Here is a 57,671-nt window from a genome sequence, read left to right as displayed (position 1 = left end):
TCGACGCGTAACGCCACGTCGACCGGCAACGCGACGTTCACGATCACATTGCCCGCCGACTACGACGGCAGCCCGGTGGCGATCTGTCTTGACGGCCAGAACGGCGCCGGGGGAACTGTCACACTGACCGGCTCGGCCGGGGTGACGGGTACCGTGAGCACCTCGAATATCATGCCGACGGGCTTGCTTTCGCGGACCAAGGTGGTCCACCGGATCACGAATCTGACGTCGGCGAATGCGGGGCAGACGATCACCGGCACCGTAACGAGCCTCGGCGCCGGCGGAACCGTCGCCTTTGACGCGTGGTGGATCGAAGCCAAGGCCGCGCCCCCAGTGATCGTTTGCGACATTCCGCGGCTCGCCACCGCCGGGTACGGCTTCTACGGCGGCTGGTCGGGGAGCGAGGCCGCCAAAGACGCCGACGTCGTCGCGACGAATGACGCGATCAAGGCGTTGGCCGCCGAATTCGACGGGATGGTGCAGGTCGCCGACCTCGATGCCGCGCTGAACAAAGATCCGACGCTCTTTGTCGACGGCCTGCACCCGAACGAACGGGGTGCCGCGAAATGCGCCGACGCGGTCCTGGCGGCGATCAGCCGGCTCCAGTCGACGTCGGGTCTCGGCGCGACGGCGAGCTTCAACGTTCCATCGCCGCGGATCGGCGGGCTGGCGCGGCCAAGGATCCAGGGTGGCTGGTACACCGCTGAGGCCCGCGCTGAGGGTCCGGCTTATACGCCGACGATCGGGGACCTGTGGTTCATGCCGCTCATGATCACCGGCGCTCGCGATGTGATCGTCCGCCTCGCGATCAGTGTGTCGGCGGCCGGCTCGGTGTCGCCCACGCTCCGATGGGGCCTCTATGACGACGTCGGGTGGACCGGGCAGCCGCAGACCTTGATCCAGGAGGCCACCTCTGGTGGCGTGTTCACCGTCCCCTTGGCGACCGGGCTGCAGCAAAGTCCCGCATCCGGCGCCGGGGCGATCTATCTGCCACTCGATCCCGGGCTCTACTGGCTGGCCATCAAGACCATCACCGCGGGCACGGGTCAGACGTGGCGAAGCCTGTCCGGGCCCGTCCCATGCCTGCCAAATGTGCGTTTGAGTGATGCAAGCCTGTTGGTAGGGGCAGGGTTCCGGTTCAATCAGGGCACCGGGGCACTCCCGGGCACAGCCCCGACGGTATCCGATTATCAGGTCGCCGACGAGGCGCCGATGATGTGCGCCCAGGTATTCGTGACGTGATCTGCGTCGCTCCACACCATGGCCGGTCATTACGCCGGCCGGGTGACCAGCGCCGCCCCTGAGCGTCGGCAGCCGTCAGCCGATTGGACAGGCGTCGTCGAAACTCGCACTGCTCACCTTCACTCTGGTCGCCACCCGGAAGGCGTGACGCCGCGCCTCAGGAGGGAGGCGCGGCCCCCGGGCGGTGCAGCACCACGTAACCCTCGCGATCGAAGACGACCTGGTAGCCGAGCAGCTTCAGCTCGTTCACCCGGTCCCGCTGCCGGTCGGCCGACCCGAACGGGAACGAGGGCCGCGCGGTGTCCGCGACGATCCAGGGCGCCAAAGGCGGCCTGTCCTCCCAGAGCAGCGTGGTCGTACGGGCGGACAGATGGGGCCCGACGTGATTCACGGCTTCCACCACGGCCCCTGACGGCACGACCTCGACCGCCTCGTCGGCCGCCACCACGTCCGGGTGCCTCTCGTAGAACTCCGGCCGGATGAGCTGGTCGAACGGGAAGCGAGGTATCAACGTGATCGCGACCACGAAGACGCCCACGGACCACATCAGCGCGCCGTGGCGCTCGGGGAAGGTGGGATGTCGCCGGTGCAGCCACCAGGCGATCCGTGCCGCTCCCTCGACACCGGCGCACATCAGCACGATCACGGTGAACGTGTTGTAGTGGAAGTTAGTCCACCACCACATTGGGTGGTCCGACAGCATGCGTTCCAGGATGTGCGGCAGTGCCATCAGCGTCAGCGGCGAGAACAGGCAGGCCAGCAGGCAGGGCCACAGCAGGAACATCAGCGTGTCCAGCTTGACCTGCGGGCTGACGAGGGCGCCGAGGACGGTGAGAGGGTCGGTGACCATCTTGGCCGCCACATGCGGTAGATCCGGCCCGAGCCAGCCGTAGGCCCAGAAGCTCCCCGAGTCGCCGCCCATGGCCGGGATCATCACGTTGCGGGCGTACTCGGTGTACCCCAGGCCGCAGACGATGTAGGCGATCCCGTCGAACCGCCGGCCCCGCAGCAGGGCGTAGCCGCCGAAACCGGCGACCATGAGCCCCATGTCCTCCTTGACCAGCAGTAACGCCGCGACGGCGGTCACGACGTGGCCGTGCTTGCCCGCGCTGAACCGTTCGATCATGACGGCGGTGATGAGGGGGACGAAGGCCACCTCATGGAAGTCGAAGTCCACGGTGCGGGACACAGGCCAGGAGACGGCGTAGGCGATGACCACCAGGTACGCGGAGTGGGTGCCGAGTGTGCGCCGGGTGAACAGCCACAGCGGCGGTATCGCCAGCGCGAGCAGGGCCGCCTGCGCCACGATCAGCGTTTCGGGTCCGTCGTGGATCCAGTACAGCGGGGCCAGCAGCGCGAGGATCGGGGAGAAGTGCTCACCGAGCTGGTTGAAGTCCATGCCCTTGTCGATCATGACGCCGCGCAAAGGGCTCATGGGGGTGCTGAACGACGCGAATCCGCGCACGACCTGGTCGAAGAGCGTCAAGTCCATGCTCGTCGCCCGGTACAGGTCGTACCTGACCAGGCCGAGCAGCGCGTACGCCCACGCCGCGGCCAGGACGAGCGCCGCCAGCGCGGTCACGTGCCGGGCACGCGCTGAGGGGCGCCGGCCAGCGCCGGCCAGCGCGCGGCCCCGGAGCAGCAGGTGCCCGGCGGCGGCCCGCCCCGCCATGAGGTACGGCGTGCGCGGCGCGGCCGTCGGCGGCTCCGGCGTCGTCCGACCGGCCGAGGACGGTCCCGGCGTGGCCCGGTCGGGCGTGGTCGGCTCAGCCACGGGCGGTCCCGGCCACGAACAGGACGATCCACACGGCGGCGAGCCCCAGCAGCCACGGGTCGCGGAGCACGACGGACTCCGGCTCGCCCGCCTCACCCCGGTCCACGTGCCAGCCGTACCGCAGGAAGGCCAGGCCGAGGGGGACGACGGTGAGCTGGCGGCCGGGTAACTCGAACGCCCACAGGCAGTAGGTCGTCATGGCGACCGTCCCGGACGCCTGCCAGACGAACCGCAGATAGTCGGCCGAGTAGTGTTCGAGCCCGGGCCGGGTGGCGGTGGCCTTCGGGCCGAGCAGCACCAGCTCAGAGAACCGCTTGCCCGCCACCATGAACAGCGCGGCCGCTCCCACCACGATCAGGAACCACTGCGACAGCGGCAGGCCGGCCATCACCCCGCCGAACACCGCCCGCAGCAGGAACCCGCTCGCGACGGTGGCCAGCTCGACGATCACGACGTGCTTGAGCTTCAGGCAGTACAGGGTGTTGACCAGCAGATATATGCCGACCACCCCGGCCGCCTCCGGGCGCCAGGCGGCGGCGAGGCCGAGGGCGGCGAGCGCCAGGAGCGCGGCGCAGACGAGTGCGAGCCGTTCGGGAACGGTTCCCGCGGCGATCGGCCGCAGCCTCCTGACCGGATGCAGGCGGTCCTTGCGCACGTCGACGACATCGTTGAGGAAGTACACCGCCGACGCCGCCACACAGAAGATCAGGAAGGCGGCGCCGGTGCCGCGCAGCGTCCCGGCGTCGTAGGTTCCCGCGGCGACGGGGGCCGCCGCGACCAGCAGGTTCTTGGACCACTGCCTTGGACGGGCCGTGCGGAGCAGACCGGCCGCGAGGGAGGTTCCCGCGGCGTTCGGTCCGATCTGGGTCACGCCCACGGATGTCGCTCTCCCTGAGGTCGTCGGCTCCCACGTGGGCCGTCCAGCGACGCTATTCAGTCCCCGCGACCAGGGAGGAACGTCAAGATTAACATTGCATTGAGGTGTTATTTCGACCGGTCCACCGGCGTTCCAGGGCAGAGCCCTCCTGGTCAGGCGGGTGAGAGGCCGGGGTCCAGCGGACGCGCCGCCACCGGCCGGGGGACGGTCGCCCGCCACAGCCGGACGCAGGACAGGACGGCCGCCGCCACCAGCAGGCCGTTGCGCACGAGCAGCACCGTCACCCCGAGCGCAGTGCTCTGCTGCACGTCCTCGAACAACTCGGGGAACTCCACCATTGTGACGGCCGTCGCCGCGAGCACGAGCACCGCCACCGGACGCTGCGTGGACGCGCGCACGGTCAGGCAGGCGGCGGCCAGGCCCACCAGCCACACCAGGTACTGCGGGCTGATCACCCGGCTGGTGGCCACGAAGACGAGCACGGCGGCGCACGCGGCGTCGTACGGCGTGGCGTCGCTCCACGTCCGGGCACGGTAGCGCCAGTAGAGGAGCCAGCACAGACCCAGCAGCGTGGCCCCGAGCGAGACCCGGCTCACCATGTCGACGTACGGGCCGAGCAGCTCCATCGAGCCGTAGTTGTAGCTCACCATGCCCGGCCAGCCGAACCAGCGGGCCACATGGAAACCGAGCGCCCACACCGACTCGACCTCCACGCCGCGGTCCTGCTGCGCGGTGACGAAGTCCATGCCGCCGTCGAGCGCCAGCAGAGTCAGCAGCGTCGAGACCGCCGCGCCCGCGACCGTCCCGGCGAGCGCCATGCGCGTGGCGGCGCCGCGCGGGACACCGATCAACGCCAGCGCGGGCCACAGCTTCAAACCGGCCGCGACGCCGAGCGACAGCCCCCCGCGCCAGGAGGACGCGTTCAGCTGCAACAGGCCGGACACCGCCAGCGCCGCCACCAGCAGGTCGAACCGCGCGTAGACGACCGGCCCGAGCAGCGGCACGCCGAGCAGCCACACCCACGCCCCCGCCCGGCTGCGCCCCTCGCCCCCGGCGGGCGCGCGCACCAGCGACGCCATCGTCAGCGCGTCGAACGCCACCGTGATCACCAGGAAACCGCCGAGATAGCTGAACGGCAGCATCGACGGGGCGAGGATGATCAGCGCGGCGGCCGGAGGGTACTGCCAGGTGACGTCCTTGATCGGGAAGCTGCCCGTCAGCATGGTCTCGTGCCAGCCGTGGTACACGCCGACGACGTCCCAGCTCACGCTGCGGAACAGGGGCACGACGTCGAGAACCATGAGCAGGAGCAACACTCTGGTGGCCAGCCAGATGTACGTCATGGCCAGTGCCGCGCCTGTCGTCGTCCGCCGCAGCGGGGCCTCGTCTCGCACGCGCCGGAACCTACTCACCTCGGATGAACATCACGTGCCTGGACGGCGAATCGCGCGCGCCGGGAGGTCCGAAAGCGGCCGCGCGGTCGCGATGCTACCCCTCCGACCAGGCCAGGATGGCGAATGACCGTGACATCGACGCCGGTGGCGTCCCCGGCCTATTCTGCCGGTCGCAGCCGAGGTGGCCGGTGACCCGCGCGACGAGCTCGGGCGTCTCGCGGGCCCCGTCGAGCATCTGGTGAGCATCCTTCAGCCTCATCTAGGGCACCCGCTCGGCCTGGAGTTGCGCCACGGAGAGCAGCAACTGCGCCTTGCCGTCGGGGAAGTAGGAGTCCAATCCTGCTCGTCCGTCCAGGTCGGGGGAGGGCCGCGCGACGAGTCCGGCGATTCCGGAAATCCGGCTACATGTGCCGCAGTAGCATCGGCCGTGTGCGAGTCAGGTGGGCAGTCGTCCTTGTCGCTTCCGTCACCGCGGTCACCGCGCCCATGACAGGCCTGCCCGGCCTGCCGGACGCCGCCGCCTCCGCGTCGTCCGTCCCCACGTCGGCATCCGCGTCCGTCCCGACGTCCGTCCTGGGGGCAACCGTCCCCGCGTCGGGGTCCCTGGCGGGTCCCGTCCCGGGGAACCCGAACGGTCGCGCCGTCGTGCCGCTGGAGGCGCGGGCCGTCGACACCTCACGCCCGAACCGGGTCGTCGGCAACGGCACACCCGCGAGCTGTACGTCACAGGCCGTGGTGAACGCCGTGGCGGCGGGCGGGATCATCACCTTCTCCTGCGGTCCCCGCCCGGTGACGATCACGATGACGGCCACCGCCAAGGTCCGCAACGCCCGGCCCAGGATCGTCCTGGACGGCGGCGGCAAGGTGACGCTCAGCGGCGCCGGCAAGCGCCGCATCCTCTACATGAACACCTGCGACCAAGCGCAGGGATGGACCACCTCGCACTGCGACGACCAGGAGACGCCCCAGCTCACCGTCCAGAACCTGACCTTCGCCGACGGCAACGCGACGGGGCAACGGGCCGACGGCGGAGGCGGCGGCGCGATCTTCGTCCGGGGCGGGCGCGTCAAGGTCGTCAACACGCGGTTCGTTCGCAACCGCTGCGACCCCACCGGCCCGGACGTCGGCGGCGCGGCCATCCGCGTGCTCGACCAGTCCCGCGACCGGCCCGTCTACGTCGTGAACAGCACATTCGGCGGGGCCGCGGGCCAGGGCGGCGCGTGTGCGAACGGCGGCGCGGTGAGCGGCATCGGCGTGTCCTGGGAGATCCTCAACAGCGTCATGACGTACAACACGGCGACCGGACGCGGGGCCAACCCGGCGCGTGGCGGCACCCCGGGCGGCGGCAGCGGCGGCGCGATCTACACCGACGGCAACCGCTTCAGCGTGCGCGTCGCCGGATCGGTCATCCAGAACAATTCCGCCAAGGAGGGCGGCGGGGCGGTCTTCTTCGTCAGCAACGACCGCACCGGCACCCTCCTCATCGAGGACTCGGCGCTGCGCCGCAACCGCAGCGCCGGATTCGAGACCAAGGGCTACCCGGGCATCTTCTTCCTCGGCGCGGGCAGACCGAAGATCGTCCGATCCACACTGAGGTAGACGCGCCGGGACGTGCACGCGACGCGGTCATTTCGGGGTCGTCCCGGGGACCGAAGATCACGCGCACCTCGGACTCGCCCTACCACGCGGCCGCAGGTAACGAGCCGGGTGGATGCTCGACCTTCGCCTCAAGGGCCTCCGCCTGTTCGGCAAGCGGGGTCGTGAGCGGTTGTCGTTTCGGCGAGGGCTCTGACTACACCGAGGCCAGGGCGTCGATCTCCACCAGCATCGACTCGTGGGGCAGCCCGACGAACACCGTCGTGCGGCACGGCAGGACGCCGCTCGGGCAGTTCTCCTCGACGAACGCGCCGTACACCTCGTTCATCAGCGGGAAGTCCTCACGCTTGGTGAGGTACACCCGGAACATCAGTACGTCCTCGACGCTCGCGCCGCCCGCCTCCAGGATGGCCTTGACGTTCTCCAGCGTCCTGCGCGTCTGCGCCTTCACGTCGCCGGGGTGCACCCACTCGCCGGTCGCCGGGTCCTGCGGGCCCTGGCCGGAGACCTGCAGCAACGGGCCCTTGCGGACGCCCTGGGAGAACACCCACGCGGGCGCCGGCGCGCCGTCGGTGCGGATCACGGTCTTGTCACTCATGACAGTCTCCCCAAGATCGGCTTTTCACGCGTCGTGCATGCCGGGTAGAAAATATCGCAGATCACCGAGCGGGCCACGAACCCCGCCCGTCCCCCGAGGGAGGCCGCAGTGCTCATCGACGACGCCGCCGTCGCCACGCTGCGGGACGAGCCGTTCGACTGGCACTTCAAGGCCCTGCCGCCGGGGTTCTCCGGCGCGCCGGTCACCGTGGGCGAGTACCTCGCCGGGAGTCCCCGGCTCACCGGCTTCGGCACGCCGCTGCTCACCCTCGAACGCCGGGCCATCGAGCACAACCTCGCCACGATGGCGTCCTGGACGGCCGCGGCCGGCGTGTCGCTCGCCCCGCACGGCAAGAGCACGATGGCCCCCGCGTTGTGGAAACGCCAGCTCGACGCGGGGGCGTGGGGGCTCACGCTCGCCAACCTGCCGCAGCTCCGCGTCGCCCGCGCCTTCGGCGTGAGCCGCCTCATGCTCGCGGGCGCGCTCACCGACCCCGCCGGGCTCGCCTGGATCGGCGCCCAGCTCGACGCCGACCCCGGGTTCTCGTTCGTGTGCTGGGCCGACTCGCCGCGCACGGTCGAGATCATGGACGCCGCCCTGCGCGGCGCCGCGCGGCCCGTGGACGTCTGCGTCGAGCTCGGCGCGCCCGGCGGCCGTACCGGTGCCAGGGACGAGGCCGAGGCGCGGGCCGTCGCCGAGGCGATCCGCGCCTCCGACCGGCTGCGGCTGGCCGGGATCGCCGGGTACGAGGGCGCGCTCGGCCACGACGCGTCCCCGTCCAGCCTCGGCGCGGTGGACGCCTTCCTCAAGCGCATGGCGTCTCTGCACGCGGACCTGCCGTACGAGGTGGACGAACCGGTCGTCACCGCGGGCGGCAGCGCGTACTTCGACCAAGTCGTGGACGTCCTCGGCGGGCTGGACGGGCGGCTGGTGCTGCGCTCGGGGGCCTACATCGTCCACGACGACGGCTTCTACCGCGCCATCTCCCCGTTCTCGCGCGGCGCCGGTTTGCCGGGCGGTGCCGGGCCGTCGAACGGGGCCGGGTCCTTGGGCGGTGGCGGTTTGTCGAGCGGTGCCGGGTCCTCGCGCGGCGCCGGGCCGGGTCCGCTGCGGCCCGCGATGCACGGCTGGGCCCGCGTGGTCTCGCGTCCCGAACCCGGGCTGGCCCTGCTGGACGCGGGCAAGCGTGACCTGCCGTTCGACGAGGGCCTCCCCGAGCCGCAGACCGTACGCGGCCGGCCCGCCGAGGCGCTGCGCGGGGCGCGGGTCACGGCGCTCAACGACCAGCTCACCTTCCTGTCGGTGGAGGCCGGGTCCGCGCTGGACTGCGGCGACGTCGTCCGCCTCGGGCTCTCCCACCCGTGCACGGCCTTCGACAAGTGGACGCTGATCCCGGTGGTCGACGACGTCGAGGCCGATGATCCGGAGGTCGTGGACCTCGTGAGAACCTTCTTCTAGACCTATGGGTGGAACGGATGAGCGCCGGGTCGGGCACGGCTCAGAGGAAGGATGAGCGGCATGATTCGGGAGCACGGATGAGCGCTATGGCGGGCCGACGGCCCGGAACGACAGGGCTGGTCGTCCGCGGGACCACGGTCGTGGACGGCACCGGCGACCCCGCGTACGTCGCGGACGTCACGGTCACCGGCGGCCGTATCACCGACATCGGCGCGCCCGGTTCCGCCGTCGCCGACGGGCGGCGGGTCCTGGACGCCACCGGCCTCGCCCTCGCGCCCGGGTTCGTCGACATGCACGCCCACTCCGACCTGGCCCTGCTGACCGAGCCCGACCACCTCGCCAAGGTTGGACAGGGGGTCACCTGCGAGGTGCTGGGGCAGGACGGCCTGTCGTACGCGCCCGTGGACGACACCACGCTCGCGCAGCTCAGGCAGCAGATCGCCGGGTGGAACGGCGACCCCGAGGGGTTCGACTGGGACTGGCGGACGGTCGGCGAGTACCTTGCCCGGCTCGACCGGGGCATCGCCGTCAACGCCTGCTACCTGGTGCCCCAGGGCACCGTACGGGCGCTCGCCATGGGCTGGGACGCGCGCCCGGCCACCGACGCGGAGCTTCAGCGGCAGAAGGAACTGGTCGCCGCCGCGATGGCCGAGGGCGCGGTCGGCATGTCCAGCGGGCTCACGTACACCCCCGGCATGTACGCGAGCACGGAGGAGTTGGTCGAGTTGTGCCGGGTCGTCGCCTCGGCCGGCGGTTACTACTCGCCGCACCACCGCTCGTACGGCGCGGGCGCGCTGGAGGCGTACGCCGAGATGGTCGAGGTGTCGCGCGCGTCCGGCTGCCCGCTGCACCTGGCCCACGCCACCATGAACTTCGCCGTCAACGCCGGCCGGGCCCAAGACCTGCTGGACCTGCTCGACACCGCCATCGCCGGTGGCTGCGACCTCACCCTCGACACCTACCCCTACCTGCCCGGCTCGACCACCCTCGCCGCGCTCCTGCCGAGCTGGGCGTCCGAAGGCGGCCCCGGCCCCACGCTCGCCCGCCTGCGCGACCCTGCCACCGCCGAACGCATACGGCACGACATGGAGGCGGTCGGCTCGGACGGCTGCCACGGCGTCCCGGTGGACTGGACGACCATCCAGATCTCCGGCACCCGCTCCCCGTCCCTCACCGACCGCGTGGGCAAGACGATCGCCGACCTGGCCCGCGAAGCCGGAGTGAACGATCTACCCGGCCAATCCGGGAACGTGGGGGAGACGATCTCCGGTCGGGGTTCCGGAGGTGCGGGTCGGACGAGCGCTGGTTCGGCCGACGAATCAGGCCACACGGCATTCGAGGTGTTCCGCACACAGCTCCTGGACGACGAGCTCGGCACCACGATCTTGCTGCACGTGGGCAACGAGGAGAACGTCCGGGCCATCATGCGGCACCCCGCGCACACGGGCGGCAGCGACGGCCTGCTCACCGGCGCCCGCCCACACCCCCGCGCCTGGGGCACCTTCCCCCGCTACCTCGGCCACTATGTCCGCGACGAGGGCGTCCTCACCCTGGAGGAGTGCGTCGCCCACCTCTCCGGCCGCCCCGCCAAGCGCCTGAACCTGGTCGACCGAGGCTTCATCCGTGTAGGCCACCACGCCGACCTCGTCCTCTTCGACCCGAAGACGATCACCGACACCGCGACCTACGAAACCCCCCGCCGCCGGCCGTCCGGCATCCCGTATGTCTACGTGAACGGCGTAGCAGTGATCAACAACGGCACCCCCACCGGCGCCCTACCGGGCAAAACCCTGCGCCACACCCCCAACGGCACCCACGCCCTCTGATAGACCCATCAAAACCCCATCGGGGCGACCCGTATGGCGCGCTCCTTGGAAAGAGAGAACAATGGAACTGAGCCCGGACGAGGCGCCATTGAAGGAGCCTTTCTGGAACATTGATTTAGTATCGGAGGGAGAGGTTGTGATGAGGGTTCTCCGGCAAAGATTTCCGGAGACGATTGCGATACTGGAGGAGGCGCTCGAGGAGGCCGACCCTTTTGATATCGTGTACCCGGATAATCCTCACGAGTACAGTGATGTTGTTGCCGAGATGATCGTGCTGATGGCACCCGTCAACGGAGCGCTCCACCTGCTGTCCACGGACGAGATCGAGGCACTCGTCCGGGAAGGCCTAGCCAGAAGGTTCGGCGAGCACCCCGACGAGACCCGTGTAAAGCGGGCGGTACGGCTGATAGCAAACCGGTACTCCCGTGAGGCGGAAACTGATCCGCCAACCCAGAAGCTCCGGTAACTCCACGAAGTTCCCTCGACGTCGTGTCCATGGACTATCAGACGGGGGCATTCTGGCGGAAGGCCATGTCGGCTTGTTGCCCGAGCGATTGAAGATTACTGAGGGGCCTGGCTTTTTCTCTCTGTCCAGGGCTCGTACGTGGTGTCGCCCGGGAGTACCCAGACGTCCGCGTCAGGCCGCGCGATCGTTCGTAGCAGCGTCGCCTTGCCGGTCGTCTTCGAGATGCGGTAGATCGCCACGCCGGTAGCGGTCTTCGATCGGACGATCACGCGTCCGGCCTGGTCGAAGTCGAGGTCGTCGATGTACTGCCCGCGGGGCAGGCGCAGGGTCACCGCTCCGCTCGCGTGGCCGGTGCGCAGGTTGAGCAGGCGCAGCTTGCGGCTCTTGGGCCCCGTGCCGGTAAGGGTCGCCGCCGTGACGTGGTCATTCGCCAGCGCTACGACGGGCAGTCGCGTCTTCGAGCGCGTCCGGGCACGCAGCGCTCGATCGAACACCGTCGTCAGCCGTTCCCCTGCCAGCAGCAGTCCCTTGCCGTCCGGGCTGAATCCCAGGAAGCTCCACGCGTCCGTCCCTCCGGGATGCGGCAATGTCCTGCCTGTCCGTAGGTCCGCGAAGACCCCTACCCCTGGCGCCGAGGTCGCCGTGACCACATAGCTGCCGTCGTCCGATACGAACGGCCACTCCTCGTCGATGGAGTACGCCGTGAGCCGCCGTGACACCACCCTTTCCTTGCCGTTCAGAGTCCGCTCGACGAACAGCCGATCCGACTTCCGGAAATAGAGGAAATGCCGCCCGTCCCCGCTGACCAGGAACGGCGCCCGCTCACCGGTATTGACCGCGTCGGCAGGCGCCTTGGCCAGCGCCTCCGGTACCTCCACCACATCGCCGTTGGTCAGCACCAGTTCCCAGACGTGTGTTCCCTGCGCGTACGCGATCCGGACCGGCGTGTCGGCCGCCGCAGGTTGTCCGGTCAGTGTCACGGCGGTCGCGAGAAGTACCGCGAGAGTCGTACGAAGTCCCATGCGTCATTGGATGCCGGAAACGCTCGCAATGTTGCGGTCCCTCTGAGGTACAAGATTGCACCAGCGCGCTCTAACTCTGACCAACCGACGATCATGATGGCTGACGATGTGGTCCCGTGCGGGGGCTCCGCACGGGACCACATCGTCTCGGCCGCCGCCAGGACGGAGATCGGATCAGCTACCTTCGAGGGGGATCCAGCCAGACCATGCGCCGCCCGGCGTCGACTGCCACGAGTGGATGATCGCGCCGGTCTTGTTTATGCCCGCATGGGCGAAGACCTCCAACCGGCCGTCGAGATTGCGGATGACGCTCGGCTGGTTGTACGGGTTGGTCTGCCCGCCCACCCCACCGAAGCCGGACCAGCCGCTGTTGGGGGCCACCTGCCAGGCATGGAGGACGTGGGAGCCGCCGTTGGTGAAGAGCTCCAACCGGCCATCCTGGTTCCTCTCGACCACGGGGAACGACCCGCCGCTGCCCATGCTGGCCCAGCCGCTCCAGCCGCCCGAGAACCCCTGCCACTTGTGGTAGGTACGCCCGTCGGTGCCGGTCGCGAACAGCTCCAGCCGTCCGTCCTGGTTGACGCCCACGGCGGGACCGGTGTTCGCCCCGTGCTGCAAGGACCCGCCCTCGTTGAGCCAGCCGCTCCAGCCGCCGCCGGGCGAGAGCTGCCAGAGGTGCCAGAGGTGACCGTCGCCGCCGGTGATGAACACTTCCAATCGCCCGTCCGCGTTCTTGCCCACGGCCGGCAGGGCCTCTCCCTCGAACTGCCCGCCCAGGCTCGCCCAGCCGCTCCAGGCGCCGCCGGCCGTGAGCTGCCAGGCGTGCCACAACTCGTTGTTGGAGCCGAGGGCGAAGACCTCCAGCCGGCCGTCCTTGTTGGTGCCGACCACGACCCGCGCCCAGGAGAAGCTGAGCCCGCTCGGGGCGCCCATGCTGTACCAGGGGCTCCAGCCGCCGATCCTGCCACTGGCCTGGTAGGAGTGGTACATGTTCCCGTCGGTGCCGACCGCGAAGACCTCCAGCCATCCCCCCTTGTTCAGTGCCACCGCCGGGCGATGCTGCTCGAAACCCCTGGGCGCGTCGCGGATGATGTCCCAAAAACCCCAGCCGTTGGAACCCTGCGCGATGTGCCACATCGTCCCGTAGCTGACGACGAACGCCTCCAGCCGTCCGTCGGCGTTCATGCCGAGAGCGGCGCCTGTCTGGACGTTGGGACCGACATAGGCGTTCGCCGGGCCGGACACGGTCGCCGCGCTCCCGAGGGCAAGGCACAGCCCCAGGAGAACCGCCGCCGTCCTACGCACTAGCACACGCATCACTCAACCTCCCCGTCACGCGGGCCGGGGCATCTCCCCGCCTCGCCGACGCCGAGCATCAGACACGCCCGTATATGCGAGGTATAGGCCCTGGTAGCGTCGGTTTTCGCCCCTGCGGACCGGTGCGGCGCGGGCAGGAGCCCGCATGAGGGAATGATTGACAATGAGGCGGCGGTCCGTGATTCTTTGTGCAGAAGTCCGACCGGGGGCGGAGTTTGGGTGGAATTTCACGTTCTCGGGCCGCTCAGCATCTCCCGCGATGGTCGCCTGGTACCTGTCGGCGGAGCACCCAAACTCCGGCGCACTCTCGCTGCGCTGTTGGCCCAGGCCGGTCGGCCGGTGTCGATCGAGTGGCTGATCGCCGCGGTCTGGGATGATCCGCCGCCCGCGTCCGCGCGGCGCAACATCCACCTCTACGTCCACCGGCTGCGGCGCACGCTCGGCGCCGACGTCCTGGCCGGACGGCCGGGCGGGTACGTGATCAACGCCGACGCGCTCGACGCGACCCGCTTTCGCGACCTCGTCGCGCAGGGGTGCGCGGCCCTGGCCTCTGGAGATCTCGAACCGGCCCGTGACCGTCTGCGCGCGGCGCTCGACCTGTGGCGCGGGCCGGCGTTCGCGGAGTTCGGCGACTGCACGGTCATCGCCGAGGAGGCACGGCGGCTGGAGGAGGCGCGGCTGACCGCTCACGAGCGGCTGGCAGAGGCCGAACTCGGCCTGGGCCGGTACGCCGAGGCGGCCGCCGAGCTGGCCGATCTCACCCGGGAACATCCCTACCGGGAGAGCCTGCGCGGCCATCTCATGCTCGCGCTGTACCGGTCCGGCCGTCAGGTCGAGGCGCTGGCGGTCTTCCGCCGGACCCGCGACCTGTTGAACGCGCAGCTCGGCATCGAGCCCGGTCCCGTGCTCCAGCGTCTGCACGAGGCGATGCTCCGCGGTGACGAGGACCTCCTCCCGGAGCTGGGCCGGACGCCCGCCGGGCCGGGTGAGACGGAGGGATGGGCCGAGGACGACTGCCCGTACCGCGGCCTGATGGCGTTCCAGCCGGAGGATCGGGCATGGTTCTTCGGCCGCTCCCAGCTGGTCACGCGGCTCCGCGAGCTGGTGGACCGGCTTCCGGTGGTCGCCGTGTTCGGGGCGTCGGGAAGCGGGAAGTCCTCCCTCCTGCGCGCCGGCCTGCTGGGGACGATCTCGGACGCGGACGGCACGGCCGGGTCGTGGCGGAGCCTGATCACCACGCCGGGCGAGCACCCGCTGGACACGTTGGCCGAGCTGGTGGCCAAGGCGTCCGGCGGCGATCCCGGGGCGCTCCGTGACGTCTTGACGGATCCCGGTGCCCTGCACGCCGCCCTGGACCGCGCCCTGGACGCCGAGACCGACGCCCGCCTGCTGCTGGTCGTGGACCAGTTCGAGGAGATCTTCACGCTCTGCGCCGACGACGCGGAGCGCCGCCGGTTCGTCGAGGCCCTGCTGGGACTGGCGCTCGGTGCCGGCCGCCGCGTCGTTCTGGTGCTCGGCATACGGGCCGATTTCCTCGCTCACCTGACCCAGCATCCGGACCTGGTCGAGGCTCTGGGTGGTGAGGCGCAGTTGCTCGTCGGACCGGTGTCGCCGCCGGATCTGCGGGAGGTCGTCGTCCGGCCCGCCGCCCGGGCGGGGCTCACCGTGGATCCCGACCTGCTGGCCACGGTGCTGGCCGACGCGGACGAGGAGCCGGGCAGCCTGCCGCTGGTCTCGCACGCGCTGCTGGAGACCTGGCGGAACCGCGCCGGCTCGAGGCTGACGCTGGCGGCCTATCGAGCGGCCGGCGGCGTGCGCGGGGCGATCGCGCAGAGCGCGGAACGGGTCTTCCGCGAGCTCTCCCTCGCCGAGCAGCAGGCCGCCCGCAGGATCTTCGTGAGGCTCACCGCGCTCGGAGACGGCACGGAGGACACCAGGCGTCCCATCTCGCGGGCCGAGCTCGTGGGCGTGGCCGATCCGGACGTCGTCTCCGGCGTGCTGGACCGGCTCGCGGCGGCGCGGCTGGTCGTCCTCGCGGAGGAGACGGTCGACGTGGCGCACGAGGCGCTGATCCGTGCCTGGCCCCGGCTGCACCGGTGGCTCACCGACGACCGCGATGACCTGTTCGTCCACCGTCGGCTCACCGCCGCGGCGCAGACGTGGCAGGAGCTGGACCGGGACTCCGGCGCCCTGTATCGAAGCGTCCAGTTGCTCGCCGCGCGTACGTGGGCGGAGGATCACCTGCACGAACTGAACGACATCGAGGCCGCCTTCCTGCGGGCCAGCCGCGCGCTGGCGGAGAGCGAGCACACCGCGACGAGACGCCGCACCCGGCTCCTGCAACGCCTCCTGGCCGGGATGGCCTCGCTCTTCCTGATCGCCCTGCTCGGTGGCGGCGTGGCTGTACGGCAGAGTCAGGAGGCCGGTCACCAGCAGTTGGTCGCCTTGTCCCGGCAGTTGTCCCTGAAGGCCCGATCGCTCCTCGACACCGATCCCGATCTGGCCGGGCTGCTGGCGATCGACGCGTTCCGACTCGATCGGGAGGCCGAGACGCGGGGCGCCCTCCTCAGCGTGTCGGCGGCGGCGCGCCGCCGGATCGAGCTCAACGCCGGAGGGCCGTCGATCTTCGGGGTGGCGTTCAGCCCGGACGGCTCGCGGCTGGCCGCGGCCGGCGACGACGGGACGGTCGGCCTCTGGGACCCGCGCGGCCGCACCCGGGTCGCGACGTTCCCCGAGCCCGCGTCACTCGCGGAGGCAGAGGTGGTCCACGCCAGGGCGGTGGCGTTCAGCCGCGACGGCAGGCTACTCGCCTCCGTGGTCAGACAGGCCGAGCTGGGGGCGAGCAAGGGCGCGATCGTGGTGTGGGATCTGCGCTCCCACCGGCCGGTGTTCCAGCGGTCACGGGGCGATCTCACCGACGCGATGGCACTGAGCCCCGACGGGACGAAGATCGCCGTCGGCGCAGGAAAGGGCGCGATCGAGGTGTGGGATCTGCGCGACGGGACCAGGCGCACCCTGCGGGGACACCGGGAGGAGGTCGTGGCTCTCGCGTTCAGCCCCGACCAGGCATTTCTGGTTTCGGCCACGGGCGGAACGCAGAGACCCGTCGTGTGGGACGTCGTCTCCGGGGCCGCGGTGGCCGAGATTCCCGCCGACGATCACGTCCACCGGCTGGGCTTCGACCACGTCGACGGGGTGCTCGCCACGGGGTCGTCCTATTACGGGGTGCGGTTCTGGCGACTCGCCCGCGATGGTGGGGTGACCTCCGTGTTCGGGCTGCCCAGGCGGTCGCCGTACACCTGGGACATGTCCGCCCCCGTCGCCGGCCGCATCGCCGTCGCTGACGAGGACGGCCTGATCACTGTCTGGGACATCGCGCGGCGGCAGCCCGTCGAGACCTACCAGGACAGAAGTCGCACCGAAACGCTGTCCCTCGCCCTCAGCGCGGACGGCTCGATGCTCGCCTCGGCCGGACTGGGCCGGACCATCGTGATCCGCGAGCGCGCTCTCCCCCCGTTCAGCGGGCACAGCCAGGCCGTGAACGACATCGAGATCAGCCCAGACGGCCGTCTCGTCGCGTCGGCGAGCAGCGACACCACCGTCCGGCTGTGGGACGTGCGCGGAAACCCGATCGCCACGCTCGGCGACCATCCCGACCACGTCCGGGCCGTCGCCTTCAGCCCGGACGGCCACCGGCTCGCCACCGTCACCCGCAGCCACACGGTCACGATCTGGGACGTCGGCAGCCGCCGGAGGCTTGCAACGATCAGATACAGGGGGCTCGGCGCCTCCACCGACGCCGCCTTCGACCCCGGCGGCCGCTTCCTCGTCGCGACCGCCCTCGGCCGCTTCCGCTGGGACATCCGCGATCCGGGGAACCCGGTCGAGGCGCCGTTCTCGGCCCCCGGGCAGCTCGCCTCGGCGCTGGCGTTCAGCCCGCGAGACCCCCTGCTCGCCACCACCGGCCCCACCGGAGACCTGCTCGTCTGGGACCTGGCCCGGGACCGGGCGGTCCGCGCCCTCAGGACCGGGCAGGGCTCGGTGCTCGACGTCGCCTTCAGCCCGGACGGCGAGCTGATCGCCACGGCGGGGGCCGACCGGACCGTCAGGCTGTGGAACACGCGGACCGGCGAGCCGTACGCCACGTTGCCCGGCCACACCGCCCCGATCCAGGCACTCGCCTTCAGCCGGGACGGCCGCACGCTCGCGTCCGCGGGCGACGATCGCACGATCACCGTCTGGGACCTCCCGTCGCGAAGGCCTGCCGCCACACTCACAGGCCACACGGCCCCGATCAAGGGCCTCGCTTTCACCGCTGACGGAGACCTGATCTCCGGTGGCGACGACGGCAGGATCATCCGCTGGCCCCTCCGGGCCGACCCGCTCGTCGGAAAGCTCTGCCAGGAGATCGGCCGTGACCTCACCCGCCAGGAGTGGGCCACCTACATCCCCTCCGTGGCCTACCGGCCCACCTGCTGAGCGCCGACATCTTCCGCGCGCGGGCCCGGTGCGCGTGGTGCCGGGCCCGCCGTGGTCCGGGTTACGTTCGGAGTCAGTAGTAGAGCGGGTCGAACCGGATGGGGAAGTCGTTGCGGGCGGTGGCGAAGTCCTGGAAGTACATGATGTTCTGGCTCACGCCGTGGCCGCTGATGATGCCCTTGGCGACCACGCCGGAGCCCGAGAGCGTGAAGACCGGGCCGCCGCTGTCGCCGGGCTGGGTGGCGCGCAGACCGTCGACCTGGTGGGCCTCGATGAGGTCGTCATAGCACTCGAAGTTGTTGTAGATGTCGAAGTCGCAGTACCAGGCGGTGAAGTCGTGCTGCTTCAGGCCGCATCGCACCCCGGTGTACGAGCCCGACGAGCAGAACAGCTCGTTCGGGTACACCCAGTCCCACGCGACGACCGGCTTGTGGTAGTAGCTGTCGGCGGGCCCGTCCCAGATCGACCCCTGGGCGTTGGAGGCGATCAGCATCGTGTCGTGGCCGGTGTTCTCGTACTTGACCTGGCCCACCCAGTCGTTGTTCTGGACGCCGTCGACGAACCAGTCACCGGGCTTGCCGCAGTGGCCGGCGGTCAGAATGTACTTGTAGCCGTCGTAGCCCTGGACGCCGAAGCCCCCGGTGCAGCCGATGAAGTTACGGCTGTAGTTGCGGATGCGCCCGCCTCCGAGCCACTGCTCGTGGTCGTTCAACCGGCCCGTCTTCGTGATGAGGTCCGCCTTCTCCAGCGTGTGGGCCACCGGCAGCTTCGGCAGGATGTTCGCGGCGGCGGTGAAGGCGCTCGTGGCCCGGGCGACGCCCAGACCGGTCTGGTCCACGCCCACGCGCAGGCCGCTGCCGTCGTACGGGATGCGGACCGACCGCACGCCCGCCGACCGGTTGGCGTAGGCCGCCTTGCGCACCTGCTCGGACGCCGCGTCCAGCTCCTTGTAGGAGTACTTGGCCGGTACCACCTTGACGGGGACGATCTTGCGAGCCTCGGCGACCGCCGCCTCGATCGGGGCCGGCAGCGCGCCCTTCCAGTACAGCTCCACCTCGCCCTCACCGAAGGCGACGCTCATGTACCCGGCGGGCTTGGTGTCCTCCACCACCTGACGGATGATGTGGGCGGCCTTGCGCAGCGGCTCCTGCGCGGCGCTGACGCCCTTGTCGAGCTGCTCGGAGGTGGGCGGCGCAGGTTCGGCCGCCACCGGCGCACTCATCAGAGCCGGCAGGCCCAGGACCGTGCAGAGCGCCGCAACTATCAAATGGGATCTTTTCGGGCGGGACATCATGCCTCCGGGGCGAAACGATCAGTGTCGGCCCAGCGGGAGTCCATCGAAGGAGTGGCGCGGACGTGTCCGCCGCACGACGAAGGCCGCGACAGTGGTCGCGTGTCCTGAGCATTGATCACACCTTTCTCGATTTCGACTCACCACCGGGGACGAAGCCGGGATCGGCTCGGGACGAGCATCGGACAGGCGGGTATACGTGAGGTATAAGCCCTGGTAAAACGCTCAAAAGCGCGGAGCCCAGGTCCATGAGGTCCCAGTCAGACGGCAACCTCTTGACGCATTTCGTGGCGATTTCTCACACTGAGCCAGCGGCTGGGCACGCGCGCGGTGAACAGCCCCGTACCGTCGATCTTTGGCCCACATTTCCAACCCGGCCCGGGCGTCTGCCGGTTGGCCGGTGCGGTCCTGTCAGCCCTGGCCCGCCTCTTCTTCTTGCTCGATCGGGGCGGCGGGTGTGAGGGACGCCAGGGCGGTTTCGCGGGTCATGCCCGTCGCGACCAGGAGGTCCACGATGATCGAGCGGACCTGGGCCGCGACGACGCTGGAGGAGAAGCCCGTGTCGTCGACGAGGGCGGTGTGGTCGCCGTGGGCCAGTGCGAGGGCGACTTGACGTGCCTGGGTGGGTTCGACGCCGGAGGCGAGTTCGTCGCGGAGCAGCCGTGCGACCTCGGCGAGGCCGTGCAGGACGCCGGTGAAGTCCGGGTGCATCGGCTCGCCGTCGCGCAGGGCCGCGAGCGTGCGGCGCAGGAGGACCCGGGTGTTGCGCAGCGCGCGGTCGATGTGAACGCTCGCCGCCTGGTAGCGGGCCAGCCTGCTGCGGGTGTTCCAGCGCAGGGGGCTGAGGACGGCGATCTCGCGTCCCGTCTGGAGCGCGTCGCGCAGTCGTTCGACGGCGGCCTGTGAGCCGCGCGCCTTCTCCAGCGAGTCGACGGCCAGCGGGACGTCACGTGCGGCGATCGCCTCGGCGGCCCCTTCCAGCGCCTCGGCCAGTTCGTCCAGCACCACGCGCCCGTGCCGGTGGACCAGCGCGACCGGGTCGGACGGCAGCAGTGCCACGACGGCGATCGCGATGAACCCGCCGACGAAGGCGTCGATCATGCGGTCGGTGCCACCGCTGCCGCTGGGAGGCAGCAGGGTCGCGACCAGCACGGCGGACGACCCCGCCTGCAGGGCGATCACCGGTCCCTCGTCCAGCAGCACGGCGACCGCCATCGCGAGCACGACGACCAGCGCGATCTGCCAGGGTCCCGAGCCGATGCGGGCGATGAGCAGGTCGCCCACGCCGACGCCGAGCCCGACCCCGGCGACCATCTCCAGCATGCGGCGGACCCGCCGTCCGAGGGCCACGCCGATGCAGATGACGACGGCGACCGGCGCGAAGAAGGGGCTCGGGTGTCCGAGCACTTCCTTGGCGACGACCCAGGCGATGGCGGCGGCCGCCGCGCACTGGAGGATGGACGGCACTCTGGACGCCAGCCTGCGAAGTCGGCGTCCCACGTTTCCCCTCCGATGGCCGGATCCACCCCACCGCACCCGGGCCCCGGACCGGCGCGGGCGGGCTCACCGCCGCCGTGCCCGGACTCGGGGCTGGTTGGTACCCGCGCATCCTACTTCGGACAAATCACCATTTGTCTCCCCTGCTCAGCAGGTGAACGGGGATGTGCGTGGCGGGGGACGAGGCCGGTACTCCCGGAGACACCCGTGGGGTGCGCGGCATCGCGCCGGATTCAGGGGTGACCATGAAGGTGGTCGGCAACCTCGCACTCCGCGGCGGCATCGACCAACTCGCCGCCGTCATCAAGAGCCATCTCAAACGCATGCAGTACCGGCCCGGTCTCCTCGACGGCCTGCTCGCCGAAACCGTCCTGCACCTCGAACCATCGTAAAGCCAGTCGTTTAACCTCGGTACGTCTCGTCACCTACAACCAGGCCAGTGGTCAGTCCGACCTCGGCTACAGCCTGATGGACCTGGAGGTCGCGCAGCGGTCCGAGCGGCTGTACTTCGAAAACGGCCGAACTGCACTCGTCAGAAGGTGGCGCATATAGGCGACACATCCTTTAAACGCTAGTCGAGCGCAGTACGACCTGCAGTTACTCCGATTGATCGTCCGGCTGGATTTGTAGACGGCTCGCGTAAGCATCGATGTCGCTCTCACCCGCAAGACGTTGTGTGCTTGGTGTGGGGGCATCACCGACGAACACATGAATCACCCGAAAACTGAAACCATCTTGAGGGTACTGCTCCCACGTGAACCTAACACGCTGCCCCGGTACGAGGGATCTATAACCTTCCATTCCGACAATCGACGAAAAGTGAGCGAAAACGTCGCCGGGTACATCGGCGGATCTGATGAACCCCCAGCCCTCGTCGTCGTTCCACTCCACCACCGTTCCAGTAGCTACGTCACCCGGCTTAACACCCATTGTTGCGATCCCCTCGGTAGCATCGTAGATTGCCTGATAGCGGGGGACATAACTTGCCCCTCCGCTTTCAGGCAACCTCGTGCGAATAGATTCCGAATTCGTCGGCAAAGCAGATCCAGGCGCTGTGGGTGGCTGCCTGTCTTTCATATAGGGCCAGGTCTCCTTCACCCAGGTGGTGACGGCATCCTCGTCGCGTTCGGCGGCGCGGTGGATGGGGACCTGTGGTGACCAGCCGAGCCGGTGCGGCAGATAAGACACTCCGGGCAGGGTGTAGTCGACCCGGAAGAGTTCGGCGATGACGGTTGCTATCCGGGCGAGGGTCCATCGCTGGTCATCCCAGCCGTGCGCGACCGGTCCGTGGCGGAGTTCGGCCTCCAGCAGCAGGATCTGCTCGGTGTTCAACCGGCATGGTGATCCGCCGTGGCCCTTGGAGGCCAGGGCTTGTCTGCCGCCGCTGGACCAGATTCGGCGCCAGGCGCAGGCCGACCGGCGGGTGACTCGCAGGTTTCGGGCGACCTCGGGCGGGGCGATGCCGCGCTCGAACATGTCGGCTGCTTGAAAGCGGATCTGCTCGCGTTTGGCGCATGCCTGGGTCGACAGGCCTCCGCCCTGGGGGTAACGCACCTTGCAGTTGTACTGCGGGAACTCGTTACTGTATCTAGAGGAACACGTTAGGTAGCACTAGCCCTTTAAGATCAGTAGTCACTGCCTACGGTACTGAGTTCCGGCCATGCGTTTCGGTACTCCCTGAGAGACGCGCGGTGCTACTGATGTAGTCCGTGTCATGGGGTAAAGAAGTCGAATTCGCCCGCTTTGACGCCGGCGATGAACGCTTCCCATTCACCGCGGGTGTAGAGGATGACCTCGCGGTCGGGGTGGTGGCTGTGGCGTACGGCGACGCGTCCAGTGTCGTCAGCCAGCGGGCCTGCTTCGACACATTCGGCGGCACCATTGGGGCTGAAGGTGCTGATGTGCCAGGCGACCCGGGTCAGTTCTTCGGGGGTACCCATCGTGCGCCTCATTTCGATCACGTTGTATGTTGCGCTATGCCCAATATTAAGCTCAGTGAGTCCTTTGGACTGAGTGCTGCCCGCTGCAACTGATCGTAGGCTCGGGCGAAGCTCTCAACGCCGTCGGCTTCGACATAAATGCATCCTGCGTGGGTCTCCGCATATGCCACGTCCGGGTAAGGGGCGGACATGCCGAAGATCATAAATGCGCCGTGCGGGCTCGCGTGGGCTCCGGCGTCGAAGGGCAGCACCTGGATCGTGACGTTCGAGTGATTGCCGAGTTGGATGAGATGCTCCAACTGGGCGCGCATCACGCGGGCACCGCCGACCGTGCGGCGAAGAACGGCCTCGTCCAACACGGCGGTGAGTTGGATTGGCTGGTCTCTGGCGAGTACCTGCTGCCGGGTCATCCGGAACTCCACCCAACGTGAGATGTACTTTTCCAGGGCGTCCGGGTCGACGGCGGTGATCACGGCTTCTGCGTACTCGGGCGTCTGGAGCAGGCCGGGGATGACCAGCGCGTCGAATGACTGGACTATCTCGGCGCGAGATTCCAGCCACGCGTGATCGATGACTCTGCCCGACGTTTCACGGGCGTAGTCATCCCACCAGCCCTTGTGCCAGATGTCACGGCTGAGGCGTTCCAGGCCGTCACGGAGCTCAGGATCGTCGACGCCGTACAAGTTGAGTAGCGCCAGCACGTCGGGCGCCCGGGCCGGGGTGAGCCCCTGCTCCCATCGGCTGATGGCGGCCGGGTCCCGCTGCACGTAATCCCCTGCGTCTCGCAGCGTCAGCTTGGCCGCTTCGCGTAGCTCGCGTAGTTGTTTGCCGAGCCACTGGGCGCGGAGGGTAGGCCCTTTCTTCGGTGCCATGGTCTCTCCTGAGGATCAAAGCGGGCATACAGTTCATTGGCGGATATTTCAATTCGAATTTTTATCAATATTGCGCCGCTGAAACGGATGCCACTCTACTCTCGAGGGGTCGATTACGCACCGCAGTGGTGTGAACTCGTAGAGGTGTGCAAAGGCCGGGACGGGTTGGCGTGCGAGGTCGTCCCGTCCCGGCCGGAGTGCCGGAAGAGAGGTGATCGGATGGATCAGCAACCCCATTCCAGCCTGCCGACTGTCTATCACGATGGCGGCGGCCAGGGGGCGGGCATCATGCCTTCGCCGCGGCTGGAGGAGCGGGCGCGCTTGTTCGCTCTGCTGCGGTACCCGGACGAGGAGTACGGCGACGACGGTGGGGTGGAGCTGTACGGGGTTCAGGTGCCCGATGGCTCCGTGGCGACGATCACTGTGAGCGGGCGGCTTCACGGGTCGTGGTCGAGCTGCGACCGGGTGGCCGGTCTGCTCGGCCTACACCTGGTGTGGTTGGACGTCGAGCGCAGCGCGTGATCTAGGTGGTCACGGCCGGGTCCGCGCCCCGGTCGTGGTCCTGGTGGCACGCGGGCGCTCGCGGTCGGGAAATGAAGCGGTGCGATGGGGACGAGTGAGGCGGGAAGATTGAATGCTCAACTAAATTGGTAGACTGGGCTCATGGGTGAGACGCGGTGGCTGGATGAGGACGAGCAGAGGATGTGGCGTAGCTTCCTCTGGGCGTCGCGGCTGCTGCACGAGTCGCTCGATCGGCAGTTGCAGCGGGACGCCCGCATGCCGCACACGTACTACGTCATCCTGGCCATGCTGTCGGAGGCTCCCGGGCGGGAGCTGACGATGAGCGATCTCGCCCGGCTGGTCCAGTCGTCGCCGAGTCGGTTGTCGCACGCGGTGGCCAAGCTGGAGGCGCAGGGCTGGGTGAGCCGGTGCAAGCGTCCGGGCGACGCGCGCACCAACCTCGCCAAGCTGACGGACGAGGGGTACGCGGTGCTGGTCGAGGCCGCGCCGGGACACGTCGAAGAGGTCCGGCGGGTGCTGTTCGACCACCTGAGCCCCGAGCAGGTACGGCAACTCCAGGGAATCTTCGACAGCGTGCTGACAGGCCTGACCTCCGGAGACGGGGATTGAGAGCGGTGCTGCCGGACCGAGGGTGAACGGGCCCGGGAGCGGCGGTCGAAGTGGGCTCCCTCGGTACATGTCCTGACATGGGCGGCGGGCTCGAACGTTCGCCGAGTCGCTCGCCGTACGGCGGCGCCGGGTTCGCCGCACACCGTCCCTCCGACCCGGCGCCGATGGGTAGGCCGGGGTGGCGTGTGGAGGTGGGGAGGCCGCGGGGCGGGGGCATCGTGCGGCCGGAACATGCGTCAGGGGAGGACGCGGCCGAGGATTCTGGCGTACATGCGGCCGGGGCTGGGGATCGAGGGCGGGGTGAGGAAGCCGGGGAGCATGGGGAGGTCGACGGCGAAGGGGGTGAGCTGGTCGTACAGGGTGCCGGCGTCGGCGGGACGGGCGTCGGGGTCCTTTTCCAGCAGGCCGGCGATCAGGCTGTTCAGAGTGTCCGGGGCGCCGGGGACGCCGGGCGGGCGTTCGTTGACCTGTTTCTCGAACACGGCGTACTCGGTCGGGCCGACGAAGAGCTGCCGCCCGGTCAGCATCTCGTGCAGGACGCAGCCGAGCGCGTAAAGGTCGCTGCGCGGCCCCGCGGCGCCGCGCTGGATCTGCTCGGGGGACATGTACGCCGGGGTGCCGAGGATCTGCCCGATGCGGGTGAACTGCGCGACGTCCGCCTCGCGGACCATCGCGAGGCCGAAGTCGAGCACCTTGACGCTGCCGTCGGGGCAGAGCATGAGGTTGGTCGGCTTGAGGTCGCGGTGGCAGATCGACAGGGAGTGGGCGGCGGACAGCACGGCGCACGCCTGGGCGGCGATGGCGGCGGCCCAGGGGACGGGCAGTGGGCCGTGCTCGCTGACCAGGTCGGCGACGGTCACACCCTCGATGAACTGCAGGACCTGGAACAGGCGCTGGTCGAAGGTGCCGAAGTCGTACAGGACGGGCGCCCCGGCGTGCTCCAGCCGGGCCAGGATGCGTGCCTCGCGCATGAAGCGCTGTTCCAGCTCGGCGTCGTGCCCGCCGGGGAAGCGGAGGAACTTCACCGCCACCCGGCGGTCGAGGTGCTTGTCGTGGCCGGCGTAGACCGCGCCCATGCCGCCTTGGCCGAGAGGCAGGTCGTCAAGGACATAGCGGTCGCCGATGACCATTCTCGCCCCTCCTGATGATCTATCGGGGGAAAAATACACCCTCAGCCGCTGGGCCGCAGATGGCCGCCGACCAGTCCGTCAAAGCCTAACCGGATCAGCGCCTCGCCCAGCGCGGCCGTCTCGCGCAGCCGGTCCTCCAGCTCCAGCAGTTCGCGGAACGCCTTGCCGTAGATCCGCTGCTCAGCCAGGGAGAGCCGGGGGATCCGCACCCGGCGCGCGTCCACGCGGCTGGCCCCCGGATGCGAGCGGGCCGTCCCCCACGCGCCCGCGTACCGCAGGAAACCGGCCAGGAAGTCGGGGTCCATACGCTCGGGGTCCACCCGGTAGAGGTAGAGCTGCGGCCCGAGCACCGCGCCGCCCTCGGTGACCGTGCGGGCGGCGCCCTCGCCGGTCGCGCCCGCCGCCACCACGTCCCCCGGTTCGAGCGTGACGTGCGCCGGGTCGGGGGAGGTGCGTCCGGACGGGGGTCCGCCGGCGGCGAGGTCGGCGACGGTGAGCACCGGCACCTCGCCCGGGCCGGCGGCCATCTTCGGCTGCCCCTGGTGGATCGTGACCAGCCCCGCCCGCACGAGCTCGCCGATGGTGGTGCTCGGCAGGTCGCGCGGCTCGGCGAGCACGCCCAGGGACGGCGGGGCGTCCGGCAGGGCGGCGGCGGCCTCGCGGAAGCGCCCGACGATCGCGACGAATCCGGCGGCCTGGTCCTCGTCGGCGTGCGGCGGCAGGTGGCGGGTGGGGCTGAGGTCCACCTCGTCGTCCAGCAGGTCGATGATGCGGACCGCGCGGTACGGGCCGGTCGGCTGCGCCTCAGGATCGGCGGTGAAGGCCAGCCACGCGGCCTCCACCGGGGACGACGGACGTTCCGCCTCCGCGCGGGACGCGACGTCGGCCGGCGTGGGGCCGCCAGGTCCGGGAGGTGCGCCGGATGGAGGGCCGCCGGGCCCGGGACGTGCGCCCGGCGAGGGGTCCGGCGTCGCCGGGCCGAGGACCGTGTCCAGGAGCGAGGGCTCCTGCGGCGGCGTCACGGAGGCGTCCATCAGCAGGACGGACGACGGCGGGCGCTCGCCGGGGCCGGGGCGGCGCAGGAGCCACAGGTCGGGGCCGCCCGCCTGCAGTGTGATCACGGCGCGCAGCGCGCCCGCGCGCAGCAGGTTGCCCCGGATGCGCTTGCCGGGACGGCGGCTCGCGGCGGCCGGGGGCATGAGGATGGCGACCAGCCCGCCGGGGCGCACGTGGGCCAGGCAGTGCTGCACCCAGGCCAGCTCGGGTTCCCCGCGCGGCGGCAGCCCGTACTCCCAGCGGGGGTCGCCGGTCAGCTCCTCGTAGCCCCACGCCCGCTCGTTGAACGGCGGGTCGCAGACCACGACGTCGGCGCGCAGGCTGGGGAACCCGTCCTGCCGCAGGGAGTCTCCGGCGACGACCTCGGCGTGCGCGCCGCGCAGCAGCAGGCGTACGGCGGTGAGCAGCGCGGTCGTGTCGCCGCCGTCCTGCCCGAGCACCCGCGCGTCGGCGAAGGGGATCAGCAGCGCGCCGATGCCGCACGCCGGGTCCAGGACGGTGGCCGCCGTCCCAGTGCCGGAGGACCGCTCACCCTCGGCCGTACGCGCGTGTCCGGTGGCGTCGTCGCCGGTCGGGGGAAGGTCCAGGTCGCGCAGGGTCAGGCGGGTGATCACGTCGGCGATCTCGGGGCGGGTCACCGGAAGCCGGCGGGAGTGCGCCTCGACGTACCGCTCGAAGAGCAGCTCGAACGCGTCCGCCGGGCCCTGCTCGGCGGCGAGGTCGGCGAGCAGGCGGTACAGGCGGGCGTCGATGAGGTCCCAGGCGACCGGCACGGGGAGGTCGGCGACGGCGGTGGCGGCGGCCTCGGGCAGCGGCTCGACGAGCTCGGGGGCGCGTGCGAGGCCCTTCCAGCCGCCGGGGTCGCGGCGCAGGTAGAGGAGGAACGCGCCCGCGCAGCCGACGCGCTCGCCGAGGCGCAGGTCGTCGCCGGAGGCGCGCAGCCGCTGCCAGACGCGGTCTCCCAGCGACATCTCGTACGATTTGCCGTTACGACGGAGCCAGTCCTCGACCTCGGGAAGGGAGAAAAGCGGGCTCGCCGCCGTGCCGCCCACGGGCTGCGGGAAGTCGTCGTAGCGGCGCCGCCAGTTGCTCACGGCCGCGCGGCCGACGTCGGCGAGCCGGGCGATGTCGCCTGCGTTCAACATGGCGTCGTGTCCCATTTGTCGTGCATCTCCCTGCTCGCCTGTGGTTTGCCCGGGCTCCCCAGGGTCAGAGTAGTCCACCATGCCGCTGCGATCCACAAACTAGATGCTTGTGAAGTGTTTCAACCAATGATTTACTGAGCTCATGTCGAACAACGCGACGCTCACGCTGCGTTACGCGGCTCGCACCGACGTCGGCCTTCGCCGTCCGCGCAACGAGGACGCGGTGTACGCCGGCCCCAGGCTGCTCGCCGTCGCCGACGGCATGGGCGGGCACAGCCACGGCGAGGTGGCGAGCGCGACCGTCATCGCGGCCCTATCCGTCCTCGACAGCGACCCGCCGGGCGCCGACGTCCTCGGCACGCTGGAGGCCACGATCACCGAAGCCGGCCTGCGGCTGAAGGATATGGCGGCCCGGGACCCCAAGCTGACCGGTATGGGCACCACCCTCACGGCGATGCTGTGGGACGGCAGGCGCTTCGCGCTCGCCCACATCGGCGACTCGCGGGGGTACATGCTGCGCGACGGCTACCTCTACCAGATCACCCGCGACCACACCCTCGTCCAGTCCCTGGTGGACGACGGGCAGATGACCGCCGAGCAGGCGGCGGCACACCCGCGCCGGTCGCTGCTGATGCGGGCACTCGGCGGCACCGGTTCCGTCGAGCCCGACCTGTCGATGCGCGAGGCGTACGCGGGGGACCGCTACCTGATCTGCTCGGACGGTCTGAGCAGCGTGGTGTCCGCGCAGGTCCTGCACGAGACGCTGAGCTCGATCGACGACCTCGGCGAGGTGGCGCAGCGGCTGGTCGACCTCGCCAAGGAGGGCGGCGGGCCGGATAACATCACTTGCGTCGTCGCCGAGGTCCAGCCCGCCTCCTGAGCCCGGCCGCGGAGGTACCGTGAACGATGAGCACTCATGGTGACCACATCGGCTCGCATGGTGATCAGGGGCGGCCGAACCCGATCGGCGGATCGGACCAGCGGCGCATAGGCGACAGCGCAGGCGACGCCGGGACAGGCGGCTGGCTCGGGCGGCGGTTCGACCACGACAGGAGCCTCGGCCTGCGGCTCACGCTCGCGACGGCCGCGGTGTTCCTGGTCCTGGTGCCGTTCACGCTGCTGGCCGTGCTGGTCCAGACGTCGTTCGGGCCGCTGAACGACCTGGACGAGGGCGTCGCCCGCGACCTGCACACCTACGCCGTCGCGCACCCCGGCTGGGTGACGTTCCTCCAGGCCTGGACGGACGTCTTCTCCCCGGGCGTGTGGCGTGTCCTGGTCGGGCTGGCCGTGATCTGGCTCCTCTTCCGGCGGGCGCCGAGGCTCGCGCTGTGGGCGGCCACGACGATCACGGTGGGTGGGCTGCTCGGCGTCGTGCTCAAGGCCGTCACGGTCCGTGCCCGGCCCCACCTGCCCGACCCCGTCTCGCTCGAGCCGGGCTCGTCGTTCCCGTCCGGGCACGCGCTCAACGCGACGCTGGGCGTGGGAGTCCTGGTGCTGTTGCTGCTGCCCCTGCTGAAAGGCCGATGGCGGACGGTCGCGTGGGTCGTCGCCGCCGTGATCGCCCTGGGCGTCGCCTATACACGGGTGGCGCTCGGCGTGCACTGGGTCAGCGACGTGGTGGCGGGCGTCGTCCTGGGCGTGGCGGTGATCGCGGCCACGACGGCCGCCTTCGAGACGTGGCGTCTGCGGGGTCCATGCTCTTCGACGCGCCGCAACGTGGCCGCCCGGTAGCGGAGGGCGTGGCCGTGCGGTAACCGAGGGGGCACGTACGGTGGCCGCTCCGGCGTCGGGCACGATGGCGCTATGGGGGCTGAACGCCCGGAAGGCGCCGCGCCCAAGGGCAGGCTGCGCGTCTACCTCGGGGCGGCGCCGGGTGTCGGGAAGACCTTCGCGATGCTCGCGGAGGCGCGCCGCCGTGCCTCCCGGGGTACCGACGTCGTGGTCGGCCTGGTCGAGACCCACGGCCGGGCCCGCACCGCCGAGCTGCTCGAAGGGCTGGAGGTCGTCCCCCGCAGGACGCTGGTCCACCGGGGGACGACCTTCACCGAGTTCGACGCCGAAGCGCTGATCCGGCGGCACCCCCGCGTGGCGTGCGTCGACGAGCTGGCCCACACCAACGTCCCCGGCTCGCGCAACGTCAAGCGCTGGCAGGACGTCGAGGAGGTGCTGGAGGCGGGCATCGACGTGATCTCCACGGTGAACATCCAGCACCTGGAGTCCCTGCACGACGTCGTCCAGGAGATCACCGGCGCGCCGCAGCGTGAGACGATCCCGGACGAGGTGGTCCGGCGCGCCGACCAGGTCGAACTGGTCGACATGGCCCCGGAGGCGCTGCGCCGCCGCCTGGCCCACGGCAACGTCTACGGCCCGGAGCAGATCGACGCGGCCCTGGCGAACTACTTCCGCGTCGGGAACCTGACCGCGCTGCGCGAGCTGGCGCTGCTGTGGGTCGCGGGCAAGGTGGAGGACCAGCTCGACCGCTACCGTGCCGAGCACGGCATCGCCGGCCCCTGGGAGACCCACGAACGCGTGGTCGTCGCCCTCACCGGCGGCCCCGAGGGCGACACGCTGATCCGCAGGGCCGCCAGGATCGCCGGACGCAGCCGCGCCGCCGACCTGCTCGCCGTCCACGTCACCCGCTCCGACGGGCTCTCGCGCGTCGACCCCGCGCGCCTCACCCGGCAGCGCGACCTGATCGAGAGCATGGGAGGCACCTACCACCAGGTCGTCGGGGACGACGTCGCCCACGCGCTGATCGACTTCGCTCGCGGGGTGAACGCCACCCAGCTCGTGCTCGGCGCGTCCCGTCGCGGCAGGCCGGCCCAGATGCTCGCCCCGGGCGTCGGGGTCACCACGATCGCCCTGTCCGGCCCCATCGACGTCCACATCATCACGCACAAGGAGGCCGGGAAGGGCCTGTCCCAGGCCGGGCGGGCCGTCCTCCCGTTCCGCAGGCGCGCCGCCGGGTGGGCGCTGGCGCTGCTCGGGCTGCCCGCGCTCACCGCGGCCCTGTACGCGGCGCGGGGCACCCTCGCGCTGCCCGCCGACATCCTGATGTTCCTGCTCATGGTCGTCGTGGTGGCCCTGACCGGGGGGATGCTCCCGGCCGTCACGGCGGCCCTGGTCGGGTTCGGCCTGCTCAACTACCTCTTCACCCCGCCCTTCTACGCGCTCGGCGTGGCCCGGCTGCAGAACGCGCTGGCGCTCGCGGTGTACGTGCTCGTGGCGGTGATGGTCAGCGCCGTCGTCGACCTCGCCGCCCGCCGCACCCGCGAGGCGGCGCGGGCGGGGGCCGACGCCCAGATGCTGTTCACCCTCGCCGGGCACGTCCTGCGCGGCGACGCCGCCCTGCCCACGCTGCTGGAACGCCTGCGCGAGACCTTCGGCCTCGACGCCGTCACGCTGCTGGAACGCGTACCCGGGCTGCGGCCCGTCGCCGGCGACCGGTCCGACCCGCGCGCCTGGCGCGTCGTCGCCACCGCCGGGGAGCCCGCGGCGACCGCGTGCCCGGACCAGGCCGGCAGCGACGTCGAGGTGGGGGAGGACCTGGTCCTCGCGCTGAGCGGACGCCTTCTCGACGCCGCCGACCGGCGGGTGGTCGAGGCGTTCGCCGCCCAGGCGGCCGTCGCGCTGCGCCAGGAGCGGCTGGCGGAGGAGGCCGAGCGCGCCCGTCCTCTGGAGGAGGCCGACAAGATGCGCACGGCCCTGCTCGCCGCCGTCAGCCACGACCTGCGCACCCCGCTCGCCTCGGCCAAAGCCGCCGTGGACAGCCTGCGCGGGGACATCCGCTGGACCCGCGACGACTACGACGCGCTCGTCGACACCGCCCGGGAGTCCCTCGACCGCCTCGACCGGCTGATCGCCAACCTGCTGGACATGAGCCGGCTCCAGGCGGGCGCCCTCGGCCTCGCCACGCGTCCGATCGGCCTCGAAGAGGTCATGCCGCGCGTGATCGCCGACCTCGGGCCCGAGCGCGAGCGCGTCCTGGAGGAGATCTCCGACGAGCTGCCCGAGGTCGTGGCCGACCCGGCGCTGCTGGAACGCGTCCTCGTCAACCTGGTGTCCAACGCCCTGAAGTACAGTCCCGAAGGTGAGAAGGTGCTGGTCACGGCCAGCTCCTATGGGCGGTACGCCGAGATCCGGGTCGTGGACCGCGGGCCCGGCATCCCCGCCGTCCAGCACGACCTGGTGTTCCTGCCGTTCCAGCGTCTCGGCGACCGCGGCGACCACACCGGGGTCGGCCTCGGCCTGGCTCTCGCCCGGGGGCTGACGGAAGCGATGGGAGGCACCCTCCTCCCCGAGGAGACGCCGGGAGGCGGCTTGACTATGATCCTCACTCTGCCGATTTCCTCCAGGGCGGGCGGCGTATGACCAAGATCCTCGTCGTCGACGACGAACCGCAGCTCCTGCGCGCGCTGCGCATCAACCTTCTCGCGCGCCACTACGACGTCGAGGTCGCCAGGGACGGCGGCACCGCGCTGCGCCAGGCCGCCGGATGGCACCCCGACCTGGTCGTCCTCGACCTCGGGCTTCCCGACATCGACGGCGTGGACGTCATCCACGGGCTGCGGGGCTGGACCAGCGTCCCGATCATCGTCTTGTCCGGCCGGGCCGGAAGCGCAGACAAGGTCGACGCGCTGGACGCCGGGGCCGACGACTACGTCACCAAACCGTTCGGCATCGACGAACTGCTGGCCCGCATTCGCGCGGTCACCCGGCGCTCGGTCACCCAGGACGAGGAACTGGCCGAGATCACCGTCGGCGACCACGTCGTGGACCTCGTGGCCAAGACCGTCTCCGGCGGCGTCCGGCTCACGCCCACCGAGTGGCACCTGCTGACCATCCTCCTGCGCAACCCCGGCAAGCTGATCAGCCAGCGCCGCCTGCTGACCGAGGTCTGGGGCGCCAACTACGTGAAGGAGACGCACTACCTGCGCCAGTACATGGTGCAGCTCCGCCGCAAGCTGGAAACCGACCCCGCCCACCCCCGCCACCTCCTCACCGAACCAGGCATGGGCTACCGCTTCCAGCCATGAACAGCCACCCGGTCACGCAGGTCCGGAGAGCAGGGCCGACAGTCGGTCGCGTGGGTCAGGGGCGAGGACCGGCAGGTCCGGCCGCAGATATGCCGCAAACGGCTATCTAAGACGTATCTCGAAAACCCCTGTCACCTGGGAAAACAGGTTCGCCATACTGAGCCCATGCGTGCCCCCAGACGCCGACGCCCCTCCGTAGAAGCCTCACACCGCCACCTGAAGGCGTGTGTCTGGAAGAGCTGGCCCTCAGGGTGTCCTACGTCGGCAGCGGGGAACACAAGTCGTATCCATCGTTCGCCGGGCGGCCCAAGCTCCGAGCGGACGCCGGCAAATGCGATCCGAAGTTCGGTGACCCCGCCGAGATCACGGAGTGGTTGCGGTCGACCATCGCGTGTGGCAACGTCGGCGCGCCCTGGGAGGGGGAGTTCCCTCGTTACGCCTGGCATCGCCTGGATAATGTGATTTACGAGGCGAGGTTGGTCAACCAGGAGCTCGGTCAGTACAAGGGGTACCCGCTCGATCGAGATGAGTGGCCGGAGGGGCTCAACGAGATCAGTGGAGGCGGTGACCGATGACGACGGTTCCAGAGTTGAGGTTCCGCTGGGACTGGGAGGTAGCGCCGGGGGTACGCGCTCCGGAGCATCGAGCCACGTGGGCTCGCATACAGATCAGCGTGGGGTCCGAAGACGTCACTCTGGTCGAAGACCTGAGCTCGGGCAGCTCACGCCGATCCATTTATTGTCCTCTCTATCCGATCGCCGAATGGCTGGCATACAACTGGTGGTTCCTGCGGGCGGACGCTCGTCCCGCGCGCGCCCTGGCGATCGACGCTCGGGGGCGTTTCGAGACGCCGGAGTTTCAACGGCACTCACTCCGGGCCAGTGGGGACGGATTTCTCTGGCCGGACCTTCTCATCATCCCCGACGGGCGGCAGACGCATCTGATCTGGCACGAGGATCGGCGGGTTTCGTCCCAGCGGTCGATCAGATTCCTGGGCAGAGGGGAAGCGTACCTTGATCGGGAAGCTGTCGAGCGGGAGTTCGCCCGTTTGATCTCCGCTGTGCTGACCCGGCTCGCTGAAATGGGCATTACGGGCACACCTCTGGAGAAAGAGTGGGCGGAGATCCAGCGGGCGGAACCCGAAGAGGCGGAATTCTGCATTGCCGCAGCCCGACTGGGCCTGGACCCCTATGCCGAGGCGGAGCCATACGAGCAACTGATACTCCAAGCCTCCGAAGACCTTCAGGGGCAGCTCTTCGGGGACTTTCTGGACGCGGTCGAACCGGCGTCGATGGGCAAGGCGTTGGAGTGGCTGCACAGGGCGCGAGCAGAGATAGCGTCTTCTCGCCAGGCGATGGACGCGCTCGAGTTGCGTAACGAACTGCGTATGCCTCCAACGTCGCCCGGAGACCGGTCATGGCAGAGAGGCTGGAACCAGGCCAGAGCGGTACGGCAGGTGCTGGGGCTTCCGGACGGTGATGCGTTCGTCCTGGACCCCTACATCGTCGGCCTCGACCGGCGGGCGGCGGATCGCGGGCTGCAGGCGGTCGCCGGCGCGGCGGAGGACTCGGGTCCCTTGGCGATCATCCAGCCCGACCGTCCGGCCACTTCGCGGCGGTTCACGCTTGCCCGTGCGCTGTGGCATTACTTGTGGGAGCCGGAACCGATCTTCATCGTGACCACCGCGTACACGGAACGCCAGAAAGTCGAGCGGGCGTTCGCCGCGGAGCTTCTCGCTCCGGCCGGTGGCATCAGTGAGCTTCTCGGCAACGCTCCCGAAGCGGCGTTGCCGGATGATCTCGAAGCGATCGCCGACCGCTTCGACGTGTCCCCGATGGTGGTCAAACATCAGTTGGAGAACCAACTGCTCGCGGTCTGAGGCCGGCGGGGGCTCGGAGGTCGGCGCGGGGGCGACGCGCGCGGCGTCAGTGGGTCAGTAGGACGAGGATCAGGCCGATCAGGGCCGGGATGGTTTGGACGAAGAGGATTCTTCTGCTCGCGGTGGCGGCGCCGTAGAGGCCGGCGACGGCGACGCAGCTCAGGAAGAAGATCTTCGCCTGGAAGCCCGCCGGGTCGGCGGCGAGCAGGCCCCAGACGAGGCCTGCGGCGAGGAAGCCGTTGTACAGGCCCTGGTTCGCGGCCAGGGTCCGCGTCCTGCGCGCGAGGTCGGGGTCGGTGCCGAAGGCCTTCATCGCCCGGGGCGTCGTCCAGAGGAACATCTCCAGCACCAGGATGTAGACGTGCAGCAGCGCGATCGCGGCCACGACAACGTCGGCGACCACTGTCATACGAGCTCCTCGGAATCGGGGGGACGGCCTTCATCGAGCGGCCTGCCCAGCCTAGAGACCCCCGGTCCGGTCCGCGATGGCCTGAGCCGTCTGAGCGGTGGTGTACGTGAGCTTGGTTTATGGGGTCCTTCTGGGAGGAAGAGTGTCGGGGACGGCCGCCCGGTCGTTGGAGACGGCGGCTGACCTGGTCATTCGTACGGCTCCGCTGGACGCCCCCCGGACTCCCGCGTGGAGGGATGATGAGGCGCGCCCGCCGGAGAGCCGCATGGCGCTGACGCGTGTGCTGGCGACCCCGCTGTCGCTGCTGCGGGCCGTCCTGCCCACTCCGCTGCGGGGCGCCGTCCGCTCCCCGCGCAGGCTCGTGCCCTGCCCCGGAGGAGTGCGCGTCGACCTGCGGGCGATCGGCGGCGCGGGCACCGTGGACGCGGTCCACGCGCTGGAGGACCGGCTCCGCGCGGTGCCCGGCGTCGCACGGGCCGAGGTCAACGGCCGTCTCGGTTGCGTCTTCGTCGGGTTCGCGCAGGCGGACCCCGGCGCGCGCCGGCCCGACGAGGCCACGCTGCTGGCGATCGTCGAGGAGTTCGACGTCAACGGCGACGTCAACGTGGACATCAACGTGGACGTCAATAGGGACTTCAATGGGGGCACGGCCTGCGATGGCCCGGCCGGCCCGGCCGGCCCGGCGGACGAGTACAGGCGCACGGCGATCCGCCTGACGGCGAGCGCGGTCGCGGCCGGGCTGGCGATCGCCGGCCAGATCGTCCGCGTACGGCCGCTGAACCCGACGGTGCCCGCCATCGCGAACCTGCTGAACTTCAGCCCGGCCGCGCGCGAGGCGCTCGACGCCCGTCTCGGCCGCGGTCCCGCCGACACGCTGTTCACGACGGTCCTCATGGTCACGCAGACGCTCGCCACGCGTCCGCTCGGGCTGGTCGCGCAGACGATGGGGTCGGTCTGCCGGTACGTGGAGGCCAGGGCCGAGCTCGGATCCTGGAGGCTGCTGGAGGAACGGCTGGCCGCCGTTCCGGGGAGCTACCGCCACATCCGGTCGATCGCCGGGCCGCGTCCGGACCATCTGCCGCACGGCCCCGCCGAGCGGTACGCGGAGATCGCCGGCCCGGCGTCGGCCGCCGCCTACGGGGCGACCCGGCTGGTCACCGCGCACGGCCCGCGCGCGCTGTCGGTCCTCGTCGCCGGCACCCCGAAGATCGCCGACGTGGCCCGCGAGGCGTTCGCCGGGGCGGTCGGCCGTGCGCTGGCGGCGCGCGAGGCGGTCGTCCTGAACCCCCACGCGCTGCGCGCGATGGACCGGGTCGACACGGTGATCCTGCACCCGGACGTGCTGACCACCGGGGCCTGGACCATCGACCGGGTCGAGCCGCTCACGGACGGCATGACGACCGGCGAGCTCTACGCCCGCCTGTACTCGCTGATCGACTTCTCCGATCCGTGGCGCGGGGCCCGTTCCGGCCGAGACGGCGTGTCCCCGGAAGGGACCGGGAACTCGGCCGGTGACAGGGCCGGGGAGAGCGGGGACGGCTGGTCGGTCACGCCGCTCGACGACCTGAACGTCCTGCCCTCGGCCTGGGCCGCCGCGTGGGGGGAACGCGGCCTGCGCGCCTTCGAGGTGCGCCGCGACGGGAGGCCGATCGCGGTCGCCGGGCTTGCGCGCGAGGTGGACCCGCTGGCCGAGGCGATCGTCGCCGCCGCGAAGGCCGCCGGGACGGTGGTGCTGGCGGGCGGCGAGGATCTGGCCCGGCGGTTCTCGATCAAGAACGTGCTCCCGGCCGGCGCCGACGCGGCCTCCCATGTGTACGGCCTGCAGGCGCGCGGCCACGGCGTGGTCGTGGTGTCGCGGGGGGCGGGCACGGCGCTGGCGCGGGCGGACATCGGCGTCGGCGTGCCGGACGCGGCCGGGCTCGTCCCCTGGGACGCCGACGTCGTCGCCGACGCGGCCGGTGTCCACCTGTTCCTGAGCTGCCTGCCCCGGGCGATGGGCACGAGTACGAACGGGGTGCGGCTCGGCGCGGCCGCCGCGGTCGTCGGCGGCCTGCTCGCGATCGCCGGGCCGGAGGCGACCGCGCTTCGCCGGGCGTACTTCCTGGACGCCGCCGCCTCGCTGGCCGCCGTCCTGCTGGGCGAGTGGTCGGGACGCGCCGCCGGCCGCATGCCCACCCCGCTGCGCGCCGACACGACCCCGTGGCACGCCATGTCGGTCAAGGAGGTCCTGGCGCGCCTCGGCTCGTCGTCCAACGGCATCACCGGCGAGGAGGCCGAGAGGCGCCGCCGCGAGGGCGTGACCGAGGAGGCCGAACGTGCGGCGTCGCTCGCGCGCACGCTGGGCGAGGAGCTGGCGAACCCGCTGACCCCCGCGCTCGCGGCCGCGGCCGTCCTGTCGGCCCTGGTGGGCTCGGTACTGGACGCCATCATGATCAGCGTGGTCATGGCGACGAACGCGCTGCTCGGCGGCGTGCAGCGGTTTCGCGCGGGCCGGGCGCTGCACCGGCTGACCGAGGCGACCGAGGTCCGGGTGCGGCTACGCCGTCCGGACGGCACCGTGGCCGCCACCAAGGAGGACCTCGCTCCGGGCGATGTGGTCGAGCTGCGCGCGGGCGACGACGTCCCCGCCGACGCGCGGGTCATCAAGGCGGACGGCCTGGAGGTGGACGAGTCGACGCTCACGGGGGAGTCGCAGCTCGTCACCAAGACGGCCGCGCCGACGGTGGCCGCGGCCATCGCTGACCGCGGCTCCATGGTCTACCAGGGCACGACGGTCGCGGCGGGCAGCGGGCGCGCGGTGATCGTCGCGACCGGCGACATGACCGAGGCCGGACGCAGCGCGCGGCTCGCCGCGGAGCCGAGCCCGCCGACCGGCGTCGAGCTGCGGCTGCGCGAGCTGAGCCGCCGCATCCTGCCGATCTCGATCGGCGCCGGTGTCGTCCTGCTGTTCACGGACCTGCTGCGCGGCCGTCCCCTGGCCGCGGCGCTCACCCCGGCCGTCAGCCTGACGGTGGCCGCCGTCCCCGAGGGGCTGCCGTTCGTGGCCACCCTGGCCGAGCTGGCGGCGGCGCGGCGGCTGTCGAAGCGTGCCGCTCTGGTGCGCAACCCGTCCACGATCGAGGCGCTCGGGCGGGTCAACGTGCTGTGCTTCGACAAGACGGGGACGCTGACCGAGGGCCACATCAGCCTGCGGTACATCTCGGACGGGCACGCCGGCGCGCGCGTGGAGGAGGCCGGCGACCGGCTGAGGCGGATCCTCGCGGCGGCCGTCCGGGCGAGCCCGACGGCCGGCGGCGGGCGGGTGATCCCGCACCCCACCGACCGCGCGGTCCTGGGCGGGGCCGAGCGCGTCGGCGTCACCCCGCGGGAGGGGCTGGAAAGCTGGGAGCGCGTCGACGAGATGCCCTTCGAGCCGGGCCGCGGGTACCACGCAGTCCTCGGCGCGACCGAGCGCGGGCAGTTGCTGAGCGTCAAGGGCGCCCCCGAGATCGTGCTCACGCACTGCGACAAGGTGCTCGCCGACGGGGCCGTCGTCCCCTTGGACGACGTCGCGCGGCACGCGCTGGAGCGGGAGGTCGACCGTCTGGCGCATCAGGGGTACCGGGTGCTGGCGGTCGCCGAGCGCCCCGCCTCCGACCGGAGCGACCTGGACGAGTCGCGCATCGACGAACTGTGCTTCCTCGGATTCCTCGGCCTCGCCGACCCGGTGCGCCCGACGGCCGCCGAGAGCGTGCGCCGCCTGGTCCGCGCCGGGGTGCGCATCGTGATGGTGACCGGCGACCACCCGAGCACCGCCGAGGCCATCGCCGCCGAGCTGGACGCGCTGAACGGCCGCCGCGTGATGACCGGCCCCGAGCTGGAGGAGCTCGACGACGAGACGCTGACCAAGGTGCTGCCCGACGTCGCCGTCTTCGCCCGCGCCACTCCCGCGCACAAGGCGCGCATCGTCACCTGCCTGCGCCAGGCCGGGGAGGTCGTGGCGGTCACGGGGGACGGCGCCAACGACGCGCCCGCGATCCGCATGGCGGACGTCGGCATCGCGCTCGGCTCGCGCGCCACGCCCGCCGCGCGCGCCGCCGCCGACCTGGTGGTGACCGACGACCGCATCGAGACGATCGTGGACGCCATCGTCGAGGGCCGGGCGATGTGGACCTCGGTGCGCGACTCGCTGAGCATCCTGCTCGGCGGCAACGTCGGCGAGATCGTCTTCACGGTCGGCACCGGACTGCTCGCGGGCGGCAGCGCGCTCAACGCCCGCCAGCTCCTGCTGGTGAACCTGCTCACCGACATGGCGCCGGCCCTGGCGGTCGCCGTACGGCCGCCCGCGTCGGTCGACCCGGAGAAGCTGCTCGCCGAGGGTCCGGAGGCGTCGCTCGGCGCGTCGCTGACCCGGGACATCTACCTGCGCTCCGTCGTCACGGCGAGCGCCGCCATCGCGGCCTGGCTCGCCGGGCGGCTGACCGGCACGAAGGGGCGGGCGGACACGGTCGGGCTGGTCGCGCTCGTCTCGGCCCAGCTCTTCCAGACCGTGGCGGGCGGCGGGCGGGACCGGCTGGTCGTGCTGGCCTCGCTCGGATCGCTGGTCGTGCTGTGGCTGGCGGTCTCCGTGCCGGGGGTGAGCCACTTCTTCGGCAGCCGTCCCCTCGGCCCGGTGGGCTGGGTGATCGGCCTGGGCAGTGCCGCCGCCGCGACCGGCCTCGGCGCGCTCGCGCAGCGGTGGGAGAGGCGGGCTCCGGCGGTGGGGGAGCCGTCCGGGGACGCGCGGCCGGTCCCCGCCGCCCACGAGGCCGGGCCGGAACGGTCGCCCTCGTACCAGGGGGCCTGAGCCGAGGGCCCTCACCGGAGCCGTCATGCAGATGGTCGTCCACGGCGTATCCGGCGACCTGGACGCCTACCTCGAGCTCGAACAGGAAGGGCCGCGGGGAGCGGTCAGTCCTCGTACCGGTAGTACCCGGCGAGGTCGGGCAGGACGGTGACGCGGTCGGTGCGGATCGTGGTGCCCGTGCGCAGCGCGTTGATCATCTTCCCGCCGCCGATGTAGATGCCGACGTGGTGCGTCCGGACGGTCCGCTTGCGCACCTTGCCGTAGAAGACCAGGTCGCCGGGGCGGGCCGCCTTGGCGGGGATCCTCCGCATGCGCCGGATGTGGTCGTCGGTGGTCCCGCCGCCGAGGACGTCCTGCTTGTAGGCGAGGTTGTACACCCACCGGGCCAGCCCCGAGCAGTCCAGGCCGACGGTGGTGTCGGCCGGGCACGGCCGGATGGACCCGTGGTAGCCCTGGCAGGTGCCGAGGGATGGGCCGGGCAGCGTGTCGTGCCCGCCGCCCCAGACGTACGGGATCGCCCCGCCCTTCCACCGGCTCTGTTCCTGCCCGTTGAGGATGGCCTGGGCGATGGCCACCACCCGGTTCGGCTCGTTGGCGACGACCAGGGGCGCCGACCCCGCCGCGAGGGTGAGGACGGCCGCCGCGGCCGCCAGCCGGACGGATCGCCGCACGTGGAACCCCCGTTCCCTGGTCGATGTCCGCCCTCTTCATTCTGATCGGGTCATCGCAGGATGCGCGGGTTTGATGAAATGTCACGCATAGTGCTGTATGGCGAGAATGCGGCGATCACTGTCCGTTCATCGCCGTGCCGGCGGCGGGCCTGGCCCCCGCCCGGGGCACGCGGGCCAGGCCGGGCGATGACGCGGACGTGGGGGTGCCCGGCCGGGCCCGCTTGAAAGGCCCGGCCGGGCTGTGGTCTCGCGCTCCCAGGGCGTTTCGAGACCACGTCTGGAAGGTCAGGCGGGCGTGCAGGTCACCGTGGCCGGGACCGCGTTCGCGGGGGGAAGGTGCGGGATGCGGTGGGGGTCGGGCCCACCACACCCCGCACCCGGCCCGGACGCGGCGGCGTCACTCAGGCGTCGCCGCGTCCGGGTGGATCAGGGGAACAGCCGGCCGTACTCGGCGAGGGCGACCGCGACGTCGACCTGCGCCCAGAAACGGTGGTAGTTGAACGTCGGGGCAGGGCCCGTGCCGTTCAGGTAGGCCTGGACCTTCGGCCAGTCCGGGTCGTTGCGGTACCACGACCGGATCGAGATGAAGGTCGAGCTGGAGTTGATCGTGTCGCCGTTCGGCATCTTGCCGGTCCAGCCGGCGGGGATGTAGATCGGGTCGTCGAGGCGGTCGTAGTCGGCCTTGGTCTCCGGCACCGACACGCCCTTGGCGTCCTGGTTGTTGGCCCAGACGCCGTCGAGCAGCGCCTTGGCCATGTTCTTCGCCGCCGTGTTGTTGGCCTTGGCGGCGTAGTACATGAGCACCTTGGCGTACGCCCCGGCCACGCCGACGTCGTTGGTGTAGTCGGCGATCGTGACGTGCAGCCCCGTGTTCGGCGTCGGCGGGTTCGTCCAGGTGTTCGGCTGGCCGGTCCACCGCAGCGTCGAGGGGATCTGGTAGGTGCCGTTCGCGTTCACCGTGGTGTTGGCCATGGCCCAGGCCACCCACTTGTCCAGGATGGACTTGGCGGTGGCGTTGCCCGTGGCGTAGTAGTACTCGGCCACGCGCTCCATCGACCACGCCTGGAAGCCGAACCACTGGTTGGACGGCGGGTCGTGGTAGACGGGCTGCCAGTCGTAGGCCATGCCGTAGAAGGTCGGCGTGCCGGCCGGCGGGGCCGCGTAGTGACCCTGCCAGCTGTTGGTCGCGCCGCCCGCGATGGCGCCTTCGGCGGACTGCAGCCACTGGTAGAACTCGAGCTGCCGCGTCAGGCTGGTGCTCCAGTCGGTGACGGCGGTCGGGCTCTTGGGCTTGAGCACGTCCACGTTGGACAGCGCCCAGGCCGCGAGCGGGTTCTGGTACCCGGAGTGGTTGTGGCTGGAGCCGATGCGCCAGGCCCACCCGGCGGAGGAGTCGTTCGCGCCGCCCCAGGCGTAGTACCACGACAGCAGGTAGGCCGAGCTGTCCTTGCCGGTCCCGGCCGCGCAGGACGTGCTGGTGCAGCCCTGCTTCTTGAAGTACTTGTCGTACATCGCGTAGCGCAGGTAGTCGCCCATCTTCGCGGCCTTCGCGACCGTGGCGGAGATCTGCGACTCCTTGCCCTGCGCCTTCGCCCACGTGTACGCCCAGTACGCGGCCTGGACGGCGCGCGCGTCGGCGTCGGGGGCGTTGGTGTACTTCCACTGCTTGGCGTAGGAGCTGTCACCGGTGAACAGGTCCAGGTAGCCGTTCGGGCCGCCGAACCTGAAGGTGTCGCAGGACGGCTGGGGAACGGTCTCGAACACCGACTCCTCGGGGCCGCGCTGGTAGGTGTTGATGTAGGCGGGCTTGGTGGTGCCGTCGCCGCAGCGGCCGTAGCCGTAGGTGTTGTCGACGTCCAGCAGCCAGTGCATGCCGTAGATGTCGCCGGTGCCGTAGGCGGACTTCAGCTCGTTGGCGAGCGGATCGGCGCCGACCGACACACCGCCGTCGAGGCGGGACGGGTACTGCCGGATGTCGTCCCACTCGCCGGCGTAGGTCGCGGGCTTGGACGGGTTGTAGAAGGAGTTGGTCGGCTGGTCGGCCGTGGAGGGGATGATGTACCTCTCCATGATCCCCCACGCGTCATTGAACCGCTGCCACGTGCCGGTGACCTGGCCGTACACCGCCTCCAGCCACAGGTAGTAGCTGAACGCCTCCGAGGTCGTCTCGTGCCCGTGGTCGGGAGCCTCGACCATCAGCGTCTCGACCGAGTGGTACGGGACGCCCTGCGGCGAGAAGTAGCCGTTGGCCGGGTCGTGCAGCTTGTTGTACATCGTGGTGAACCGCTGGATGTACTCGTTGTTGCCGCCCGAGCCGTCGTTGTCGGCCTCGGTGGCCACCAGCGAGGCGGAGGTCCAGCCGGTCGCGGTGGAGGTGAACGTCGCCGTGCCGGCCGCCGTGTCGGCGTCCTCGGCCGCGGCGATGGTCACGGGCTGCGTCGTGTTCCAGTTGGCGGGCGTGAAGGTCAGCGTGCCGCCGGACTGCACGGTGAGGTCCGGGTCGCCGCCCGCCGCCTTGGCCGTCGTCACCGTCACGTTGGCCGTGGGGGCCTTGGACAGCTTGACCCCGTACGACGCGGTGCCGCCCTCGGGGACGACCAGCGTGGTCGGGCTGACCACGATGGCCTGGGCCGTGGTGCCGGACACCGTGATGCCCACCGGGCTGGAGGTGGTCGTGGCGCCGGCGTTGTCGGTCGCCTTCGCGGTCAGCGAGTAGTCGCCCGCCGCGACGCCGGTCCAACTGTAGGTGTACGGCGCGGTGGTGTCGGTGCCGAGCAGCGTGGTGCCGTTGTAGAACTCCACCTTGGAGACCGTGCCGTCGGAGTCGGCGGCGTTCGCGGCCAGGTTGACCGTGGCGGGCGCGGTGAAGGTCTGGCCCGCGGTCGGCGACGTCAGCGCGACGGTCGGCGGCTGGTTGGTCGGGGTGCCGCCGGTGCAGACCACGCCGTTGATCGAGAACGACGTCGGCTTGGGGTTGGTGCCGGTGTGGGATCCGTTGAAGCCGATGTTCGTCGACTGGCCGGTGCCCAGGTTGCCGTTCCAGCTCAGGTTGGTGGCGGTGACGTTGGCGCCGGTCTGCGACCAGTCGGCGCTCCACCCCTGGGTGACCTGCTGGCCGCCGGGGAAGGCGAAGCGCAGCGTCCAGTTGGTCCAGGCGTCACCGTTGTTCGTGATCTTCACGGCGCCGGTGAAGCCGTTGTTCCAGTCGCTGGTCGTGTAGTCCACCGAGCAGGCGACGGCCGCCGAGGCAGGGGAGGAGGCCACGACGGTGAGGAGGCCGGCCGCCAGGCCGACGAGCGCCACCCACACGCCACGCCGTTTCGCCCGTGAACGTGGGAGCGCTCCCGCTCCGAACGATGATGTTGACATGCTGGACGTACTCCAAGGTGAGAATGCGATGGACGGTACGGGGGTCGGCACGTCCTGGGTCGCACCGGGGTCAAGCGGAAGTGTCTGTACGATGGGAGCGCTCCCACATCGGATTCTGGTGGGCGGGCCGAATATGTCAATGACACGTCCGGCTGATTCCGCGTTGTTGACGCGCCCCTCCGTCCCTGCCTGCCCGTTCACCGCCCGGCCGGCCGGCCGGGCGGACCGGCGAGCTGAAAGTTTCACCCCTCCGGCGACAGTGTCGGCAAGGCCGTCCCGCGCTCCCCTGCCCCGTCTCCGACCTGCCGTCCCGTCCGCTCCGGGGCGTCACCGGGCGGCGGTGACAGTGTGAGATATCCCGCTTTGTTATGGGGTGACGGAATCGGGGGTGCGGGTGGAGGGTGGAGTCATGAACAGAGCCGATCCGAGAAACCTGAGCGTGCGAGATCTGCGCGACGAGCTCCGTGAGCTCGAGAAGTCCTGGATGGAGACGCTGCTGTGCGGTTCCGAGGACGCCGTGGACGACTTCGCGTCCCGCACCCGCGAACTGGAGGAGGAGTTCGCCCGCCGCCGCGGAGAGGGCGCCCCGTCCGCCCCGTCCGGTGCCGCGGTTCCCGGGGACGCGCCCGGAACCTAGCCTCCGAGGCGGGCCGCGCGTTCCGGGAAGACGCGGCGGTCACCTGTAGCGAAGTCACCAGTACGTCGAGGGGCCCGTCCGAGAGGATCGGACGGGCCCCGTGCGTTCCCGGCGTCATGTCACCCGGTGACGGCGACGCGCGGACGCGGTGCCTGGTAGTGCTTGTGGTAGCGGGGCTTGTAGTGCGGCTTGAAGTGCTTCTCGTACGGCTTGTGGTGCGGCTTGTAGCCGTGGTGGTGGTGCCCCGCGCCGTGGTGGCCACGGTGCCCATGGTGGCCGCCCTCGTTGAAGAAGCCGTGCAGCGTGTGCAGGTTCTGCAGCGTCACGAGCTTGCCGTGGTCGTCACGGTGGTGGCGGTCATCGCGCACGTGGTGCCGGCGCTTCCTGTCGTGGACCTGCTTGACCTCGCCCTTCTCGTCCTTCTCGCCCTTTTCCTCCTCCTCCTCGTCCTCCTCGCACTCCTCCTCGCACTCCTCCTCGCACTCCTCCTCCGGGCAGGTCCCGTTGGGGCCGGCCGTCACGCTCAGCGGCTGTGCGGCGCTCGGGTCGAACTCGGTGGTCCCGGTGAACCGGGCGTCGATCCGGTGTGTGCCCACGGGAACGCCCGGGTTCGTCAGCGTCGCGTGCCCGGCGGCGTCGAGGGTGGCCGTGCCGATCTCGATGCCGTCGCGGGTGAACACGACGCGGCCGTTCGTCACCGGTCCCTCGGCCGCGCGCACCGTCGCGGTGAGGGTCATCGGACCCTGCTTGCCGTGCTTGGTGCAGGACGAGACCACCGTGGTGGTGGTCGGCCTGCGGTCCGCGCAGCCCAGCGGCCGCGTGATCGTGGACGCGTTGACGGCCACCGTGCCGAGCAGGCCGACGAGCACCCGGCCTTCGATGGTGGCGTTCGGGCCGACGGTGACGGTGCCCGCGGTGGTCGGGACCACCAGCAGGTTGCCGCGCAGGGTGGCCCCCGAGCCGAGCGACACCGGGCCGGTGAGCGCGAAGAACACGTTGCACGGGCGCGCGCCGCCGGTCAGCGCGACCGTGGCGCCCGTGGCGACGGAGAGACCGGTGCCGCGGATGATGAAGACCGCGTTCGGGTCTCCCTGGGCGTTCAGCGTCAGGGTGCCGCCGAGCGTGAGCGCGCCCGCGGCGGTGGCGTACAAGCCCGGGGTCAGCGTCTGGCCGCCGAGCGCCTCGGCGATCGGGTTGGTCAGCGGCCGGGCCGTGACGTTGGCGAACGCCGTGGCCAGGCCGGCCTGCGCCGCGATGGCGGCGGCGTCGTTGTGGTGGATGACGCCGTTCACGATGCTCGGCGGCATGAAGCCCGTGACCGACGTCCCGGGGCTGACGCCGATGTCGCCGGTGACGGTCGAGGTGCCGGTGTTGGTCACCGAGGCGCCGGCCAGAACCGCGAATTCGGCGGCCGCGCCGAGAGGCACCGGTATCGGCTGTGCCGCCGCGCCGGCACCGGGCGCCGCGGCGACGACCCACGCCGCGACGGTCGCCGTGAGAGCCGCCGCCAGCAAGGAACGAATGATATGTCGCGCCCCGACGCGAGGCCGACTGGCATGATTCATGAAGCGGTCCTTTGCTGTTGCCATCGCTAAGCGAAAACGCATTATCGATAATGCATCCCGAGATCCCACGGTACTTAGCGATGGGGTCGCCATCGTCATGCGACATGCGGAAATTTTGAATCAAGCCCCATATTCAGACAAGCTAGAAATGTCCGCCCAGTGATGGTCTGCCGCGAGAACGAATTGCTTTTCGCCGGTATTGTCCCGGGTGTTTATCGGGCGGGAACCGCCAGTTCAGCGCGTCCGAGTGATGGTTCGCGGCGATCGTCCCTCGGGCGCGGCGCCGGGGCGGACTCATGCCAAAGCGGTCACCGCGCGCCGTCGAGGAGCGCGTCGAGGAGACCGGAGGGACGGCGTGCATCCGCGCGCCGGCACGCGCCGCACAGAAAAGGGTGCGTCACCACGGGTGACGCGCCCTCGGATCACTACCGGCGCCGCTCACGCGCCGGGCGAGATCACGCGCAGGTGATGTTCGAGGCTCCCGGGATTGCGCTCCCATCCGCCGCATTGATGAATTTTCCGAGGGCGTCGCGTCAACTGCCGGAGGCAAGAGCTTTCCGCGGTATCGCCGCGTATGCCATGAGATATCGGACCGGCGAAACGGCCGTCCGGACGAGCCTCAGGAGGCGTGCCGGAGAGCGGTGTCGATCATGTTCAGGTCGTGCTCCAGTTTCTGCCTCTGGCCTGGCGAGAGCGCCCCCTCGCGGCTGCGGTCCTCGAGTTTTCTGCGGACGTCCATCAGTCCGTCGGCCCTGGCCGGGCCGTTGAGCAGGTTGCGCACGACCTGGCGCAGGTCGAGCGCGACGTCGGCGCGGATGTCCCCGGCGACCTCTCCGGCCGAGACGGCCGCGTCGAACCGGCCCACCGCCTGGGCGAGGGTCGGAACCAGGTCGGCCGCGGGCTCGGCATCCGTCTCGCCGCCGCGCGTGGCCGGCGTCGTGGGAATCATCAGGACCGTGCGCGGGGTGGGGACCGAATCCGTCAGGGCCGTCTCCGGCGGTGCGGCGTGGGTCGGTGTGGTGCGCGGCATGGCGGCGGTGTCGGCGGTGTCGGCAGAGGGGGCGGCAGAGGGGGCGGAATGGGCGGTTCGCTTGGGAAGGGGCGGCGAGGTCCGCGTGGTGTCCGGGCCCTGCGCGGACGCGCCGCCGGGGGTGGCGGCGCCGGTGGGATGAGTGTCGACGGCCGCGGTGGGCGGCGACAGATCCGGATTAATCCAGAGAAGGGCGGCGGTCCACGCCGACAGGGCCGCCGCCGCGATGGAGGCCCTGCGCATCCGCCGGATCCACAGGGCGGTCTCCTGCCCCGGGATCGCGGGGGCGTTCAGCGCCGCGGTGAGGACGTCGGCCACATGCTGCGCGCCGGGCCGCTCGGCGGGGTTCTCGGCCAGGCAGCCCGCGCACAGCGCGGCGATCTCGGAGGGCAGTCCGGGGACGCCGGAGGGCGCGGGCGGCGGCCCGCCGCGGTCCGCCGCCTCGACGGCCTCCCAGGTGGTCTCGGGGTAGGGCGGGACCCCGGTGAGCATCTCGTACAGGAGCACGCCGAGCGCGTACACGTCGACGGCCGGATGCACGCTGGCGCCGGTCAGCCGCTCGGGCGCGACGTACGGCGGCGTGCCGAAGTCGGCGAGCCGCTGGTCGACCGGCTCGCCGACGAACGCCGCGATCCCGAAGTCCAGCAGCTTGGCGCCTTCTGGCGTGAGCAGGACGTTCTCGGCGGTGACGTCGCGGTGGACGATCCCGCGCTGGTGGGCGGCCGCGAGCACCGTCGCCACCCGGGCGCCGATCGCCGCGGCCTCGCGCCAGGGCAGCGGCCCCTCCGTGATCCGCTCGGACAGGGGCCGCCCGTCCAGCAGGCGCATCACGACGTACGCCGCGAGGCGCCCGCGCGCGGTGACCGTCTCGCCGTAGTCGTACACCTCGATCGCGTCGGGGTGGATCAGGCGGGCGGTCGCCCGCGCCTCCCGGCGGATGAGCTCGCGCCCGCCGTGGTCGCCGCCGAGGCTCCCGTCCAGCACCTTGATCGCGACGGTGCGGTGCAGGGACTGGTCGAACGCCCGCCAGATGGCGGACATCCCTCCCGAGGCGATCTGTTCCACGAGCCGGTACCGGCGCGTGAGCACATCGCCCTCCCGCATGGCCCCCGAGTCATGCGGATTCACGGACCACCAGCTCCGTGGGCAGGATCGGATTGCCGCGCGGGACCTCGTCCTCGGAGGCGATCGCCATGAGCAGCATCCTGGCCGTGAGGACGGCGAGTTCCTCGACCGGCTGGCGGACCGTGGTGAGCGTGGGGGAGGTGTGCCGGGCGAGCGGGGCGTCGTCGAACCCGATGACGGCCACGTCGTCGGGCACGCGCCGCCCGGAGCGCCGGAGCGCCTGGAGGGCTCCGGCCGCCATCGGGTCGGAGGCGGCGAAGACGGCGTCGAGATGAGGGGAGCGTTGCAGGAGCCACTGCATGGCGTGCGCGCCCGAGGCGTGGCTGAAGTCGCCGTAGGCCACCGGGACGTCGGTCATCCCGGCCGCGTGCAGCGTCCGCAGGAATCCGTCGAGGCGGTCGCGGGCGCCCGGGAGCGTGGGCGGGCCCGCGATCACCGTGATGTTCCGCCGGTCGGTCAGCAGCAGGTGCTCGGCCGCCTGGCGGGCGCCGTCGCGGTTGTCCATGTCGGCGTAGGGCAGGTCGACGCCGTCCGGGGGCCGCCCGGCGCTGCGCACCGGGACTCCCGAGGCGGCGAGGGTGATCGCCAGAGGATGTCGTTCCCTGGCTCCGGCGAGCAGGACGCCGTCGAAGGATCCGGTGACGAGCGGGGGCGCGGCGATGGTGGAGGTGGCGGGTGTGGCGGTCATCACGACGAACGGCACACCGTAGGCGTTGAACACCTCGTCCGCGGCGGACAGGAACCGCGCGTAGAAGGGTTCGGAGAAGATGCGCGGGGTGTGCTCGCAGATCACCGCGGCGACGAGCTGGTCGGAGCGTCGCGCCGACGTGCCCCGAGGCGCTCGATGCCGTACGTAACCGAGTCGCGACATGGCGTCGTGGACCTGGCGGCGCGTCGAGGTGCTCACTCGGACCGAGCCGGTGAGAACCCGTGATGCCGTGGCGGGGGAGACCCCTGCTTCGGCTGCTACCTGGGCGAGGGTGGGCTGGTCAGCCATCCGGCTTCCTCCGCTTAGGGGGTTTATCGCGAAGGTGTGGGAGCGCTCCCACTACAATAACAGTGTTTCTTCCGTGTCAACAGATGTTTCCAGTAAGTGTTCCGCGCGGATCTGGAGGCGATGTTACGGACATATTCCAGGCGAAGAAAGGTCCCTGTCAGAGATTGGTGGAGGTTGGGAGACCTCCGGCCCCACCCGCGCATCCCCGCCGGTGATCACTGCCCGACCGCCGGTCGGGCAGCTCAGCCCCCGCCTCGGGCCCCCCATTCCGCGTCGTGACGCCCCCCGCGCGGCCGCCGGCGTTACCAGGGTGTTATGCGCGGGCGCCCTCGGCCGCACCGCCCCCGATCATGCCGTACGCCTCAGCGATCAGCTCGAAGGACCGCAGCCGGGCCTCGCCGCCGTGCACGCCGGTGGTGATCATCAGCTCGTCCGCGCCGGTGCGCTCGCGCAGCGCGTCCAGGCCCGCGCGGACCGTCGCCGGGTCACCGTGCACCACGTTGCCGAGCCACTCCTGGACGAACTGCTCCTCGATCGGGCTGTAGGGGTACGCCTCCGCCTCCTCGGGCGTGGGCAGCGGGGTCGGCATGCCGCGACGCAGGCGCAGCATGCCGAGGGCTCCGGTGCGCGCCCGCCGCAGCGCCTCCTCCCCGGTGTCCGCCGCCACCGCGCTCACGCCGATCAGCGCGTACGGCTTGTCCAGCACCTCGGACGGCTCGAACCGCGAGCGGTAGAGCTCCAGCGCGGGGATCGTGTTGGCGGAGCTGAAGTGGTGGGCGAACGCGAAGGGCAGGCCGAGCAGCGCCGCCAGCCCCGCGCTGAACCCGCTGGAGCCGAGCAGCCAGATCGGCGGGCGTCCCGAGCCGGGAGCGCCGGCCTCGCCGGGGATCGCCCGGATCCGCATGCGCGGGTCGTCGAACCCGTGGGGGTCGTAGGTGTCGTCCAGGAAGGCGATCAGCTCGGCGAGCTGCTCGGGAAAGTCGTCGGCGTCCGGGGTGGCCCTGCGGCGCAGCGCGCGTGCGGTCGCCTGGTCGGTGCCGGGGGCGCGGCCGAGGCCGAGGTCGATACGCCCCGGATGCAGGGCGTGGAGGGTGCCGAACTGCTCGGCCACGATGATCGGCGCGTGGTTCGGCAGCATCACGCCGCCCGAGCCGAGCCGGATGCTGCGGGTGTTGGCGCCGAGGTGAGCGAGGATCACGGCCGGGGACGAGCTGGCGACGCTGGGCATCCCGTGGTGCTCGGCCACCCAGAACCGGTGGTAGCCCCAGCCCTCGGCCCGCCGGGCCAGTTCGGTCGTCGTGCGGAGGGCATCGGCGGGCGTGTCACCCGCGCCCACGGTGGCCAGGTCCAGGATCGACAGGGGGACGCCGGACTCGCCGCGGGCCACGCCACGGATCTGATCGCTCACACCATCGGACAACCCAGGCCGGACGAGGGCTATTCCGGACGGGAAGGCACCGGGTACGGCGGGCGGCCGTACCCGGCGCGAGCGGGAGCGCGGGCTAGGAGATGGTGATCCGGAAGATCTGGTCCGAGCCGGGACCGCCGCCGCCGTTGTTGTCGGCGTTGGTGGTCGACATCCAGAGCTGGTCGGCGTTCGGCACCTTGGTGACCGTCCGCCCGTAGGCGCCGACGTAGTACGCGGTGGAGGTGCCGACCGACTCGGTGTCGCCGTTGATCGGGATCCGCCAGAGCCGCTCTCCGCGCAGCGCGCCCATGTAGACCACGTTCCTGATGATCGCGATGCCGCTCGGCGAGGCCTGCGCGACCGGCCAGGACGCCTTCGGGTTCATCATGCCGGCCACGCTGCACGTACCCTCACAGGTCGGCCAGCCATAGTTGGCGCCCGGCTTGATCAGGTTGAGCTCGTCCTGCGAGCTGTTACCGAACTCCGCCTCCCACAGTCGGCCGTTCCGGTCGAACGCCAGGCCCTGCGGGTTGCGGTGTCCCATGGAGTACACCAGCGTGCCGAACGGGTTGCCCGGGGCCGGGGCGCCGGTGGTGGTCATCCGCAGGATCTTGCCGTTCAGCGAGTTCCTGTCCTGGGCGAGGCTGGAGGTCTGCGCCGAAGAGCGAAAGGTGCCGCCGGGAACAGGCTGGAGATCGATCTCCGGCCCGCCTCGGCGGCACCTCCCTCACGCTCCGGGCCCGCGGGCCGGGCGCTCCGGCCCCGCGTCAGGCGGGCGGGCGGTCGCCGGCCGGCACGGACTGCAGTTCGGCGGTGCAGAAGGCGCAGCGGCGGGCGTCCACCGGGATGTCGCTGAGACACTGCGGGCACTGCTTCTCGGTCGCCTTCTTGTCGCGGTCGAAGAAGGCGATCAGCCGCGTCATCGGCATCACGACGAGCCAGTAGATGACGGCGGCGATGATCAGGAACGTCAGCAGGTGGTTCACGAAATCGCCGTACTTGAACTCGGCGCCGTTCACCACGAACTTGTACTGCGAGAAGTCCGGCTGGCGGCCGCCCGTGACGGCGGCGATCAGCGGGGTGATCAGGTCGGCGACCATCGCCTCGACCAGCCCGCTGAACGTGGCGCCGACCACGACCGCCACGGCCAGCTCGACGATATTGCCGCGCATCAGGAACTTCCTGAATCCGCCCATTCTTGGTTTCCTCCGGGGAGAGCTTGTGGGGGGGTGAAGGCATCCGGCCACCCATCTGCCCGCCAGCAGACCATTCCGGGCCGAGCGGACCCGCGACGCGGTGCCACCCGGTTCTGCCGGTGGCCGTCGGGTGGACGGGGCCGAAAGCCGCTCCGTTCTCTGGCATTCGGTGAGAGAATCGCCATGATACGTGATGGCGTCGACGCGGAGAATCCTCTCACACTTTCTCGCCGCCGTCCCGGGAAGGTGCGGCTCCGTCCAGCATTTCGCGTCCGCGGGGACGGCCACGGAACTCACGCCCGAGCAAGGCTTCGACGAAGGCGAGTGAAATGAAAGTGCGATGGACGATGGTCGTGCTGACGGCGGTCGGTTGGAGCTCACGACGATGGCGATGGAAAAAGCCGGAGTGGTACATGCCGGTGCTCGGAATTTCCGGCGATGCGGACCCTATGGCCGCGAGGCGGCAATTTTTCGCGATGACGGTGATGAACTACCATCGCATGGGATACGGATCGGGGGTGATCTCCGAATCTTCTATGCGTGAGGAGGGCTTCGCGGCGATGTTCTCCGATCGCATGATGCGTGATCGGTGAGGGCGCGCCCGCCCTTATCGGGAGATGTCCATGATCACGCGAAGTGATCGCGAATTCCTGCGTATCCTCGATGAGGAGTACACGAAGCCGGCCCCGCCGGCCCCGGCGCCCGGCGGCGGGAAGGCCGGCTCACAGCCGGGGTCCCGGCCGCTTCTCCACGTCATGCGCGGCCTCACCTTGGCGCTCTGCGCCGCTGGGGTGATCTATGGAATGAGGGCGGCGATGAGAAGCGCTTCGGCAGAGGCCGGGGTGGGCCGTTCTGACCCACCCCGGCGTCGCTCACTTCTCGCTGGGCCCCTTTTTGAGACTCTGGACATCGAACTCGCCGTTCTTGGCGCCGTCGATGAAAACCTGCCACTCGCTCTCTGTGTAGAGCAGGGCGGGGTTGGCGGGGTCCTTCGAGTCACGCACGGCTATCATCCCGTCCGTGATCGCGACCTCGACGCAATTCTTGGTGGTGCAACGAGCGGCCGTACGCCACTCGACCGCAGGAAAATACGCGGCTGACGAGAACCTCATTGATTCCTCTGGCGGTGTTGGGTGTGACATGGCCACCGATGGTCGGTGGTCCACCCCTCGCAGTATCCCATCCCAAGATCCTTGGTGGGGACGCCGCCGTGCCGCTTGATCAACTAGCGTAGTTCTGGTTTACTTCGGCGATACGAAGCACCGATGCCTCGGGATCCAGCGCGAGTGCCTTCAGTTGGCGGATGGCCTCCCGGCACACCGCCAACTCGGCCGGCTTCTCCAGGTAGTCCGCCCGGGTGATGGACTCGACGTAGGCGACGTCCGACACGGTCGGGTCGTCCATTTCCAGCAGTGTGAAAGCGCTGTTGAATCCCATGTGCGCTCCAACGCTGAAAGGTACCACGCGAACGGTGACGTGCGTGAGCTCGGCCCATTCGATGACGTGTGTCAACTGATCGTGCATGACTTCCGCGCCCCCGACGGGGCGATGAAGGACTGATTCGTCGAGAATCACCAGGTGATGGGGAGGAGTCGCCTGCCGTAGCAATTCCTGCCGCTTCAGGCGCGTCTCGACGCGGTCCAGAAGAACGCTTTCATCGATCTCCGGGAGAACGGCCCGAATTATCGCCCGCGCGTAGTCGGAGGTCTGCAGTATTCCTGGCACCGCGCAGGTGTCGTAGATGGTTATCGAGGACGCCTCCGCTTCCAACCCTATATAGAGGCGAAAGTCCGGGTCGTCGTAGGTCTGCCACCAGCCCGGCTGGCGGGCCTCGCGGGCCATGCGCATGAGCGTCTCGGTCTCGGCCTGGCCGGCGCCGTAGATCTGGCACAGGTCGCGGACGTCGCGCGGGATGACGCCGCGCCGCGCGGTCTCGATGCGGCTGATCTTGGCGGGCGAGCACTCCAGGCTGTGGGCGACCTCCTCGATGCTCAGCCGGGCGGCCTTGCGGAGCTCGCGCAGGCGCGTGGCGAGCTGGCGGCGCCGCAGGGTCGGGTTGGCTTCGGCCACCGGCGCTCACCTCTTCCTGGCGTTCCCTGGCGTTCCCTGGCGTTCCCTGGCGTTCCCTGGCGTTCCCTGGCGTCGCGCCGGCGCGGGCGTCCGCCGCGTGCTCGCCAGGTCGTGGCGAAGCAGGGGGCGGCGGCCGGCGGGGCCGGGCAACGGCCGCGGCGCCCGTCGCGGGCGTCAGCGGCCAACAGTGGTCTACAGCGGTCTACAGCGGTCCTACGTGGTACCAGTCCAGCGTATTGGCCAACGTATTGGCACGCGTTGAACGCCAAAGGTATCGAACAGGGGAGTGTTTGCTGGCAATTGCCATCGGCGGTTGCCTTTAGCACGAACCAGGGTAAACAGAAGGTTAGTCCCCAACGGAGCAGACGTCGCCCGGCGAGCCGGACCCTCGCGGGCGGCGCCTTCCTGTGGGACGGGGAGGCCGCGCCGGGCGGGCGCGGAGTCGGGGCACCGCCTCAGCGGCGCCGTGTCATGGCCGGGCCGGTGGTGGGGCACCGTTCCGGCCCGGGAAGTCACCCGAAGATCAGGGAGCGAGAGGACGATCCTCCATGAACGTCGGTCCCGCCGGGGTCACGGCCAATCTGTGGACGCTCATCCGCGCCCAGGCACTGGCCCGGCATTGGGAGCTCAGTGACGCGCTTTTCGCCGAGATCGACGGGTTCGCGCTGGTGCAGGGCTGGGCGATCAGCCGCCGGCGGACCCGGCACAGCTACCGCGACCCCCGGTTCGACCGGGTGGTCGCCTGTTCCACCTGCGGGGGCGAAGGCAAGGGGGAGGGCGGCCACGCGTGCCGCACCTGCAAGGGGGACGGGCTGCTCAACTTCTTCGAGCCGCCCCGGCGCCGCAGGCGCTGAAAGGCGAGACGCCGCGGGCGCTCATAAGTCCAGGCGCGGCAGGCGCGGATGAAGGCCCGGCGCCGCGGGAACACGTTAGGGCGCGCGGCGCCCGGGTACGGCACGACCTTGACGGATGGCCGCTACGCCTTTACGGTTCCTCCGCAGAGGCAGGTAAGGAAACCTTACTAATAAAGCCCTGGAGGTGCGGTGCGCCCGTCCCGACGACTCGGACTACCGATCGCTGCGGCGGTCGTCATCGCGGGCCTCGCCCCCGGGCAGGCCAGGGCCGCCGATCACGGCGGCGCCGCACACCCCGCGGCGCCCCGTCTCGTGCCGGCCCCCGTCAGCGTCGAGGCCACCGGTGACCCGTTCACCCTGACCTCGGCGACGCGCGTGGTCGTGCGGTCGGGGGCCGGCGCGCGGGCCGCCTCCTACCTGGCCCGCCTGCTGCGCCGGTCCACGGGCTACGCCCTGCCGATCGTCCAGGACGCGGGCGCCGGCGGCGGCATCGTCCTGGACGCGACCGCGCCGCAGGGGCTCGGCCCGGAGGGATACCGCCTGGAGGTGTCGGGCAAGGGGGTGCTGCTGGCGGCGGACACGGGCGAGGGCCTGTTCCGCGGCGTGCAGACGTTGCGCCAGCTCCTGCCCGCCAAGGCCGAGAGCCCGTCCCGGCGGCCTGGCCCGTGGCGGATCACCGGAGCTCGGGTGACCGACCGCCCGAGGTTCGCCTACCGCGGCGCGATGCTCGACGTCGCCCGCCACTTCTTCACGGTGAGGCAGGTCAAGCGGTACATCGACCTGGCCGCCGCGTACAAGGTCAACATGTTCCACCTGCACCTGAGCGACGACCAGGGCTGGCGGATCGCGATCGGGAAATGGCCGCGCCTGACCGAGGTGGGCGGCCGGACGGCGGTGGGCGGCGACCGCGGCGGCTTCTACACGCGGAACGACTACCGCGAGATCGTGAAGTACGCCCAGGACCGCTATGTAACGGTCATCCCGGAGATCGACACCCCCGGGCACACCAACGCCGCCCTGGCCTCGTACGCCCGGCTGAACTGCGACGGCAGGGCCCGCAGGCCGTACACAGGAACCGACGTCGGGTTCAGCTCGCTGTGCGTCGGCAAGGACGTGACCTACCGGTTCCTCGACGACGTGATCGGCGAGCTGGCGCGGCTCACCCCCGGCCCGTACATCGACATCGGCGGCGACGAGGCCAAGAGCACCAGGCGCGCCGGCTACCGCGCGTTCGTGGCCCGCGTCCAGAAGATCGTCCACAGGCACGGCAAGCGCATGATGGGCTGGGAGGAGATCGCGGACGCCAAGCCCTCGCCGGACTCGGTCGCCGAGCACTGGAACCCGGTGACCGGCCGGCAGGACGGCACCGAGCTCGCGCGCTCGGCCGCCCGCCGGGGCGTGAAGCTGGTCATGGCCCCGGCCGACCACGCGTACCTGGACATGAAGTACACCGCCCGGACGCGCCTGGGGACGGACTGGGCGGGGCTGGTGGACGTGCGCCGCGCGTACGCGTGGGATCCGGCCCGGCTGGTCGCCGGGGTGGGCGAGGATGACGTGCTCGGCGTGGAGGCGCCGCTCTGGACCGAGACGGCGCGCACGAGCCGAGACCTCGAATACCTGGCCTACCCGCGCCTGCCCGGGATCGCCGAGATCGGCTGGTCCCCGGCAAGGGGACGCTCGTGGGACGACTACCGCGTGCGGCTCGCGGCCCAGGGGCCCCGCTGGTCCGCGCGCTCGGTGAACTTCTACCACTCGCCGCAGGTGCCCTGGCCGTCCTAGCCGGCCGCGCGGGGGGTGAGGACTGACCCGGTACGGCCAGGCCGTACCGGGGCCTGTTGCTGCTTTGAACTGCGCGGACAAGTCTCGCGGAATACCGGGCCGCAGGTGCTTGACTCCGCCCAAACGACGGTGTTCCTATGGTCAAGTATAGTTAAGAAGCTTTCTTAACTCTCCCGTTCTCCTCATCTTTCGCCCGAACACCCCCCTAGGGAGAGGACGTATGAAGGTACAGGGATACATGGGCATGTCCCGCCCCGTCCGCACCGCCACCACCCTCGTCGCCGCGCTCGCTGGCCGCCGAGGCCGGCATCGCCGTGGTGACCGTACCGGCGCGCAACACCTCCAAGCACTGCCCGCAGTGCCTCACGCCGCTGCGGCACCGCAAAGCCCCCGACCGGCCATCGGTCGCGGGCTGGAAGTGGGCCATCTGCCCCAGCCAGAGGTGCGGCTGGCAGGGCGACCGTGATCAAGGGGCATGGCGCAGGATCGCCGCGCGCGGCCTCACCCACCAGGCCAAGACCGTCGCCGACCGCACCACCGGGCAGATGGCGATCCGCTCGGTGGTGGACACGCTCGAAACACGCGCGGTCATCACCCCGGCCGCGCCCCAGACAGGCCGCAAGGACCGGTCGAAGACCGGCCCCACCCGGCCCCGATCCACACGCCCCGCGCCCAGGCGACGCAGGGCACCCTCCCCTGCCAGGCCCTTG

46 protein-coding genes (1 of these 46 running past the window's edge) are annotated in these 57,671 nt (G+C 70.7%); 21 read left to right on the top strand and 25 right to left on the bottom strand.

The annotated features are described in order from the left end of the window. On the top strand, nt 1–1,242 hold the 3' portion of the coding sequence (locus AB0M95_RS28825) for a hypothetical protein (protein WP_363771005.1). It extends 582 nt beyond the left edge of the window; the window shows 1,242 of its 1,824 coding nt (coding positions 583–1,824); the start codon falls outside the window, past its left edge; it ends in the stop codon at nt 1,240–1,242. 157 nt (nt 1,243–1,399) lie between these two features. Here the strand turns inward: AB0M95_RS28825 and AB0M95_RS28820 are convergent, their stop codons facing one another. From AB0M95_RS28820 to AB0M95_RS28805, 4 genes are all read right to left on the bottom strand, one after another. Beyond that, the gene (locus AB0M95_RS28820; protein ID WP_363771002.1) at nt 1,400–3,016 is read right to left on the bottom strand and encodes a DUF2079 domain-containing protein; all 1,617 of its coding nucleotides are present in this window, start codon (nt 3,014–3,016) and stop codon (nt 1,400–1,402) included. Then, complete coding sequence (locus AB0M95_RS28815) at nt 3,009–3,893, bottom strand: decaprenyl-phosphate phosphoribosyltransferase (RefSeq protein WP_363771001.1); 885 nt, start codon at nt 3,891–3,893, stop codon at nt 3,009–3,011. Before AB0M95_RS28815 ends, AB0M95_RS28820 begins: the two co-directional genes overlap by 8 nt. Nucleotides 3,894–4,045: 152 nt before the next feature. Continuing rightward, nucleotides 4,046–5,287 (bottom strand): glycosyltransferase family 87 protein, encoded by a 1,242-nt coding sequence (locus AB0M95_RS28810; RefSeq protein WP_363770999.1) that lies wholly within the window; start codon nt 5,285–5,287, stop codon nt 4,046–4,048. Between the two features lie 94 nt (nt 5,288–5,381). Then, nucleotides 5,382–5,546, bottom strand: a complete 165-nt coding sequence (locus AB0M95_RS28805; RefSeq protein ID WP_363770997.1) for a hypothetical protein — start codon at nt 5,544–5,546, stop codon at nt 5,382–5,384. 170 nt (nt 5,547–5,716) lie between these two features. Between AB0M95_RS28805 and AB0M95_RS28800 the strand changes: the two genes are divergently transcribed. Continuing rightward, the gene (locus AB0M95_RS28800; RefSeq protein ID WP_363770995.1) at nt 5,717–6,886 is read left to right on the top strand and encodes a hypothetical protein; all 1,170 of its coding nucleotides are present in this window, start codon (nt 5,717–5,719) and stop codon (nt 6,884–6,886) included. Between the two features lie 193 nt (nt 6,887–7,079). Here the strand turns inward: AB0M95_RS28800 and AB0M95_RS28795 are convergent, their stop codons facing one another. Further along, nucleotides 7,080–7,481 carry a RidA family protein gene (locus AB0M95_RS28795; RefSeq protein ID WP_363770992.1) on the bottom strand — a complete coding sequence of 134 codons (402 nt, stop codon included), beginning with the start codon at nt 7,479–7,481 and terminating at the stop codon, nt 7,080–7,082. Nucleotides 7,482–7,589: 108 nt separating this feature from the next. Here AB0M95_RS28795 and AB0M95_RS28790 point away from each other — a divergent pair, with 108 nt between their 5' ends. The 3 genes from AB0M95_RS28790 to AB0M95_RS28780 all read left to right on the top strand — a co-directional run bounded on the left by AB0M95_RS28790 (nt 7,590) and on the right by AB0M95_RS28780 (nt 11,231). Further along, the gene (locus AB0M95_RS28790) at nt 7,590–8,939 is read left to right on the top strand and encodes an alanine racemase (RefSeq protein WP_363770989.1); all 1,350 of its coding nucleotides are present in this window, start codon (nt 7,590–7,592) and stop codon (nt 8,937–8,939) included. A 77-nt stretch (nt 8,940–9,016) separates the two neighbouring features. Continuing rightward, the gene (locus tag AB0M95_RS28785) at nt 9,017–10,765 is read left to right on the top strand and encodes a D-aminoacylase (RefSeq protein ID WP_363770986.1); all 1,749 of its coding nucleotides are present in this window, start codon (nt 9,017–9,019) and stop codon (nt 10,763–10,765) included. 61 nt (nt 10,766–10,826) lie between these two features. Continuing rightward, a complete protein-coding gene (locus AB0M95_RS28780; protein WP_363770983.1) occupies nt 10,827–11,231 on the top strand; it encodes a hypothetical protein in 405 nt (134 codons plus the stop codon). A gap of 95 nt (nt 11,232–11,326) precedes the next feature. Here the strand turns inward: AB0M95_RS28780 and AB0M95_RS28775 are convergent, their stop codons facing one another. Both AB0M95_RS28775 and AB0M95_RS28770 read right to left on the bottom strand, forming a co-directional pair. Beyond that, nucleotides 11,327–12,253 (bottom strand): hypothetical protein, encoded by a 927-nt coding sequence (locus AB0M95_RS28775; RefSeq protein ID WP_363770980.1) that lies wholly within the window; start codon nt 12,251–12,253, stop codon nt 11,327–11,329. 174 nt (nt 12,254–12,427) lie between these two features. Beyond that, the gene (locus tag AB0M95_RS28770; RefSeq protein ID WP_363770978.1) at nt 12,428–13,570 is read right to left on the bottom strand and encodes a hypothetical protein; all 1,143 of its coding nucleotides are present in this window, start codon (nt 13,568–13,570) and stop codon (nt 12,428–12,430) included. Between the two features lie 153 nt (nt 13,571–13,723). On the opposite strand from AB0M95_RS28770, the gene AB0M95_RS28765 reads away from it, so the two are divergent. Continuing rightward, complete coding sequence (locus AB0M95_RS28765) at nt 13,724–18,049, top strand: BTAD domain-containing putative transcriptional regulator (protein ID WP_363770975.1); 4,326 nt, start codon at nt 13,724–13,726, stop codon at nt 18,047–18,049. 73 nt (nt 18,050–18,122) lie between these two features. Here AB0M95_RS28765 and AB0M95_RS28760 read toward each other — a convergent pair whose 3' ends face one another. After that, nucleotides 18,123–19,259, bottom strand: coding sequence for a S1 family peptidase (locus AB0M95_RS28760; protein ID WP_363770972.1), 1,137 nt, complete (start codon nt 19,257–19,259; stop codon nt 18,123–18,125). Between the two features lie 492 nt (nt 19,260–19,751). Next, nucleotides 19,752–20,840: an FUSC family protein gene (locus AB0M95_RS28755; protein WP_363770969.1), complete on the bottom strand. Its 1,089-nt coding sequence runs from the start codon at nt 20,838–20,840 to the stop codon at nt 19,752–19,754. A gap of 236 nt (nt 20,841–21,076) precedes the next feature. On the opposite strand from AB0M95_RS28755, the gene AB0M95_RS28750 reads away from it, so the two are divergent. Beyond that, nucleotides 21,077–21,229, top strand: a complete 153-nt coding sequence (locus AB0M95_RS28750) for a hypothetical protein (RefSeq protein WP_363770966.1) — start codon at nt 21,077–21,079, stop codon at nt 21,227–21,229. A 205-nt stretch (nt 21,230–21,434) separates the two neighbouring features. On the opposite strand, the gene AB0M95_RS28745 is transcribed toward AB0M95_RS28750, so the two are convergent. The 3 genes from AB0M95_RS28745 to AB0M95_RS28735 form a co-directional block, all read right to left on the bottom strand. Next, entirely contained in the window at nt 21,435–22,391 is a 957-nt protein-coding gene (locus tag AB0M95_RS28745; protein WP_363770963.1) for a winged helix-turn-helix domain-containing protein, read from the bottom strand. Between the two features lie 158 nt (nt 22,392–22,549). Continuing rightward, a complete protein-coding gene (locus AB0M95_RS28740; RefSeq protein WP_363770961.1) occupies nt 22,550–22,777 on the bottom strand; it encodes a DUF397 domain-containing protein in 228 nt (75 codons plus the stop codon). Nucleotides 22,778–22,794: 17 nt separating this feature from the next. Beyond that, nucleotides 22,795–23,649: a helix-turn-helix transcriptional regulator gene (locus AB0M95_RS28735; protein ID WP_363770958.1), complete on the bottom strand. Its 855-nt coding sequence runs from the start codon at nt 23,647–23,649 to the stop codon at nt 22,795–22,797. 219 nt (nt 23,650–23,868) lie between these two features. On the opposite strand from AB0M95_RS28735, the gene AB0M95_RS28730 reads away from it, so the two are divergent. Both AB0M95_RS28730 and AB0M95_RS28725 read left to right on the top strand, forming a co-directional pair. Then, a complete protein-coding gene (locus tag AB0M95_RS28730) occupies nt 23,869–24,171 on the top strand; it encodes a hypothetical protein (protein WP_363770955.1) in 303 nt (100 codons plus the stop codon). 141 nt (nt 24,172–24,312) lie between these two features. After that, on the top strand, nt 24,313–24,780 hold the full coding sequence (locus tag AB0M95_RS28725) for a MarR family transcriptional regulator (RefSeq protein ID WP_358516048.1): 468 nt from the start codon (nt 24,313–24,315) through the stop codon (nt 24,778–24,780). Between the two features lie 236 nt (nt 24,781–25,016). Here AB0M95_RS28725 and AB0M95_RS28720 read toward each other — a convergent pair whose 3' ends face one another. Together AB0M95_RS28720 and AB0M95_RS28715 are read right to left on the bottom strand one after the other, a co-directional pair. After that, nucleotides 25,017–25,910, bottom strand: coding sequence for a serine/threonine-protein kinase (locus AB0M95_RS28720; protein ID WP_363770952.1), 894 nt, complete (start codon nt 25,908–25,910; stop codon nt 25,017–25,019). A gap of 41 nt (nt 25,911–25,951) precedes the next feature. Beyond that, nucleotides 25,952–28,126: an N-6 DNA methylase gene (locus AB0M95_RS28715; protein ID WP_363770950.1), complete on the bottom strand. Its 2,175-nt coding sequence runs from the start codon at nt 28,124–28,126 to the stop codon at nt 25,952–25,954. 127 nt (nt 28,127–28,253) lie between these two features. Between AB0M95_RS28715 and AB0M95_RS28710 the strand changes: the two genes are divergently transcribed. The 6 genes from AB0M95_RS28710 to AB0M95_RS28685 all read left to right on the top strand — a co-directional run bounded on the left by AB0M95_RS28710 (nt 28,254) and on the right by AB0M95_RS28685 (nt 35,026). Further along, nucleotides 28,254–28,991, top strand: coding sequence for a PP2C family serine/threonine-protein phosphatase (locus AB0M95_RS28710; protein WP_363770947.1), 738 nt, complete (start codon nt 28,254–28,256; stop codon nt 28,989–28,991). Nucleotides 28,992–29,017: 26 nt separating this feature from the next. Further along, nucleotides 29,018–29,842: a phosphatase PAP2 family protein gene (locus tag AB0M95_RS28705; protein WP_363770944.1), complete on the top strand. Its 825-nt coding sequence runs from the start codon at nt 29,018–29,020 to the stop codon at nt 29,840–29,842. Between the two features lie 72 nt (nt 29,843–29,914). Beyond that, nucleotides 29,915–32,482, top strand: coding sequence for an ATP-binding protein (locus AB0M95_RS28700; protein ID WP_363770941.1), 2,568 nt, complete (start codon nt 29,915–29,917; stop codon nt 32,480–32,482). After that, nucleotides 32,479–33,147, top strand: coding sequence for a response regulator (locus tag AB0M95_RS28695; protein ID WP_363770938.1), 669 nt, complete (start codon nt 32,479–32,481; stop codon nt 33,145–33,147). The genes AB0M95_RS28700 and AB0M95_RS28695 overlap by 4 nt, the downstream gene beginning before the upstream one ends. Before the next feature lie 224 nt (nt 33,148–33,371). Then, nucleotides 33,372–33,722 (top strand): hypothetical protein, encoded by a 351-nt coding sequence (locus AB0M95_RS28690; RefSeq protein WP_363770935.1) that lies wholly within the window; start codon nt 33,372–33,374, stop codon nt 33,720–33,722. Nucleotides 33,723–33,820: 98 nt separating this feature from the next. Then, nucleotides 33,821–35,026, top strand: coding sequence for an ImmA/IrrE family metallo-endopeptidase (locus AB0M95_RS28685; RefSeq protein ID WP_363770932.1), 1,206 nt, complete (start codon nt 33,821–33,823; stop codon nt 35,024–35,026). A gap of 46 nt (nt 35,027–35,072) precedes the next feature. Here the strand turns inward: AB0M95_RS28685 and AB0M95_RS28680 are convergent, their stop codons facing one another. After that, nucleotides 35,073–35,435 (bottom strand): DUF1304 domain-containing protein, encoded by a 363-nt coding sequence (locus AB0M95_RS28680; RefSeq protein WP_358516030.1) that lies wholly within the window; start codon nt 35,433–35,435, stop codon nt 35,073–35,075. Nucleotides 35,436–35,700: 265 nt separating this feature from the next. Between AB0M95_RS28680 and AB0M95_RS28675 the strand changes: the two genes are divergently transcribed. After that, nucleotides 35,701–40,260 carry a cation-translocating P-type ATPase gene (locus AB0M95_RS28675; protein ID WP_363770929.1) on the top strand — a complete coding sequence of 1,520 codons (4,560 nt, stop codon included), beginning with the start codon at nt 35,701–35,703 and terminating at the stop codon, nt 40,258–40,260. A 104-nt stretch (nt 40,261–40,364) separates the two neighbouring features. Here the strand turns inward: AB0M95_RS28675 and AB0M95_RS28670 are convergent, their stop codons facing one another. Together AB0M95_RS28670 and AB0M95_RS28665 are read right to left on the bottom strand one after the other, a co-directional pair. Continuing rightward, nucleotides 40,365–40,931 carry an NlpC/P60 family protein gene (locus AB0M95_RS28670; RefSeq protein ID WP_363770926.1) on the bottom strand — a complete coding sequence of 189 codons (567 nt, stop codon included), beginning with the start codon at nt 40,929–40,931 and terminating at the stop codon, nt 40,365–40,367. Between the two features lie 426 nt (nt 40,932–41,357). Beyond that, nucleotides 41,358–44,234 (bottom strand): glycoside hydrolase family 48 protein, encoded by a 2,877-nt coding sequence (locus AB0M95_RS28665; protein WP_363770923.1) that lies wholly within the window; start codon nt 44,232–44,234, stop codon nt 41,358–41,360. A 475-nt stretch (nt 44,235–44,709) separates the two neighbouring features. Here AB0M95_RS28665 and AB0M95_RS28660 point away from each other — a divergent pair, with 475 nt between their 5' ends. After that, nucleotides 44,710–44,937: a DUF6158 family protein gene (locus AB0M95_RS28660; protein WP_363770920.1), complete on the top strand. Its 228-nt coding sequence runs from the start codon at nt 44,710–44,712 to the stop codon at nt 44,935–44,937. A gap of 119 nt (nt 44,938–45,056) precedes the next feature. On the opposite strand, the gene AB0M95_RS28655 is transcribed toward AB0M95_RS28660, so the two are convergent. The 6 genes from AB0M95_RS28655 to mscL all read right to left on the bottom strand — a co-directional run bounded on the left by AB0M95_RS28655 (nt 45,057) and on the right by mscL (nt 52,258). Beyond that, nucleotides 45,057–46,451: an ice-binding family protein gene (locus AB0M95_RS28655; RefSeq protein ID WP_363770917.1), complete on the bottom strand. Its 1,395-nt coding sequence runs from the start codon at nt 46,449–46,451 to the stop codon at nt 45,057–45,059. Nucleotides 46,452–47,121: 670 nt separating this feature from the next. Further along, a complete protein-coding gene (locus AB0M95_RS28650) occupies nt 47,122–48,660 on the bottom strand; it encodes a protein kinase (RefSeq protein ID WP_363770914.1) in 1,539 nt (512 codons plus the stop codon). Then, nucleotides 48,647–49,654, bottom strand: a complete 1,008-nt coding sequence (locus tag AB0M95_RS28645) for a LacI family DNA-binding transcriptional regulator (RefSeq protein ID WP_358516012.1) — start codon at nt 49,652–49,654, stop codon at nt 48,647–48,649. Before AB0M95_RS28645 ends, AB0M95_RS28650 begins: the two co-directional genes overlap by 14 nt. 313 nt (nt 49,655–49,967) lie before the next feature. Beyond that, a complete protein-coding gene (locus tag AB0M95_RS28640; protein WP_363770910.1) occupies nt 49,968–51,062 on the bottom strand; it encodes an LLM class flavin-dependent oxidoreductase in 1,095 nt (364 codons plus the stop codon). A gap of 94 nt (nt 51,063–51,156) precedes the next feature. Then, nucleotides 51,157–51,762: a PQQ-dependent sugar dehydrogenase gene (locus AB0M95_RS28635; RefSeq protein WP_363771045.1), complete on the bottom strand. Its 606-nt coding sequence runs from the start codon at nt 51,760–51,762 to the stop codon at nt 51,157–51,159. A gap of 67 nt (nt 51,763–51,829) precedes the next feature. Next, nucleotides 51,830–52,258 carry a large conductance mechanosensitive channel protein MscL gene (mscL, locus tag AB0M95_RS28630; RefSeq protein WP_363770907.1) on the bottom strand — a complete coding sequence of 143 codons (429 nt, stop codon included), beginning with the start codon at nt 52,256–52,258 and terminating at the stop codon, nt 51,830–51,832. A gap of 347 nt (nt 52,259–52,605) precedes the next feature. Here mscL and AB0M95_RS28625 point away from each other — a divergent pair, with 347 nt between their 5' ends. Beyond that, nucleotides 52,606–52,851, top strand: coding sequence for a hypothetical protein (locus AB0M95_RS28625; RefSeq protein ID WP_363770904.1), 246 nt, complete (start codon nt 52,606–52,608; stop codon nt 52,849–52,851). Between the two features lie 279 nt (nt 52,852–53,130). On the opposite strand, the gene AB0M95_RS28620 is transcribed toward AB0M95_RS28625, so the two are convergent. Then, nucleotides 53,131–53,370: a DUF397 domain-containing protein gene (locus tag AB0M95_RS28620; RefSeq protein ID WP_363770901.1), complete on the bottom strand. Its 240-nt coding sequence runs from the start codon at nt 53,368–53,370 to the stop codon at nt 53,131–53,133. Between the two features lie 109 nt (nt 53,371–53,479). Further along, nucleotides 53,480–54,328, bottom strand: coding sequence for a helix-turn-helix transcriptional regulator (locus AB0M95_RS28615; RefSeq protein ID WP_363770898.1), 849 nt, complete (start codon nt 54,326–54,328; stop codon nt 53,480–53,482). A 548-nt stretch (nt 54,329–54,876) separates the two neighbouring features. Here AB0M95_RS28615 and AB0M95_RS28610 point away from each other — a divergent pair. From AB0M95_RS28610 to AB0M95_RS28600, 3 genes are all read left to right on the top strand, one after another. Next, nucleotides 54,877–55,182: a hypothetical protein gene (locus tag AB0M95_RS28610; RefSeq protein WP_363770895.1), complete on the top strand. Its 306-nt coding sequence runs from the start codon at nt 54,877–54,879 to the stop codon at nt 55,180–55,182. 189 nt (nt 55,183–55,371) lie between these two features. Further along, nucleotides 55,372–56,961, top strand: a complete 1,590-nt coding sequence (locus tag AB0M95_RS28605; protein ID WP_363770892.1) for a beta-N-acetylhexosaminidase — start codon at nt 55,372–55,374, stop codon at nt 56,959–56,961. Nucleotides 56,962–57,251: 290 nt separating this feature from the next. After that, on the top strand, nt 57,252–57,671 hold a 420-nt coding region (locus tag AB0M95_RS28600), incomplete at its 3' end, for a zinc ribbon domain-containing protein (RefSeq protein ID WP_363771042.1).

Source organism: Sphaerisporangium sp. NPDC051017, assembly GCF_040683095.1.
Lineage (GTDB): Bacteria > Actinomycetota > Actinomycetes > Streptosporangiales > Streptosporangiaceae > Sphaerisporangium.
Note: the sequence above shows the minus strand (reverse complement) of the source record. Positions and strands in the feature narration are given on the sequence as shown.

What these genes read in the sequence shown, in the direction of transcription:
- AB0M95_RS28730 (WP_363770955.1), top strand. Translation starts at nt 23,869, where the DNA reads ATGGATCAGCAACCCCATTCCAGCCTGCCGACTGTCTATCACGATGGC.
- AB0M95_RS28700 (WP_363770941.1), top strand. Translation starts at nt 29,915, where the DNA reads ATGGGGGCTGAACGCCCGGAAGGCGCCGCGCCCAAGGGCAGGCTGCGC.
- AB0M95_RS28805 (WP_363770997.1), bottom strand. Translation starts at nt 5,546, where the DNA reads ATGAGGCTGAAGGATGCTCACCAGATGCTCGACGGGGCCCGCGAGACG.
- AB0M95_RS28620 (WP_363770901.1), bottom strand. Translation starts at nt 53,370, where the DNA reads ATGAGGTTCTCGTCAGCCGCGTATTTTCCTGCGGTCGAGTGGCGTACG.
- AB0M95_RS28740 (WP_363770961.1), bottom strand. Translation starts at nt 22,777, where the DNA reads ATGGGTACCCCCGAAGAACTGACCCGGGTCGCCTGGCACATCAGCACC.
- AB0M95_RS28780 (WP_363770983.1), top strand. Translation starts at nt 10,827, where the DNA reads ATGGAACTGAGCCCGGACGAGGCGCCATTGAAGGAGCCTTTCTGGAAC.
- AB0M95_RS28645 (WP_358516012.1), bottom strand. Translation starts at nt 49,654, where the DNA reads ATGGCTGACCAGCCCACCCTCGCCCAGGTAGCAGCCGAAGCAGGGGTC.
- AB0M95_RS28710 (WP_363770947.1), top strand. Translation starts at nt 28,254, where the DNA reads ATGTCGAACAACGCGACGCTCACGCTGCGTTACGCGGCTCGCACCGAC.
- AB0M95_RS28660 (WP_363770920.1), top strand. Translation starts at nt 44,710, where the DNA reads ATGAACAGAGCCGATCCGAGAAACCTGAGCGTGCGAGATCTGCGCGAC.
- AB0M95_RS28785 (WP_363770986.1), top strand. Translation starts at nt 9,017, where the DNA reads ATGAGCGCTATGGCGGGCCGACGGCCCGGAACGACAGGGCTGGTCGTC.
- AB0M95_RS28625 (WP_363770904.1), top strand. Translation starts at nt 52,606, where the DNA reads ATGGTCGTGCTGACGGCGGTCGGTTGGAGCTCACGACGATGGCGATGG.
- AB0M95_RS28715 (WP_363770950.1), bottom strand. Translation starts at nt 28,126, where the DNA reads ATGGGACACGACGCCATGTTGAACGCAGGCGACATCGCCCGGCTCGCC.
- AB0M95_RS28610 (WP_363770895.1), top strand. Translation starts at nt 54,877, where the DNA reads ATGAACGTCGGTCCCGCCGGGGTCACGGCCAATCTGTGGACGCTCATC.
- AB0M95_RS28770 (WP_363770978.1), bottom strand. Translation starts at nt 13,570, where the DNA reads ATGCGTGTGCTAGTGCGTAGGACGGCGGCGGTTCTCCTGGGGCTGTGC.
- AB0M95_RS28795 (WP_363770992.1), bottom strand. Translation starts at nt 7,481, where the DNA reads ATGAGTGACAAGACCGTGATCCGCACCGACGGCGCGCCGGCGCCCGCG.
- AB0M95_RS28725 (WP_358516048.1), top strand. Translation starts at nt 24,313, where the DNA reads ATGGGTGAGACGCGGTGGCTGGATGAGGACGAGCAGAGGATGTGGCGT.
- AB0M95_RS28775 (WP_363770980.1), bottom strand. Translation starts at nt 12,253, where the DNA reads ATGGGACTTCGTACGACTCTCGCGGTACTTCTCGCGACCGCCGTGACA.
- AB0M95_RS28680 (WP_358516030.1), bottom strand. Translation starts at nt 35,435, where the DNA reads ATGACAGTGGTCGCCGACGTTGTCGTGGCCGCGATCGCGCTGCTGCAC.
- mscL (WP_363770907.1), bottom strand. Translation starts at nt 52,258, where the DNA reads ATGGGCGGATTCAGGAAGTTCCTGATGCGCGGCAATATCGTCGAGCTG.
- AB0M95_RS28720 (WP_363770952.1), bottom strand. Translation starts at nt 25,910, where the DNA reads ATGGTCATCGGCGACCGCTATGTCCTTGACGACCTGCCTCTCGGCCAA.
- AB0M95_RS28675 (WP_363770929.1), top strand. Translation starts at nt 35,701, where the DNA reads ATGGCGCTGACGCGTGTGCTGGCGACCCCGCTGTCGCTGCTGCGGGCC.
- AB0M95_RS28695 (WP_363770938.1), top strand. Translation starts at nt 32,479, where the DNA reads ATGACCAAGATCCTCGTCGTCGACGACGAACCGCAGCTCCTGCGCGCG.
- AB0M95_RS28705 (WP_363770944.1), top strand. Translation starts at nt 29,018, where the DNA reads ATGAGCACTCATGGTGACCACATCGGCTCGCATGGTGATCAGGGGCGG.
- AB0M95_RS28765 (WP_363770975.1), top strand. Translation starts at nt 13,724, where the DNA reads ATGATTGACAATGAGGCGGCGGTCCGTGATTCTTTGTGCAGAAGTCCG.
- AB0M95_RS28735 (WP_363770958.1), bottom strand. Translation starts at nt 23,649, where the DNA reads ATGGCACCGAAGAAAGGGCCTACCCTCCGCGCCCAGTGGCTCGGCAAA.